The following is a 55,802-nucleotide window of genomic DNA, read 5'->3' as shown; positions in this document are numbered from 1 at the left end:
ATTTCGAACGCAGCCACCTGCGCGACGCCTTTGTCGTGGTGCGCACCATGCAATCCGCCCTGGGTCAGGCCCGGGGCGCGCGGACCTGAGGGCGCGGACATGCTGATGGACATTCTTGCGGCCGTATCCGCCGGGGCCGGGATCGCAGGGATCGTGCTGGCCGTGCGGTGGCTCAGCGGCGGGCGGATGCCGAAGTGGACGATCCCCGCCGCGATCGGTGCGGGGATCATCGCCTTTTCGATCTGGTCGGAATATTCGTGGTTCCCGCGTGTTTCTGCTGCCCTGCCGGCCGAGGCGCCGATCGTGCTGGCGCCCGCCGATCCTTCCCCGCTGCGCCCCTGGACCTATGTGTTCCCCCTGACCACGCGCTTCGTGGCGCTTGACCGTACGGCGATGGTCACAAGCGCCGAAAACCCTGCGATCCGCCGCGCCGATGCCGTGGTCGTGCAACGCTGGAACAGCACCAAGCGGGTGCCGATGGGGTTCGACTGTGCCGCGGGGCGGCAGGTTGCTTTGACCGAAGGTGCCGTGCTTGCACCCGACGGCACGCTGACCGGTGCCGTGTGGATGACGGTCGCGGGAGACGACAAGATGCAGATGGCGGCGTGCCTGGGGGGAGCGTGATGGCCGAGGCGGCAAGACGGCACCGTGTGCTGGTGATCGAGGACGAGGACAACATTGCCATCGCGCTCGACTACCTGATGACGCGCGAGGGGTATGAGCATGACCGGGTGGCGAACGGCGGCGAAGCCATGGCGCGCATCCGCGACACACATCCCGACCTGGTGCTTCTGGACGTGATGCTGCCCGAGGTTTCCGGCTACGAAATATGCCAGGGCGTGCGGCTGGACCCGGACCTTTCGGATGTGAAGATCCTCATGATGACGGCGCGCGGCTCGGCCATCGAGCGCAAGAAGGGCATGGCGCTTGGTGCTGACGGGTTCATCACCAAGCCTTTCGAGTTGAAGGAATTGCGGCAGGAAGTGCGGCGCCTGCTGGGGCAGGACGCCTGATCCGCCGCAGGCGCGGCGCCGAGGAGGGCGTCGCAAGGGGGACTGGCATCATGGCCATCGGCCTCGAACGGTTGTCGTTGCGCATCCGCGTGTTTCTTTTCTTCGCCGCGCTTGGGCTCGGGGCGGGCACGGCGGTTGCCGGCGGGCTGTGGCTGGCCTTCCGCAGGCTCGGCACGCCCGAGGCATTGAACGCCTTCGTGCAGGGCGGGGTGATCGCGGTCTTCGTGACGCTGGGCCTGGTGGCCTGGGTCTGGTTCCTGTTCGACACGAACGTCGCAAAGCCGATCGAGACGCTCGCAGGATCGCTGCGCGCGCGGGCGCATGCCGATGTGGCGGCGGACCTCGACGCGGCGCCGGCGCGCTATCTGGGTGATCTGGCCCCTGCGGCCTCGGCCGCCGCGCTGACCCTGACCGAGACGCGCAATGCGCTCGCCGAGGCGGTCGCGCGCGAGACGACCAGGCTGGCGGCCGAAAAGTCGCGACTGGAAACGCTTCTGTCGGACGTGCCGGTCGGGGTTCTGCTGTGTTCCGCGGACCATCAGCTTGTGTTCTACAACGGCACGGCCGTCGACCTGATGGGGGCGGGTGGCGCCGCGCCCGGTCTTGACCGGCGCCTGTTCGATTTCCTGCACGAAGGTCCCGTGCGCCACGCCCATGACCGACTGATCGAGGGCGGCGAACCCGATGCGGCATCCGACCTGCTGTGCACGACGGTTGCCGGGGCGCGGGTGCTGGCCGCGCGGATGCGGCTGCTTGCCGCCGGGGGTGACGCCCGCCCGGGATATGTGCTGACACTGCGCGACGTGACGGCCGATCTGGGCGCCCATGCGCGGCGCGAGGCGCTGATCGCCGAACTGTTCGACCGCGTGCGCCGCCCTGCCGCCAACCTCCGGACGGTGCTGGAGGTGCTGCCCCCGGGCGAGGCCACGCCAGCCCGCCTTGATGCTGCGCTGCGCCAGGAGGCGGCGGCACTGACGCAGGCGATCACCGAACTGGGTGCGCGGCATGACGAGGGCCGGTCGGAGGGCTGGCCACTTGCGCTGACCCGCGCATCGGACCTTGCGGACGGGCTGGCCGCGCGGGCGACCGCCCGGGGTGTCACACTGACCACGCGCGCCGATCCGCTGATCCTGCGATGCAACGGGTTCGAGGTGATCGCCCTGTTCGACCGGGCGCTGCGCGGGCTGGCTGCGCGCGGCGATGTCGAGGCGGTCGCCTTCGAGGTCGTCGAGGACGATGCCGATGCGGACCTGCGGCTGACCTGGGCGGGCGCGCCGCTGGCGGTATCCGATCTGGACCGCTGGCTGGCCGATCCGCTCGACCCCTCGGTGCCAGAGGTCACGGGGCGCACCGTGCTGTCCACCCATGCCACCGAATGCTGGCCCGAACCGGCCGGGCAGGGGCGGCAGGCGCTGTGCCTGCCGATCCGCACCGCGCGCCGTGCCGTGCGCCGCCCCGCGCCCATTGCCCGCGCGGTGGTCTATGATTTCGACCTGCTGTCGAAGGCCCGCAACGCCGCCGTTGTCGACAGCCGGCTGTCCGATCTGACCTATGTGGTGTTCGATACCGAAACGACCGGGCTGCTGCCCGATCAGGGCGACGAGATCGTGCAGATCGCCGCCGTGCGCATCGTCAACGGGCGGCGCCTGGATGGCGAGGTCTTCGATACCCTGGTGAACCCCCGCCGCCCGATCCCGCGCGCCTCGACCGATGTTCACGGGATCACCGAGGCCATGGTGGCCGAGGCCCCGGGGATCGAGGAGGTGGGCCGGGCGTTTCACCGCTTTGCCGAGGGTGCGGTGCTGATTGCCCACAATGCCCCGTTCGACATGCAGTTCCTGAAGCGGCACGAGCGCGCAATGGGCGTCACCTTCGATCACCCGATCCTCGACACCGTGCTGCTGTCGGCGGTGGTGTTCGGCCAGGCCGAGACCCACAGCCTTGACGCCCTTACCCACCGTCTGGGCATCACGATCCCCGAAGAGGCGCGGCACACCGCCATCGGCGACACCGTGGCAACGGCCGATGCCTTCCTGAAGCTTCTGCCGATGCTGGCGGGGCGCCGGCTCGACACGTTCGGCGAGGTGCTGGCCGAAGTGCGCCGTCATGGGCGGCTGCTGAAGGATCTCAACTGATCCCCGGCGGCCCGTGCGGCCGGTCAGTCGCCCCGATCCGATGAGGGGATCAGCCCGCTCAGCGCCCGGCCGACCAGGTTCGACACCTTCGGCCTCGGCAGCGCGGCAAAGGGCATCGGGCGGCACACCTCCATCGCGGCCACGCCGACGCGCGCGGTCAGAGCCCCGTTCACCAGCCCTTCTCCGAACCGCCGCGACAGCTTGGACAGCACGCCGCCGCCCGCGACCGATCCGATCAGGTCGTCCGTCAGCGCCAGGGCGCCGGTTGCCGCCAGATGCGTGAACACGCGCCGCATCAGGCGCCAGCTGCCCAGCGTGCCCGCCCGCCCGCCATAGATCGCGGCCAGCCGCCGCACCATCCGCAGGTTGGCCCACAGCGCGACCGCCACATCGGCAAGCGCCAGCGGCACAAGCGCGGTGGCCAGGGCCACCTGGCGCGCCGCCCCCTCGATCTCGGCCCGGGCGGCAAGGTCAAGCGCCGCCATCAGTTCCGCCTCGGTCAGGGCGATCACCGCGTCGGCATCCAGCACCTCGTCCCGGCGGCTGCGCAGGCGGTCCAGAGCCCATCGCATGTCCTCGCGCCCCGCATAGAGCGCCTCGACCGCCGCCGCGGCACGTCGCGCCTCGGCCAGCGGCGCGGTTCGCGCGGCAACGATCCGCCTGTGAAGGTCGTCGATCCGCGCAAGGCGTGCATAGGCCATCGCCTCGCGCAGCGCGAAGACCAGCACAACCAGAACCGCCGCGCCGGTCAGCAGCATCGCCACCGAGCCCAGCAGGCTGTTGCGCGCCAGAAGCGCTGTCACGAAATCCCACAGCGCGACCGAGATCACGAAACTGCCAAAGGCGCCCAGCACCCAGATCGCCAGCCGCCCGAACCGGGATGGCCGCGCCGCTGCCACGGCGGCCGCCCCGCGCATGGCACCCGGCAGCGGCATGGGTCCCTCGACAGGCGGTGCGTCGGCGGGCGAAGGGCCGGGAGCGTCAAGCTCGATCAGCACGGGGCGCGGCGGCGATGGCGGGGCGGACATGGCAGGCTCCGGCGCGGCAGCGCCTCGGGGAGAGGTGCGCATTCCCCGCCCCGCGGTCAAGCCTTGGGCTGTCAGTCGGGCAGCTCGACGCCATCGCGCTGTCCGTGGCTGGTCGCGCGGTCATAGCTGACCTGACGTGCCCGGTGTTCGCGCAGCAGTTCGCGGCCGAGGCGGCGCAGGCGGTTGCGGTCGGGCGCGGGGTCCATCGCCTGCACGTCGTCGCGGAACTCGTTGGCGATGCGCCGCAGGATATCCTCATGCCCCCGCTCATGGCGTTCGAGTGCGGCATACATCCGGTCCCATTTCGCCTGAAGGTCGCGCGGCGCGTCGGCGCGGTTGGTCCAGTTCGGCATGGTCACCACCGGCCTGCAGGCCACCCGGACACGGCTGACCGTCGGCCGACCCTGCGGCGTCACGGTCAGCCTGCCGCTGAACTGCCCCCATTCGCCATGACGCGACAGCGCGCGACGCAACGCGGCGGCGGTGGTTCCGGCGACGTCGTATCGGGCGGGTGTCGGCGCGGCGATGTCGATGATCACATCCATCGACGCAGGCTAGCACCACCGGTGCGCGCCGCGCAATCGGCTCAGGCCAGCCGGTCGGACAGCAGGAAATCCGCCGCGCGGTCCAGCCGGATATGCGGCGGCCCCTCGCCCGGCTTCAGCGACAGCGCGGCCGGGGCAAAGGTCATCAGCCGCCAGTCGCCATCCAGCCAACGCTCGGCCCCCTCGCGGGCGGGCGACAGCAGGCGGCCCGGATCCTCGGGAAGGTGGCCGGGGAACAGCGCGGCCTGCCGACCGGTTCCCTCCAGGGTGCCGCGCACGCAGGGCAGGGCCACGCCGCCATGATCACGCATCTCCTCGGTGGTCGCACGCAGGCTGGCCAGCGAAAGCGCCATGGTCCGGGCGCCTGCAAAGGCCGCGCGGTCGCGCGCCTCGCGCAGCATGGCCTCGATGATCGCCGTCATGCGGGGGTGTTCGGTGTGGTGCAGATGGTCGGCCTTGGTCGCCGCGAACAGGATGCGCTCGACCCGCTTTGCCCCCAGCAGGCGCAGCAGCATGCCGGTGGTGCCGGGCCGGAAGGCCGACAGGATTTCCGCCATGGTGCGCCGCTGGTCCTCAAGCGCCCGTGGCCCCGCATGGATTGCTCCCAGAACGTCCATCAGCACCACCTGCCGGTCGATCCGCGCAAAGTGGTCGCGGAAGAAGGGGGCCACCACGCGGTCACGGTAGGCCACGAACCGGCGCGACATCTCGCGCCACAGGGAACCGCGCGGAGTAGACGAGGGCGGCGGCAGCGGCGCGAAGGTCAGCACCGGCGACCCCGCCAGATCCCCCGGCAGCAGGAACCGGCCCGGCGTGCAGTCAGACCAGCCGGCATCCCGCGCCGCCGACAGATGGTCCGTCCAGGCCGCCGCCAGCTGCCGCGCCGTTTCCTCGTCGAAGGGCAGGCTGCCGTCGGCCGCGCGGGCCTGTGCCAGGAATGCGGCCGCCTCGGCCCGGCCCTCGATCCTGGCAAGGGTGCGGTCGCACCAGGCCGCATAGTCGAGATCGAGCAGCGCCACGTCCAGCAGCCATTCGCCGGGATAGTCGATGATGTCGAGGTGCAGCGTCCGTGGCCCACGAAGCCCCCCGAACAAACCCTGCGGCCGCAGCCGCAGCGACAGGCGCAGTTCCGAGATCTGCCGCGTCGATGCGGGCCAGCGTGGCGCCGGACCGGTCAGCGCGGCCAGATGCGCCTCATACTCGAAGCGCGGCAGCGTGACATGCGGCTGCGGTTGCAGAAAGGCTGTCTCGATCTGGTCCGCAGCCGAGAACTGAACCATCCGGGCGCGGTCCATCAGGTTGGCGACCAGCGAGGTGATGAACACGGTCTTGCCCGCACGGGCGAGGCCCGTCACGCCAAGGCGGATGCGCGGCTCCTCGAACAGGGACTCCGAAAGCCCCTGCACGACGTCGCCCGCGCCGCGTACGATCCCGCCCACCAGTCCCGCCACGCGGCCACTCCTGCCTTGTCGATCCCCAGACAATAGGAACCCCCGTCTTCCGGCGAAAGGGGCGGTTGCGCGGGACGACACGGCAGGCTAGGGCGCGGATCATGCCGCGCTATGCCTTTCGCATCGAATATGACGGAACGCCCTTCCACGGCTGGCAGCGCCAGTCGGAAGGCCACGCCTCGGTGCAGGGCGCGGTCGAGGCGGCGCTTGCCCGGCTCGATCCGGCCGCGCCGGTGGTGCAGGGTGCCGGGCGGACCGACGCCGGGGTGCATGCGACCGGGCAGGTGGCCCATGCCGACCTGTCGCGCGACTGGGACGTCTTTCGCCTGCTGCAGGCGGTGAATGCCCATCTGCGGCCCCTGCCCGTGGCGGTGACCGCCTGCGCGCAGGTCGGGGCAGATTTCCACGCCCGGTTCTCGGCCCGGGAACGGCAGTACCTGTACCGCATCGTCAACCGCCGCGCCCCGCCGGTGCTGGACCGCGGCACGGCCTGGCACGTCGCGCCGCCGCTCGACGCCGGGGCGATGCGGGCCGGCGCGGCGCATCTGATCGGCAGGCACGACTTCACCACCTTCCGCGCCGCGCTGTGCCAGGCGCAAAGCCCGGTCAAGACGCTGGACGCGGCCGGGGTCGAGGCGCTGCCGCTGCCGGGCGGGCAGGAGATCCGCCTGACCTTCCGCGCGCGATCCTTCCTGCACAGCCAGGTGCGCTCGATGGTGGGCACGCTTGAACGGGTGGGGGCAGGGGCATGGGCGCCGCGCCGGATGGCCGATGCGATCGCCGCCCGCGACCGCGCGGCCTGCGGGCCGGTGGCGCCGCCGCAGGGCCTGTGCCTGACCCATGTGGCCTATGAAACCGATCCCTTTGCGACCTGACCGCCCGGCCTTTACGGCGCAGGGCCGCGCGCCTATAACGCCGCCGATGCGAACCGGGTGCGATAAACGAATTAGCCGCCCGGCGCCCTGACACGGGCGCCGGGGTTCCTGCCGTTCCCGTCCCGCTTTCCCGAAGGACCGCCCCCATGTGCGCCGATACCACGACCGCGCCCGATTACCGCGATACCGTCTTCCTGCCCGAAACCGAGTTTCCGATGCGCGCGGGCCTGCCGCAGCGCGAACCCGGCTGGCTGGACCGCTGGGCGCGGATCGGGGTCTATGACCGCCTGCGCGAGCGGGCGGCCGGTCGCGCGCCCTTTGTCCTGCACGACGGCCCCCCCTATGCCAACGGGCATCTGCACATCGGGCACGCGCTGAACAAGGTGCTGAAGGACATGGTGGTCCGGTCGCAGCAGATGATGGGCCGCGACAGCCGCTATGTGCCGGGCTGGGACTGCCACGGCCTGCCGATCGAATGGAAGATCGAGGAGCAGTATCGCGCCAAGGGCCTGAACAAGGACGACGTGGACACGGTCGCGTTCCGCCAGGAATGCCGCAAGTTCGCCGAAGGCTGGATCGACGTGCAGCGGGCGGAATTCAAGCGCCTGGGCGTGACCGGCGCCTGGGATCGCCCCTATCTGACAATGGACTACCACGCCGAGGCGGTGATCGCGGCCGAGTTCATGCAGTTCCTGATGAACGGGTCGCTCTATCAGGGGTCGAAGCCGGTGATGTGGTCGCCGGTGGAAAAGACCGCGCTGGCCGAGGCGGAGGTGGAGTATCACGAGCATACCAGCCATCAGGTCTGGGTGCCGTTCCGGGTGGCCAGCACGAGCTACCTTGGGATTGGGGGCACAAACCCTGAATCCCATGAGCAATTGCTGCGGCATCAGGCGTTGCGATCCGCCCGCGTCCTGATCTGGACCACCACCCCCTGGACCATCCCGCAGAACCGGGCGGTCGCGTTCAACCCGTCCATTTCCTATGGTCTCTATGAGGTCACGGGGCGCCCTGCGGAAAGCAACGCCACCATCGGCTCGACCTATCTGATGGCCGACAATCTGGCCGCGCAGGTGATGGCCGCGGCCAAGCTGGACGGCACGATGTATCGTCGGCTGCGGGATGTGACTGCCGATGAGTTGGGGGCCCTGACCCTTGCCCACCCCTTCCGCGGGATCGAGGGCGGCAACGGCGAATGGGACTATGACGTGCCCATGCTGCCCGGCGAGCATGTCACCGACGACGCGGGCACCGGGTTCGTGCATACCGCGCCCAGCCATGGCGATGACGACTACATCCTCGGCCAGAAGTTCGGCCTGCCGATGACCTACAACGTCGAGCCCGACGGCAGCTATCGGGCCGACGTGCCGATCTTCGGCGGGCAGCACATCATCACGCCCGAGGGCAAGGAAGGCCCCGCCAACGTCAGCGTCATCAGGGCGCTGCACGGGGCGGGGGCGCTTTTCGCCAAGGCCAAGCTGCGCCATTCCTACCCGCATTCCTGGCGGTCGAAGGCGCCGGTGATCTATCGCAACACGCCACAGTGGTTTGTCGCCATCGACCGCAAGCTGGATGACGGCATGGGTGCGCATGGCGACACGATCCGCAGCCGGGCCCTGGCCTCGATCAACGAGCTTGTCACATGGACCCCGCAGACGGGCCGCAACCGCCTGCATTCGATGATCGAGGCGCGGCCCGACTGGGTGCTGTCGCGCCAGCGGGCCTGGGGCGTGCCGCTGACCTGCTTTGTCAGGAAGGGCGCACGGCCGACCGATCCCGAGTTCCTGCTGCGCGACGAACGGGTGAATGCCCGGATCGTCGCGGCCTTCGAGGCCGAGGGCGCCGATGTCTGGTATGTGCAGGGATTCAAGGAACGCGTCCTTGATGGCCTTGTGGATAGCGCAGCCTATGAACAGGTCTTCGACATCCTAGACGTGTGGTTCGACTCCGGCTCGACCCATGCCTTCGTGCTGCGCGACCGGGCGGACGGCGCGGCGGACGGCATCGCCGACCTTTACCTTGAAGGCACCGACCAGCATCGCGGATGGTTCCATTCCAGCCTGTTGCAGGCCTGCGGCACCAAGGGGCGCGCGCCATACCGGGGCGTCCTGACCCACGGGTTCACGCTGGACGAGAAGGGCATGAAGATGTCCAAGTCGCTCGGCAACACCGTGGCGCCGCAGGCGGTGATCGACGAATACGGCGCCGACATCCTGCGCCTCTGGGTGGCACAGTCCGACTACACGCAGGATCTGCGGATCGGCAAGGAAATCCTGAAGGGCGTGGCCGACAGCTATCGCCGGTTGCGCAACACGCTGCGCTTCATGCTGGGCAACCTGAAGGATTTCGACGAGACCGAGCGTGTGGCGCCCGCCGAGATGCCGGAACTGGAACGCTGGGTCCTGCACCGGCTGGCCGAACTGGATGCCGAGGTGCGCAGCGGCTACGCGGCCTATGACTTCCAGGGCGTGTTCCAGCGGCTCTTTGCCTTTGCGACCACGGATCTGTCGTCGATCTACTTCGACATCCGCAAGGATGCCCTGTACTGCGATGCGCCGTCGTCGTTGCGCCGCCGGGCCTGCCGGACGATCCTGGACCTGCTGTTCCACCGCCTGACCGGCTGGCTCGCCCCGATCCTGGTGTTCACCGCCGAGGAGGTCTGGCTGTCGCGGTTCCCGTCGGATGACGACAGCATCCATCTGCGCGACTTCCCCGAGACGCCGGTGGACTGGCGCGACGATGCGCTTGCCGAACGCTGGCAGCGTATCCGCCAGGCCCGCCGCGTCGTCACGGCGGCGCTTGAGGTGCAGCGCACCGCCAAGGTCATCGGCGCCAGCCTTGAGGCCGCCCCCGTTGTGCATGTGCAGGATCAGGGCCTGCTTGCGGCGCTGAGGGCTGTGGATTTCGCCGAAATCTGCATCACCAGCGGGATGACGCTGACCGATGCCGCCGCCGCCGAAGATGCCTTCCACCTGGCCGAGGTGCCGGGTATTGCCGTGGTCTTTGCCCCGGCCGAGGGCCAGAAATGCGAGCGCTGCTGGCAGATCCTGCCCGACGTCGGTCACCACCGGCACCCCGCCACCTGTGCCCGCTGCGACGCGGCACTGGGCTAGACCGGTTGGTCCGGCCCCCGTTCCGGCCCTGCGGTGCCGGGAGGGGGGCCTGTGCGCCTAGCGCGGGCGCGGTGGCAGGATCTGCTGCGCGATGCCGGCAAGGGCCAGGTAGAGCGTTGTCAGGATCAGACCCCAGTGGGCCCATGACCCCTCGTCGAAATCGACCCAGGCCGCCCATCCGGCAAAGGCCACCCAGGCAAAGGCCACCGGCAGAGTGATCTCGCGCCAGCGGTCGGTGCGCACGGGATGCACGAACTTCAGGTTCAGGAACATCGCCACCGTCAGCGCGACCACGATGAACAGCGTCGTCCACTCGCCCGGTCGCAGTGCGAACAGCACCAGCACCACCATGTTCCAGCAGGCGGGAAAGCCGGCAAAGGAATTATCCTTTGTCTTCATACGGGTATCCGCGAAATAGATCACCGATCCATAGACGATGACTATGATCGCGATCCAGCCCGTCCACCCCGTCAGAAGCCCCGACTTGAACAGCGCGTAGGCCGGAATGAACACATAGGTCAGGTAGTCCACGATCAGGTCCATCAGCACGCCGTCATAGGTGGGCCAGTTTTCCTTGACGTCGTAGCGGCGAGCCAGCGGGCCGTCCACGCCATCGACCACAAGCGCCAGAACCAGCCACAGGAACATCAGGCTCCACCGTTCCTCGACAGCGGCCAGCATGGCCAGCATCGACAGGACCGCGCCTGTGGCGGTCAGGAGGTGAACGGACAAAGCCTTCATCTTCAACGACATGATGGGCCTTTCATGCGCGAGGGTGGGCGCGGGCGTAAACCTCCATCAGCCGCGCGGTGTCAACGGCCGTGTAGCCTTGCGTGGTGGACAGCGACGCATGGCCGAGCAGTTCCTGTATCGCGCGCAGGTCCCCGCCCGCAACCAGAAGATGGGTCGCGAAGGAATGGCGCAGGGCGTGTGGCGTGGCGGTCGCGGGCAGGCCCAGCCGCGCCCGGGTGCGCGCCATCGCGGCCTGCACGATCGCGGGGTTCAGGGCCCCGCCGCGCGCGCCCCGGAACAGCGGCCCGTCGCGCGTGATCTCGAACGGGCAGAGCCGCACATAGTCCTCGACCGCGGTCCGGGCCACCGGCAGAACCGGCACCAGCCGTTCCTTGCCGCCCTTGCCCGAAATGCGCAGCACCGTCGGCAGCGGCTGCGCCGCGCCGGTCAGCCCGAGCGCCTCGGAGATCCGCAGGCCGCAGCCGTAGAGCAGCGTCACCACCGCCCGGTCGCGCGCCGCGATCCAGGGTTCGCGCGCATCGTCGCCCACCGTGTCCAGCACCGCGCGCGCCGCGTCCTCCGACAGCGGGCGGGGCAGTTTGCGGCGATAGCGGGGGGCCCGGGCCGACAGGGTCGCCGTGGCGTCGACGCCCTCGCGGTCGGCCAGCCAGCCGGTAAAGCCCTTCACCGCCGACAGCACCCGCGCCATCGACCGGGCCGACAGGCCGCGCGCACGCTCATGGGCTGCAAAGGCCCGCAGGTCGGTCTGCGGCACCGCGGCAAGGGCCGACAACCCCTCGGTACCGCCCCGGTGTTCTGCCAGAAACGCAAGCCACCGCGTCACATCGCGCGCATAGGCCGCGACGGTGTTCGCTGCGGCGCCATCCATCGCGCGCAGGTGATCCAGCCAGACAGACAGGGCGTTCCGTGCAGCGGGCGAGATCGCCAGGGTCACGACAGCCAGCGCCGCATCGTGCGTTCGAACACGCCAGCAAAGAAGGCCAGCAGGTCGGTGCCCTGGGCCGGGCGGAACTGATGCGGGTCCTCGGCGCCCATGGCCAGCATCCCGGGCAGCCGCCCCGCACCGAAATCCAGCCGCATCAGCGCCTCTGACCGTATCCACGTCGCCTTGTCGCCGTAGATCGCATCCGAGCCGGGTATGACCTGCCGCAGCGTGACAGGGCGCAGCGACACGTTGCGCCCGCCCGCCATGTAGCTGGCCACAAAGCCCGGTTCCGCCACGATCAGCACATCGCCCAGCCGCCGCAGCACCGGGTCTGCCGCGCCCTGCGCCGTTTCCAGTACCAGCCGGATGCAGTCGACCCGCAGGGTCTGCGCCACCTCGCCGCCCAGACCCTTCAGGAAATCCTCGAAGCTCAGCGGGTCCAGCATCTGCAGCAGCGCCCGATGCACCTGGTTGGTCCCCGCAAGATTGTCATAGGCGGCGGCAATGACGTTGCGATGCGTGTCTTCCAGACGGTCGAGCCGCGCCTCCAGCCGTTCCATGGCGATGCCGCGCAGATCGACGATGTTCGATCCCATGGCCCGCTCATTCGCGCCGATCAGCGCGCTCATCACCTCGCGGTCGTCCAGAATGGTCTCGGGCGCCGCGATCAGGCGGTCCCGCAGGTCCTGTGAAATCATGCTGTTGCTGCCCGTTCTTCTGATTTGCCGGGCAGGTTACACCATGTCTAAAGGATTTTCTGCCCCGTTTTTGCCCAGTCGGCCAGGAATTGTTCGAGACCGCGGTCGGTCAGCGGGTGGCTGGCCAGGGCCTTGATGACGGCGGGGGGGGCGGTGATGACGTCGGCACCGATCAGCGCGCATTGCGTCACGTGGTTGGGCGTGCGGATCGAGGCCGCCAGGATCTGCGTCGAGAAGTCGTAATTGTCGTAGACCTCGCGGATGTCGCGGATCAGGTCCAGCCCGTCGAGGTTGATGTCGTCCAGCCGCCCGATGAAGGGGCTGATGAAGGTGGCCCCGGCCTTGGCGGCGATCAGGGCCTGGTTGACGCTGAAGCACAGCGTGACGTTCACCATGAAGCCTTCGCCGGTCAGGGTCTTGCAGGTCTTCAGCCCGTCCCAGGTCAGCGGCACCTTGACCGTGATGTTGGGCGCGATCGCGGCCAGCTTCCGGCCCTCGGCGATCATCTCGTCAGCCTTGGTCGCGACCACCTCGGCCGATACCGGGCCCGAGACGATGCCGCAGATTTCGCGGGTGACCTCGAGGATGTCGCGCCCGGACTTCAGGATCAGCGAGGGATTGGTCGTCACCCCATCGACCATGCCGAGGTCGTTCAGTTCCGAAATCGCCGCGACATCCGCGGTATCGACGAAGAATTTCATGGCTTGTCCTTCGGGGTTGTGAGGCCGACGCGGCGGGTTTACCCCAAAGGCCGGGCATGCGGAAGGCAGACATGGCGGATCGGGTGTTCGATGCGGGCGAGACGGTCGGCGTGCTGACCACCGAACCGCTGGGCCGCGTTCTGGACTATCGTGCGCCCGAGGGCGGTTGCGGCACCGGCGACCTTGTCGAGGTGCCGCTGGGCCCGCGCCGGGTGCTGGGCGTGGTCTGGAGGGCGGGCGAGGGGCAGTTCGATCCGACGAGGCTGCGCGCGGTCAACCGCGTGCTCGACGTGCCGCCGATGCGTGCCGAGATGCGGGAGTTCCTGTCCCGCGCGGGGGCCTACACCCTGACGCCGCTGCCGGCGATGCTGCGCCTTGCCACCCGCGCCCCGGGCCTGGCCGACCCGCCCGCCGTGCGGCGCGTCTATCGGCTGGCGGGGCCGGTTCCGAACAGCCTGACACCTGCCCGCCACCGGGTGATCGAGGCGCTGCGATCCTGGCAGGGGGGGGTGGTGACGCTGGCCGAACTGACGGCCGCCGCGGCCTGCGGTGCCAGCGTTGTCAAGGGGTTGGTGGCCATGGGCGTGGTCGCCGAGGAAGAGGCGCCAAAGGACATGCCCTATCCCCCGCTGGACCCGCACCGTCCGGCACGGCTGACGGGCGACCAGGTGGCGGCGGGCGACATGCTGGTGGCCGAGGTGGCGCGGGGCGGGTACTCCTGCACGCTGCTGAAGGGCGTGACGGGCTCGGGCAAGACCGAGGTCTATCTGGAGGCGGTGGCGGAATGCCTCAGGGCAGGGCGTCAGGCGCTTGTCCTCCTGCCCGAGATCGCGCTGACCGGCGAGTTCCTGACCCGGGTCGAGGCGCGGTTCGGGGCCCGGCCCGCCGAATGGCATTCGGGCGTCACAGCAACCGAGCGGCGGCGGCTGTGGCGCATGGCGGCAGAGGGCGAGGCGTCGCTGGTGACGGGTGCGCGGTCGGCGCTTTTCCTGCCATTCCAGAGGCTTGGGCTGATCGTGGTGGATGAGGAGCACGACACGTCCTACAAGCAGGAGGAGGGCGTGCTGTACAATGCCCGCGACATGGCGGTGCTGCGGGGGGCGATGGCGGGGTGCCCGGTGGTGCTGGCCTCGGCCACCCCCAGCCTTGAAACCTGGGCAAATGTCGAGGCGGGCAAGTATGGCCGGATCGACCTGTCGGCGCGGTTCGGCGCTGCGGTGATGCCGGGGATGCAAGCCATTGACATGCGGGCGGAAAGGCTGCCCGCCGATCGCTGGATCAGCGACACGCTGGCGGCCCGGGTCGCGGCGGTGGTGGCGCGGGGGGAACAGGCGATGCTGTTCCTGAACCGGCGGGGATACGCGCCGGTCACGTTGTGCCGGGCCTGCGGGGCGCAGGTGGGGTGCGACGCCTGCGACGCGCGGATGGTCGAACACCGGTTTCTCAAGCGATTGGTGTGCCACCAGTGCGGCGCCACAAAACCTGTGCCTCATGCCTGCCCTTCCTGCGGCGCCGAGGGGCGGATGGCGGCGGTCGGGCCGGGAGTGGAGCGGTTGGCGGAGGAGGTGGCGGCGCGGTTTCCGGGGGCGCGGGTGGCGGTGCTGTCGAGCGATCTGTTCGGCACGGTGCGGGACCTGAAGGCGCAGATCGAGACCATCGCGGCGGGCGGTGCCGACATCGTGATCGGCACGCAGATCGTTGCAAAAGGCCATAACTTTCCGCTACTTACCCTTGTCGGTGTGATTGATGCCGACCTGGGTTTGCAGGGGTCCGACCTGCGGGCGGCCGAGCGGACGTTCCAGTTGATGCGGCAGGTGGCGGGTCGCGCGGGGCGGGCCGAGAGGCCGGGCGAGGCGCTGCTGCAGACCCACCAGCCCGAGCATCCGGTGATCCGGGCGATCCTGGGTGGCGATGAAGAGGCGTTCTGGCGGGCCGAGGCGGCCGAGCGGCGGGCGGTGGGGGCGCCGCCCTACGGGCGCATGGCAGGGATCATCCTGTCTGGTCCGGATGTTGCGCAGGTCTTTGATATTGCGTCGGAACTTGCGCGGCGGGACGAGCCGCTGCGGGCGGTGGGCGCGCAGGTCTTCGGGCCTGCGCCTGCGCCGGTGGCGCGAATCCGGGGGCGGCACCGGGTGCGGTTGCTGGTCAAGGCCGACAAGGCGGCCCCGTTGCAGGGGGCACTGGCGGACTGGGCGGCGCAGGTGCGGTTGCCGGGCTCGGTGCGCCTGGCGATCGACATCGACCCGCAAAGCTTCATGTAGGCCGAATCGGCCGCGGGGAGCCGGGTTAACCCGGAGACTCAACGGGATGCGGGCGTATGGCCCCCGTCCCGCCCGCGTCGGTTCCGCGTATGGCATCCGTCCCGACAGGCCGCGCGCGATGGTGCGGCTTAACGCAACGCGCGGTCCCTGCCGCGACAGCCGCGCGGCCGGGTCGCGCGGCGTGCTGGCGGGGCCGGGGCGACGGCAGTGCCGATCCTGCGCGGGGGAGGAGGTCCGCTGATGGCGGATCAGCGGGCCGCCGCCTTGCGCGCCAGCCGTTTCAGGCGGCGCTTTTCGGCGATCCGGGCCTTTTCGGCATCCGCGATGGGCAGAAGCTCGGCCGAGGGGACGGGGCGCAGATCGCCCGGCGGCTTGACGAAGAACCAGGACCGGTAGCGGTTGTAGGCCGCGTCGGAGACCAGGTCGGTGACCATCAGGTCGGCCCCCACCTGAGAGGCGAGGTCGTTGACCGCCCAGACCACCAGCGGCCAGGACTGGGCGTCGTAGTCGTCGCCCGCCATGACGCCGCCGGGCTTCAGCCGGGAATACCAGTCGCACAGGGTGCGGCCGCCCTCTTCGCCGGTATGGGCGTAGCCGTCGCAGTAGACGAAATCGAAATGCGCCTCGGGGAACAGGGGCAGCGCCTGATCGAAGGTCATGCGCAGCAGCGTGTAATCGGCCATCAGCCCGACGGTGGTCAGGGCGTTGCGGTATTCGGCGACGCCGTGGCCGTCGGCATAGGCATCGACGCCGAAGAAGCGGCGGAACCGGCCCGATGCCACCATGCGCGCCGAGAACGAGCCTGCGGCAACCCCGAGTTCGATCCCGAGACAGCCCGAGCCGGGCAACGGATCGGCGACGTTCCAGCGTTGCGTGCCCGGCAGGACGCGCGCCTGAACGGCGGGCATCCGGGAAAGGGCGTGGCGGTGCAACGCGGGGGGATGCATGGCGGCTCCTGTCGGCGGCCAAGCCTAGCCTTGCCGTTCCGGCGATGCAAACAGGACGGCGGCGCCCCCACAGCCCGCCGCCCTGCCGCCGCCCGCCTGCCCACGGGGGGGGCGGGCGATGCGATCAGACGAAATCGAAGTTCGGGACGTAGTCGAACTTGAAGTCGTTGCCGGTGTCGAAGCCGCCGAAGTAGCCTGCCAGCAGCAGCGTGCCCGCGACACCCTGGGCGCCGATGACGGTGCCCTGCGCCGTCTGGCTGATGATCAGGTCGGCTTCCGACAGGCCGAGCGCCGCGTGGAAATGGACCTGGTCGCCCTCGACACGGCTGAAGTCGAGCACGCGGTCGCCCGCGCCGAAGACGAACACGTCGCCGCCGATGCCGCCCGTCATCTGGTCCTTGCCCTCGCCGCCGTCCAGCACGTCGCCGCCGTCGCCGCCGAACAGCCGGTCATTCCCGGCGCCCCCCCAGAGCAGATCGTTGCCCCGGTCGCCATAGAGCCAGTCGGCCCCGGCCCCGCCGTCGATGATGTCATTGCCCCGGCCGCCGTCGACGGTATCGTTGCCGCGAAGCGCGGTGATCGCATCGTTGCCGTTCAGCCCGTTCATCGTGTCGGCAGCGGCGGTGCCGGTCAGCACGTCGTTGCCGTTGGTGCCGGTCAGTTGCGGGGCGGGCGGGGTGACGGTGCCGCCCGGCGGGACATAGCCGCCGAGGTTCGACAGGATGGGGGAGGTGCCCGCGATCAGCGCGCCGTCGATCACCACGATCTTTTCCAGCTGCAGGCCGGCATAGGCGCCGCCGACGCCGGGCTGCGGGCTTTCCGAGATGTAGAAGAAGTCGCCGCCGTTCTTGGACTGGTCGGGGTCGACGTCCAGCGGATTGGCGACCGAGGCGCCGAAGTTCGTCACCTGGCCGGTCGCGGTGGTGACGGTCAGCCCGGTCACCGATCCGGCACCGGCGACAAGCTGGCCGGTCACCGGGTCGAAGGCCCCGGGGATGAAGGTGATCTTGACCGTGTCGGTGGCGGCGAACCAGACGCGTCCGATCTCGATCGTCGTCAGGGTGCCGTTGCCGTCGAATTGCAGGGCTTCGCCGATCTGGTTGCCCTTGAGGGTCAGGGTGGTCATCGCAAACTCCTGTCGGGACGCGGGGTGAGCAGGGGCCGGAGCATCCCGTTCGGTCCGGCAGGATGTAAACGGCCGCCCCGCGCTTTCATTCCGCCGACAGCGCGAGATCCGCGCAGGGGCGGCAGGTTGCCGCCCGGCGCCCCGGCGCGCACCGCGCCGGAACCGGCTGGCCCTGCCGCGAGGACGGCGCTAAGCAGCGGACATGACGCTGCGAACCCTTTCCCTGGCCGAGGCGAACCGGCTGCCGTTCCACCGCAGGCCGGTGTTCCTGCTGTGCCTGGTGGCGGCGGCGATGCCGCTGGCCTTCAACACCTGGTCGGCGCTGCTGAACAACTTCGTCATCGAGGTGGGCGGGTTCACCGGGGTCGAGATCGGCTGGCTGCACACGGTGCGGGAAATTCCCGGGTTCCTGGCGGTGGGGGTGATCGCCATCCTTCTGGTGATGCGGGAACAGGTGCTGGGCCTTGTGTCGCTGGCGCTGCTGGGGGTGGCGACGGCGCTGACGGCCTGGTTCCCCGGTTTCGGCGGGATGCTGTTCATCACGCTGATGTCGTCGATCGGGTTCCACTATTTCGAGACGGTGAACCAGTCGCTGCAACTGCAGTGGATCGACAAGGCCCGGGCGCCCCAGGTGATCGGCTGGCTGGTCGCGGTCGGATCGGCGGCGTCGCTGCTGGCCTATGGCGCCATCGTGATGACGTGGCGGGCGCTCGGGCTGGACTACAACATCGTCTACATGGTGTCGGGCGGGCTGTGCGCGCTGATCGCGGTCTATGCGATGCTGGCCTTCCCGCAGTTCGAGGCGCCGCACCCGCAGGCGCGCCGCATGATCCTGCGGCGGCGCTACTGGCTCTACTATGCGTTGCAGTTCATGGCCGGGGCGCGGCGGCAGATCTTCGTGGTGTTCGCGGCCTTCATGATGGTCGAGCGGTTCGGCTTCGGGGTCGAGGCGATCACCGCGCTGTTCCTCGTCAATTTCGTGGCCGGGATGCTGTTTGCCCCGGTCGCCGGCCGGATGATCGCGCGGTTCGGCGAGGCGCGGGTGATGCGGGTGGAATATGCCGGGCTGATGGTGCTGTTCCTGGCCTATGGCGGGCTCTATGCCTTCGGCTGGGGGGCGCTGCTGGCCGGGGTGCTGTATGTGATCGACCACATGCTGTTCTCGATGTCCTTCACGCTGAAGACCTATTTCCAGAAGATCGCCGATCCGGGGGATATCGCGCCGACGGCCGCCGTGGCCTTTACCATCAACCACATCGCGGCCGTATTCCTGCCCGCCGCACTGGGGTATCTGTGGATCGTGGCGCCGGGGGGCGTGTTCCTGCTGGCGGCGGGGATGGCCAGCGTGTCGCTGACGCTGGCGCTGCTGGTGCCGCGCGATCCGGTGCCGGGACGCGAGACGCGGCTGCGGTTCTGGCGCGGCGTCATGCCGCTGGCGGCGGAGTAGACCGGTGCATGACGTGGCGGTGCTCGGGGCGGGGCCGGCAGGTGCGGCGGCCGCGGTGACGGCGGCGCGGGCGGGGTTGCGCGTGGCGCTGATCGACCGGGCGCGGTTCCCGCGGGACAAGCTGTGCGGCGGCGGCCTGACCGGGCGGGCGCAGGCGGTCATGGCGCGGGTGTTCGGTCAGGCGCCCGACCCCGAGACGACGCTCGCGGCGCGGCATGTGCGGATCGTGGCGGGGGATGCGGTGCTGGGCGACTGGCCGGATGCGCCGCCCATCCTGATGGTGATGCGGCGCGATTTCGATGCCGGGCTGGTGGCGGCGGCGCTGCGGGCGGGGGCGGAGGATTTCACCGGGGCACGGGTGCTGCGCGTCGATGCCGCCGCCCCGGCGGTCGAGATGGAGGACGGGCGGCGGATTGCGGCGCGGGTGATCGTGGGGGCCGATGGCGCGGCGGGGGTGGCGGCGCGGGCGCTGCACGGCCGCCCCTTCGACCCTGCCACCGTGGGCTTTGCCCTGGAGGTCGAGGCGCCCGCCGTGCCCGGCGCCGCTGTCGAGATCGACCTGGGCGCGGCCGCATGGGGCTATGGCTGGGCTTTCCCCAAGCGGGGCAGCCTGACCGTGGGCCTGGGGGGCGTGCAGGCGCGGAACGACGACCTGAAGGCGCGGCTGGCCCGCTATGCGGCACGCCACGGTGCTGCGGGGCTACGCTGCAAGGGCGCGTTCATTCCTTCGGGCCGGGTGGTCGCGGGGCGCGGCGCGGTGATGCTGGCCGGGGACGCGGCGGGTTGCGTCGATCCGATCACCGGCGAGGGGATCGCCTGGGCGATGGAGACGGGGCATCTGGCGGGGCTGGCGGCGGTGCAGGCCCTGGCGTCGGGCGACCCGGCGTCGGCCGCCGCCCGGCACTGGCGTGCGATGGGCCATGCGCGGGGCGAACTGATGCGGGCGCGGCTGCTGTCGCAGGTGCTGCACCGTCCGCCGTTCCAGGCGCGCTGCCACCGCCTGCTGGCGGCGCAGCCCCGGTTGCAGGCGCGGTTCCTGTCGTTGCTGGCCGGGCAGATGGATTATGCCGACCTGGGTTTCCGCAGCGTCTGGCGGCTGGTGCGCGGGCTGGCGGCGCCGCGGGCGGGTTGACGGCGCGGGGCGCCGGGCCTATCGCCCGGACAGCCGCCAAGGAGCCTGCCGCATGTCCACCTTTTCCGCCCTGACCACCCTGCCCGGGCAGGAGGCCGCCGAGGCGCTGGCCGCCGCGATGGAACGCATGACGCCGGAGCCCGCGGGCGTGGGCGTTTTCGAGATCGAGGACGGGTCGGGCCGGTGGGAGGTGGGCGCCTATTTCACCGAGGCGCCGAACGAGGTGGTTCTGATGCTGCTGGCCGCAGCCTTTGGCGCGGCGGATTTCGCGGTGTCGGACCTGCCCGAGATCGACTGGGTGGCCAAGGTGCGGCGCGAACTGCATCCGGTCGAGGCGGGCCGGTTCTTTGTCTATGGCCCGCATGACGCGCATCGCGTGCCTGCCGACCGCGTGGCGTTGCAGATCGAGGCGACGGTGGCCTTCGGCACCGGGCACCACGGCACGACGCAAGGCTGCCTGCGCGCCTTCGACCGGCTGGCCGCGGCCGGTTTCGCGCCCGGGCGGGTGGCCGACATCGGCTGCGGCACGGCGGTTCTGGCGATGGCGGCGGCAATGGTGGTGCCGGACGCCCTGGTGATCGCGTCGGATATCGACGCCGTGGCGGTCGATGTTGCGCTGGCCAATGTGGCGATCAACGGGCTGGCCGGCCGGGTGGAATGCCTGGAGGCCGCAGGTTTCGGCCACCCCCGCCTTGCCGAGGCGGCACCCTATGACCTGATCTTCGCCAACATCCTGAAGGGCCCCCTGATCGAGCTTGCGCCCGAGGTGACGGCGCATCTGGCGCCGGGGGGCGTGGCGATTCTCTCGGGCCTGCTTTGCGTGCAGGCCGAGTCGGTGACGGCGGCCTATGTGGCGGCCGGATGCCGCCTTTCGGCGCGCGAGGATCTGGGCGAATGGTCCACGCTGGTGCTGCGCCGCGACTGACGGGGCGGCGTGACACGCAAGGGTTGCGGCGGGGCCGGAATTCCGTCGGGCTTTCGCCTTAATTGGCGAAAATGCCATAATGTTGCCCGATTGCGGGCGCAGAACCGCACCGGGTCGGGGGGCTCTGTGTTGGGATGCAAGCCATGACGGACCCGAATCTTCAGGACTTCTATGCCCGGATCGCCCGGGTGCAGGCCGCCCATGCGCGCGGCCACGGCTTTGAGGCCGAGGGGCTGCTGGGCCGGTCGCACTATACCCGCCCGCGCCGCCGCCGCATTCCGATCGTGAAGCCGCTGACCGTGGCGGTGCTGTGCCTGATCGGGCTCAAGGCGACGATCCACTACCATGTCGGCGACGGTGTCTATCGCGCCCGCGTTGCCGCCCTGTCGGCCGGCGACTCGGTCGATCAGGTGGGCGCCTTTGTCATGGCGCCCGATCCGGCGATGCTGTGGGTCTCGTCCAGGTTGCAGGCCTGGGCGCCGCGCTGACGGCCGGCAGGCCAGACACCGGCACAGGAAAAGGAAAAGGCCGCGCCCCGGTGGGTGCGGCCTTTCCTTCGTTCGGACCGGGGGCAGGGAGGGAGAAACCCCCGGGAACGACCTGCGCCAGCGGCGCGCGTCAGATGTGGTCGATGTCGGCCCGGCAGAGCCCGATATCGTCAAGCTCGCGGTCCGTCAGTTTCGCCAGCGCATTGCGCGTGACGCGGGCTTCGTTCCAGGTGGCCAGCGTGGCAAGCGCCATGCTGATGACAGATACGAAGCGGTAGGTCGTGATCGCGCCGAACGGCGCCGGGCGGGTGGTCTCGGTGGCGGCCATGGCGGTTTCCTTTCACAAATGGCTCAATCGTTCAGCATTGCTGTTCGATGACTGCCAAATAGGATTGCTGCGTGCGCAAAGCAATCCACCGCCGCAGCATGGCCGGGATGCAGCCATTGCATGACTGATCGTCATCAATTCGCCATGTTTTCAGTGCTGTCCCGGCAGGTGTCGCAATTCGCACCGCAAGCGTCGCGCACCGGCTGCACACGCTGCATTGCAGCATGACTGGCCGCCGGTGGCAACCCTTTCGCAGGGCTGTGGCGTGCAGGCACTGGCCGATGTTCGCTTTTCGTGCTAGGGCTGCGGCAAAAGGGCAGGGGGCAGGATTGCGCGTGATCGGCATCGACCCGGGGTTGCGCAACCTCGGCTGGGGCGTGATCGACGTCACCGGGACGCGGATTGCGCATGTCGCGAACGGCGTCTGCCATTCCGACGGGGCCGAGGGTGAGCTTGCCTGGCGGCTGTGCAGCCTGCACGCGCAACTGACGGATGTCTTCGCCCGCCATGCGCCGGATGCGGCGGCGGTGGAACATACCTTCGTCAACAAGGACGCGGTGGCGACGCTGAAGCTGGGGCAGGCACGGGGCATCGCGCTTCTGGTTCCGGCGCAGGCGGGGATCGCGGTGGGCGAATACGCGCCGAACGCGGTGAAGAAGACGGTTGTCGGCGTCGGCCATGCGGCGAAGGTTCAGGTCGATCACATGGTGCGGCTGCATCTGCCGGGCGTGGTGATCGCGGGGCCGGATGCGGCCGATGCGCTGGCCGTCGCGATCTGCCATGCGCATCACCTGCAATCGGCGGGGCGCCTGGCCGCCGCGGTGAAGCGGGCGGCGGGATGATCGGGCGCATTTCCGGACGGATCGAGTTTCGCGGCGCGGATCACGTGGTGATCGACGCGCGGGGCGTGGGCTATGTGGTGCATGTGTCCGACCGGACGCTGGCGGCCCTGCCCGGCGTGGGCGAGGCCGCCGCGCTGTGGACCGAACTTCTGGTGCGCGAGGATGCGCTGACGCTGGTCGGCTTTCCCACGCTGATCGAGAAGGAATGGCATCGCCTGCTGATGACGGTGCAGGGCGTGGGGTCGAAGGCGGCGATGGCGATCCTCGGTGCGCTCGGGCCGGAGGGCGTGGGGCGGGCGATCGCGCTTGGCGATGCCCGCGCGATCCAGGCGGCACCCGGTGTGGGGCCCAAGATCGCCAGCCGCGTGGTGCTGGAACTCAAGGCCAAGGCGCCGGGGATCATGGCGATGGGCGCCGATCCGGCGGTCAGCCGGGGGACCGTGGCCGCCGAGGTCGCGGCCGAGGTGATCGAACCCGCCGCCGCGCCGCGCCGCGCCGCCAGGCCCCCTGCCGCATCGCCATCGGCCGCCAGCCACGCGGCGGATGCGCTGTCGGCGCTGTCGAACCTGGGTTACGGGATGTCCGAGGCGGCGGCGGCCGTCGCGCAGGCCGGGGCCGACGCGCCCGAGGCCGATACGCCCGCGCTGATCCGGCGGGCGCTGAAGCTGCTGGCGCCGCGCGGCTGATCCACGCCGGGGCCGGCCCGGCGCGGATGCGCGTGAGGTCAGGCCGTCAGACCGGCGGGTTCGGCCAGGCCATGGGCGCGGCAGGCGGCGGTCAGGGTGTTCGCCAGAAGGCAGGCGATGGTCATCGGGCCGACACCGCCGGGCACCGGGGTGATCGCGCCCGCCACCTGTGCGGCGCTGTCGAAATGCACGTCGCCCACCAGCCGGGTGCGCCCGTCACGCTCGATCCGGTTGATGCCCACGTCGATCACGGTGGCGCCGGGTTTCACCCAGTCGCCCAGGATCATCTCGGGCCGTCCCACGGCGGCAACCAGGATGTCGGCGCGGCGGCAGGTCTCTGGCAGGTCGGCGGTGCGGGAATGGGCGACCGTCACGGTGCAGCTGTCGGCCAGCAGCAGTTGCGCCATCGGCTTGCCCACGATGTTCGACCGGCCCACCACCACCGCGTTCATCCCCGCCAGCGACCCGTGCAGGTCGCGCAGCAGCATCAGGCAGCCCAGGGGCGTGCAGGGCACCATCGCCTTCTGTCCAGTGGCAAGGCGGCCGACGTTCAGGATGTGGAAGCCGTCCACGTCCTTTTCCGGCGCGATGGCGTTGATCGCCAGATCGGGGTTCATGTGGCGCGGCAGCGGCAGCTGCACGAGGATTCCATGCACCGCCGGATCGGCGTTCAGCCGCGCGATCAATGCCAGCAGGTCGGCCTCGCGGGTCTCGGCCGGAAGGCGATGCTCGAACGAGGCCATCCCCGCCTCGACCGTCTGGGCGTGCTTGTTGCGGACATAGACCTGTGACGCGGGGTCCTCGCCCACCAGAACCACGGCAAGGCCGGGGGTGACGCCCTGTTCCGCCAGACGGGCGACATGGATCGCCACCTGGCCACGGATGCGGGCGGCAAAGGCCTTGCCGTCGATGATGGTCGCCGCCATCAGAACAGGCCCTCGACGTCGCCGTCGGCGTTCAGCCGGATCACCTCGGCGCTCGGAACCTTGGGCAGGCCCGGCATCGTCATGATCTCGCCGCAGATCGCCACCACGAACCCGGCCCCCGCCGACAGCCGCACCTCGCGCACCGGTATGGTGTGGCCCGTGGGGGCGCCGCGAACCGCCGGGTCGGTGGTGAAGCTGTACTGGGTCTTGGCCATGCAGACCGGCAGGTGGCCATAGCCGGCCGCCTCCCATGCCTTGAGCTGGTCGCGCACCGACTTGTCGGCGGTCACGCCGGCCGCGCGGTAGATCTTGCCGGCGATGGCCTCGATCTTGGCCATCAGGCCCATGTCATCGAGATAGATCGGCGCGAACTGCGACGGACCCTCGGCCAGCGACACGACCTTGCGCGCGAGGTCCTCGATGCCTTCCGACCCCTTGGCCCAGTGCTTGCACAGGATCGCCTCGGCGCCCAGACCGGCGACATAATCCTTGACCGCCTGAACCTCGGCATCGGTGTCGCTGTAGAAGTGGTTGATCGCCACGACCACCGGCACGCCGAAGCCCTTCACGTTTTCGATGTGGCGGCCGAGGTTGGGGCAGCCTGCCTGCACGGCGGCCACGTTCTCGGCCCCCAGATCGGCCTTGGCCACGCCGCCGTTCATCTTCATCGCGCGCACGGTGGCGACGATCACGGCCGCCGCGGGCTTCAGCCCCGCCTTGCGGCACTTGATGTCAAAGAACTTCTCGGCACCAAGGTCGGCGCCGAACCCGGCTTCGGTCACCACATAGTCGCCCAGCTTCAGCGCCGTGGTCGTGGCGATGACCGAGTTGCAGCCGTGCGCGATGTTGGCGAAGGGGCCGCCGTGCACGAAGGCGGGGTTGTTCTCCAGCGTCTGCACCAGGTTCGGCTGCATCGCGTCCTTCAGGAGGACGGTCATCGCCCCGTCGGCCTTCAGGTCGCGCGCATAGACCGGCTTTTTCTCGCGCGTGTAGGCCACGATGATGTCGCCCAGGCGCTTTTCGAGGTCTTTCAGGTCCTTGGACAGGCAGAGGATCGCCATCACCTCGGAGGCCACGGTGATGTCAAAGCCGGTCTGGCGGGGGAAGCCGTTCGACACGCCGCCCAAGCTGACCACGATGTCACGCAGGGCGCGGTCATTCATGTCCATCACCCGGCGCCACACGATGCGGCGTTCGTCGATGTCGAGCGCGTTGCCCCAGTAGATGTGGTTGTCGATCATCGCCGACAGCAGGTTGTGCGCCGCGGTGATGGCGTGGAAGTCGCCGGTGAAGTGAAGGTTCATCTCTTCCATCGGCACGACCTGCGCCATGCCGCCGCCCGCCGCGCCGCCCTTCATGCCGAAGTTCGGGCCAAGGCTGGCCTCGCGGATGCAGATGATCGCCTTCTTGCCGATGCGGTTCAGCCCGTCGCCCAGGCCCACGGTGGTGGTGGTCTTGCCCTCGCCCGCGGGGGTCGGGTTGATCGCGGTCACCAGGATCAGCTTGCCGTCCGGCCGGTCCTTGAGGTCGGCGATGAACGCCTGCCCGACCTTGGCCTTGTCATGGCCATAGGGCAGCAGGTGCTCTGCCGGGATGCCCAGCTTTGCGCCGATCTCCAGGATCGGTTTCTTCCTGGCGGCGCGGGCGATCTCGATATCGGTCAGCATGGGGTCCCCCGGAATGGTCGGTTTGCGACGTGATACCCGGGAACTGCCGTCAGGCGAGGGGGGATTGCGACATGGCGCGCGCGAATTTCGCCCTGTCGCGGCTTGGGCCGACCCGCAGGGGCCGGGGGGCCCGGCGCGTTTCCGAAGGCTGCGGGGCGTCAGCTCCGCGCCGCCGCCAGATGGGCCCAGGCCGGCTGGTCCGGGATGTGCAGCGTCACGGTTTCGCCAAGGGTCAGCGTGCCCTCGCGCTCGACCCAGGCGGTGACGCCCCGGCGCCCGGTGGCGGCCGCCTTGAACCCCGCGCCATGGCCGGGGTGCCGCGTCTCGATCGGGCGGGCGGGCAGCTGGCAGGGGCGGTTTTCCATGTCCACCACGATGGTTGCGCCGTTGGCGCCCTGCAGGCGGCTGGATGGCGGCAGGTGCGTCAGGTCGGGAATGCCCGATATGACCAGCGTTGCCCCGGTCAGCGCGGGGTCGAGCGCGGGCAGCCCCATGGCCGCAGCAATTTCTGCGATCTCCTCGGCGGACAGCACGGACAGTTGCCGGGTGTTCCGGATTTCGGTGTCGCGCGGATATTGCGACAGCACGCGGGAACACGACGGCCGCGTCAGCCCGCCATGCGCCTCGCCCTGCGGCCCGGCGAAGGTCAGCACGAGGCTGTCGCGCGGTGAGGACGGCAGGGCCGCATCGCGATCGGGCACGATACCCAGCCAGGCGACGGTTCCGGTGAAGGCGGTGCGTTTCAATGCGGACATGTCAGACCCTGAGCGTGAGGAAGGTGCGGCGGAACGGGAACAGTGCCGATCCGTCGGTGCGCAGCGGATAGGCATCGGCGAGGGCGATGTCATAGGCGGCGATGAAGGCCGCGGCCTCGTCGGGTGCAAGGCGGTCGAGGAAGGGCCGCATTGCGGTCGAACCGGTGAAGGCGCGCACCGGATGGCCCTCGGCGGCGGTCGGCAGGTGCTGGACATAGTCGGTTTCCCAGGCGGCAACCTGCCCCAGTGGCGCCAGCATCGTCCAGTAATCCGCGGCAGGCGCGACCGGCGGCACCCGGTTGCCCTGGCCGAACCGGTCGGGAAACATCCGCGCCGCGATCCGGCGCAGCAGGTCATGCGACGGCCGGTCGTCCTGGCGCGGCATCTGCACCGCCAGCCAGCCGCCCGGTGCCAGCGTGCCCGCCAGACGGGGAAGCAGCGCAGCGTGATCCGGCAGCCATTGCAGCGTGGCGTTCGAAAAGATCAGCGCGGGCGGGCTTGCGGGTTCCCAGCCGGCGATGTCGGCTTCGATCAGGTCGTCATAGGCGCGGGTGTCGCGCGCCGTCGCCAGCATGGCCGGCGAGGCATCCACGCCCGCCAGCCGTCGCCCGGCGGCACGCGCGCGCAGCGCGGGGCCCGCCGCCCCGGACCCGCAGCCGAGATCGACGATGTCGCCGCCCGGCAGGGCACCGACCTGCGCGAGCAGATCCATCGCAGGCCGCAAACGATGCCCCCGGAACCTGTCGTAGGCCCCGGGGTTCCAGTCGGTCCCGCCGATTGCCATGTCAGGACGAGGGTTCGGGTTCCATGCCGCCGGGAGAGGATTTCGGCTTGGTCTTGGGAATCGCGATCACGCTTGTCAGGCCGGACGAGGGCGGCGCGGGCGGCGGATCGTCGCCGTCCAGCTTCTCGCCCGCGATGACCTTGCGGATCTCGTCGCCCGTCAGGGTTTCGTATTCCAGCAAGCCCTTGGCCAGGCGCTCGAAATCCTCGGACTTCTCCATCAGGATGCGCCGCGCGGTCTCATAGCCCTCGTCGATCAGGGCCTTCACCTCGGCCTCGATCGCCTTCTTGGTCTCGGCCGAGACCGAGAAGCCTGCGGTGTTGCCCTGATACCCCTCATGCGCCTCGGCATAGTCGATGTTGCCGATCACGTCCGACATGCCCCACCGCATCACCATGGCGCGCGCCAGCGACGACGCCTGCATGATGTCGCCCGCCGGGCCGCTGGACACGCCTTCCTCGCCGTACTTGATGATCTCGGCCGCCTTGCCCGCCATGGTCATGGCGATCTTCTGCTTGCCCTCATCCTTGTGCATGTTCAGCCGGTCCATCTCGGGCAGGCTGACGACCATGCCGAGCGCGCCGCCGCGCGGGATGATGGTGGCCTTGTAGACCGGGTCGCACTTGGGCAGGTTCATCCCGACGATGGCGTGGCCTGCCTCGTGATAGGCGGTCTTTTCCTTCTGGTCGGCGGTCAGCACCATGCTGCGGCGCTCGGCCCCCATCATGACCTTGTCCTTGGCCATCTCGAAATCGTCCATCGTCACGAACCGGCGGCCGACGCGGGCGGCCATCAGCGCGGCCTCGTTCACGAGGTTGGCCAGATCGGCGCCCGAGAACCCGGGGGTGCCGCGCGCGATCAGGCGCAGGTCGACATCGGGGCCCACCGGCACCTTGCGGGCGTGCACGGTCAGGATCTTCTCGCGGCCCTTGATGTCGGGGTTCGGCACGTGGATCTGGCGGTCGAAACGGCCGGGGCGCAGCAGGGCGGGGTCCAGCACGTCCTTGCGGTTGGTGGCGGCCACGATGATCACGCCCTCGTTCGCCTCGAACCCGTCCATTTCGACCAGCAGCTGGTTCAGCGTCTGCTCACGCTCGTCATTGCCGCCGCCGATGCCCACGCCCCGGGCGCGGCCCACGGCGTCGATCTCGTCGATGAAGACGATGCAGGGGGCGTTCTTCTTGGCCTGCTCGAACATGTCGCGCACGCGGCTGGCGCCCACGCCCACGAACATCTCGACGAAATCGGACCCCGAGATGGTGAAGAACGGCACCCCCGCCTCGCCCGCGATGGCGCGCGCGAGCAGCGTCTTGCCGGTGCCCGGCGGGCCGACCAGCAGCGCGCCTTTCGGGATCTTGCCGCCGAGACGGCTGAACTTCTGCGGGTTGCGCAGGAACTCGACGATCTCCTCAAGCTCTTCCTTGGCCTCGTCGATGCCCGCCACGTCGTCGAACGTCACCCGGCCATGCTTTTCCGTCAGCAGCTTGGCGCGCGACTTGCCAAAGCCCATCGCGCCGCCGCGCCCGCCGCCCTGCATCCGGTTCATGAAGAAGATCCAGATGCCGATCAGCACGAGGAACGGAAGCCACAGCGAGATCAGGCTGAAGATCCCCGACTGTTCCTGCGGTTCCACCCGGACATCGACGCCCTTGCCGATCAGGTTCGAGGCCACTTCCTCGCCCTGTGGCCGGATGGTGACGTATTGCTGCCCGTCCTTGCCGCGCACGATCACCTTTTCGCCGTCGATGGTGACCGAGGACACGTTGCCGTCGTTCACCCGCTGCACGAAGTCCGAATAGGAGATGGACCGCGCGTTCATCGTGCTCTGACCGCCAGAGAACAGGTTGAACAGTGCAAGGATCAGGACGAAGAGGACGACCCAGAAGGCGATGTTTCGTGCGTTACCCACGAAGTACTCCCATGTCCGCCGTCGCCCAGGGGGGGCGCGGCCTTTGATGACAAGATAGCCATTCGGGGCCGGGGTTCAATGCGCCATGATCGACGCAGCGAAGGTGGGGCGGATTTCGGCCCGCCAACCGCCCGGCATTCCGGCCAGCGGGGCCGCGACCAGGCGGTCGTCCAGCCAGACGGCGGGGGTGACCTCCAGCACATGACGGGGCAGGCCCGTCGCACGCCAGCCGGGGCAGGCCGTCAGGCCCGGCGCCCCGAGCGCGCGGATCGCCAGCCCCGCAGCCGCCGGTCCGGTCAGGTGCCAGCGGCCATCCCACCGGGCATCGGGGTCGGCGACGGCCTGCGCCACCGCGCGGGGTTCCCGCGCCAGCCAGAGACAGTCCTGCCGCGACCGCAGGCGGCATCCCTGCAGCGTCGCGTCGCGCCGGTCGCGGGCGGCGAGCAGCAGGTTGACCTGACGGTCCTGCCGCGGCGGCCGCCGGTCGCCCGACAGCCAGGCGACCCCGGCGACCAGCAGCTGACGCTGCAGGTCATGGGGCAGGGCGTCGAAACCGGCGCGGTCGATCCGCAGGGCGCCCGCCAGTTCCCGCACATGCGCCGCGCAGGCCTGCCGCAGCATCTCGCGCAGGGCGGCCCGCGCCACCGCCAGCTGTGCCGCTGACCTGCCGATGCGCGCGGCATCGATCCCCAGCGGCGCAAGCGCCGCCATCGTCTGCCGGGCGCGCACCCGCTCGAATCGCGCGTCCGCGTTGGTCGGGTCCTCGACCCAGCCGATTCCGTGCCGCCGCAGGTAGGCGCGCAGGTCGGCGCGGCGGATGTTCAGCAACGGGCGCCCCCACCAGAGACCATCCTCCTGCCAGAGCGACCGCATGCCCGAAAGCCCGTCCAGCCCCGCCGCCCGCGACAGCGCCATGAGGAAGGATTCCGCTTGGTCGTCGGCGGTATGGCCAAGCGCGATCTGCGTCACCCCCGCCTCGCGTGCCCATGCGGCGATCAGGGCGCGGCGGGCACGGCGGGCCACGTCCATCAGGTTGCCCGCAACGGGCCCGTGATCCCAGACCATCGTGCGGTGCGGCACGCCCAGCGATGCGCAAAGCGCGGCCACCGTGTCGGCCTCGGCCGCCGAACCCGCGCGCAGGCGGTGGTCGACCGTCACGGCCGAGACGGGCACCTGCCAATGCCGGCAGGTCCGCACCATCAGATGCAGCAACGCCACCGAGTCGCCGCCGCCCGACACCGCAACCCCGACGTGTCGCCCGGGGGCCGGCGGCAGGGCATGGGCCACGTCAAGCAGCAGCCCGGCATCGTCGCCCTGTTCCGGGGGCCAGTCGGCGGGCGGCGTCCCTACCGGCACCCCAGCGACACCATGGCCGCCTGCGCCTCGATCGCGGGCTGGCCGCCGGGAAAGCGCACGCCGACCTCCTGCAGGGTCACGCAGGCTTCCGGCCCCTGGCCCAGTTGCCCGAGTGACTGCCCCAGCTTCAGCAGGGATTCCGGGGCGCGGGCGCCATCCGGCGCCCCGCTGAACGCCTCCAGATAGGCGCGGGCGGCATTCGCCGTCTCGCCCAGCTGGCTCAGCGCCTCGCCCCGCAGGAAATGCGCCTCCTGCGTCAGCGGACCACCCAGGTAGGTCTCGGCAAAGGTCTTGAAGAGCGTTTCGGCGGTGCGAAAGTCACCTTGACCGAGCACCTCCCGGGCCCGGTCAAAGTCGGCCTGCTCGCTGACGGCAAGCTGCGGCCCGCCCGTGGGCGCGGGGGTGGCAGGGGCGGTGACAGCAGGCGCCTCGCCTCCCAGCGGCGGCGTAGGCGGGATCGAGGCCAGATCGCCGCCGCCCAGTTCGCGCAGGCGGAACTCGATGTCGCCCAGCCGGTTCGTTCCGTCCGCGACCACCCGGTTGATGCGCAGCTCCAGCGCCTCGGACTTGGCAGTCAGCGCCGTCAGCGCCATCTCGATCGTGTCGAGCCGCATCAGCGCGGGGCCGGATGCGCCCGATCCCTGCGCCGCGCCGGTGGTGTTCAGCTCGGCGCGCAGCCCGTCTATTTCGCCCCGCAGGATCAGCAGTTCCTGACGGATGTCGGCCAGCGTCTGCGCGCGGTCCTGCGCAAGCGCGGGACCGGCCAGGACGATCGCAAGAAGCGCCGCCCGCCACATCGCCCTAGACCCCCGCGCCGGCAGTCAGCACGGTGACCGCGCGGCGGTTGCGCGAATAGCAGGACTCGGTCGAGCAGACCTCGACCGGACGTTCCTTGCCATAGCTGACGGTGCGCAGCCGCGCCGCAGAAACACCCTGCGAAATCAGGTAGTTCTGCACCGCATTCGCGCGCCGGTCGCCCAGTGCGATGTTGTATTCGCGGGTGCCCTGCTCGTCGGCATGGCCCTCGATGATGATCGCAAAGCGCGCGCCCTGGTTGTTCAGCCACTGCGCCTGTGCGCTCAGCGTCTGCGTCGCCTCGGCCGAAAGGGTCGACTGGTCGACGGCAAAGAACACGCGGTCACCCAGGGTCTGCGCGAAATAGGCGGGCGAGGTGGGGTCGTTCGGCCCGCCCAGCGAGGCGGAATCGATCCCCCCCGCGCCAGGCCCGCCCGGCCCGCCTGCACCGCCCGCGCCAAAGCGGTCAGGGTTGTTGCATGCCGCCAGCGCAAGTCCGGCGAGGATCAGAAGGGCCTTCGGAAGCATGGCCATGAACAGGTTTCCTTTGTTCTTTGCTCGATTGCCGCCACGATATCAGGTTTGCGCGGGGCAGGGAATCACACGGTGTTTCAGGGCAGAAGCGGCGACCAGGCCGGGTCCGAGGCCGGGCCCTCGGTGGCAACCCGCCGCAGGTTCCGCCCCGATATGTCCACCGAATAAAGGGCCGGCTGGCCGCCCTCGCCTGCGGTCTCGCGGGTGAACATGATGACGCGGCCGTTCGGTGCCCAGGTCGGACCCTCGTCCAGGAAGCTCGCGGTCAGCAGGCGTTCCTCCGATCCGTCGGTGCGCATCACCCCGATGTGGAACCGGCCCTGATGCTGCTTGGTGAAGGCGATCAGGTCGCCGCGCGGGCTCCACACCGGCGTGCCATAGCGACCCTGGCCGTTCGAGATGCGCACCGCCTCGCCGCCGCTGGCCGGCATGATGTAAAGCTGCTGCGTGCCTGACCGGTCGCTCTCGAACACGATGCGCGACCCGTCGGGGCTGAAGGACGGGGCGGTCTCGATCGCCGGGGTGTTGGTCAGCCGCGTCCGCGTGCCCGACTGGGTGTCGAGCAGGTAGATGTCGGTATTGCCACCCTCCGCCAGGCTGAACACCACGCGCCGCCCGTCCCCGGCAAAGCGCGGCGCGAAGGTCATCGTGCCGGGCTGTTCGTCCAGTGCGCGGGCCGACAGGCTGGCCACGTCCATCAGGTAGATGCGCGGAAAGCCCGTCTGATACGAGGTATAGAGGATGCGGTCACCGCTGGGCGAGAACCGGGGCGCGATCACGATCGAATTGCTGTCGGTCAGATAGCTGACATTGGCGCCGTCGTAGTCCATCACGGCCAGGCGCTTGCGCCGGTCGTTCTTGGGGCCGCTCTCGGCGACAAAGACCACGCGGCTGTCGAAATACCCGCCCTCGCCGGTGATGCGCGAATACACCGCATCGGCCACCTTGTGCGCCATCCGCCGCCAGCTGGCCCGGGTGCCCGCGAACTGCAGCCCGTCGCCCAGTTGCTGGCCCGCGAACACGTCGTAGAGCCTGAACTTCACCACGACGCGGTCGCCGCTGGCGCTGACCGACCCGGTGACCAGGGCCTGCGCGTTGATCGCCTTCCAGTCGGGATAGGCCACCGGGGCGTCAAAGCTGCCGACACGCGCGATATGGGCGCTTGCCGGGATCTCGCGGAACAGCCCGGTGCCTGACAGGTCGGCCGCGATCACGCGGGCCATGTCGCGCGCCAGGTCGGCCGCGCCGCCGTTCTCGGCCACGAAGTCGGGCACCGCGAAGGGCAGCGGCTCGATCACCCCCTCGGTGATCTCGATCCGCAGCGGCTGGGCGGCGGCCGGCGGGGCGCCAAGGGCGGCGATGCCGATGGCAAGGCCGGCGCAAAGGCGGGTCAGCAGGTGGGTCAGGCGATGCATGGTAACCTCATGCTGGGAACGACAGGATGCGGCGAAGGCGCGCGCGGGGAAAGCGTGACGGGGGTCGGTATCGGGAACGTGAAGGTTCATCTCAGGCGCATCCCGTCGGGGTTGAAGACCATCTCGACCTCGCGCCACTGGTCGAACTTGTCCGCGGGCAGCGGATAGCCGGTCTGCCCGCAGCGCAGCACCGCGCGCCGCGCCGCGTCAAAGGCCGCGCGCACACCCGCGTCGGAACCGCCCGAGGACGACACCAGCGTCACCGAGGTCGGCCGGGCATCGGGCGACATCGCCACCAGCACCGTGACGGTCGTGTTCATCGCATCCGTCGAACTGGTGCCAAGGTTCCAGCAGGCGCTGACCGCGCGGCGCAGGCTGTCCTTCTCGCCCTGCGTCATCGGCGGGCCTGCCGGGGTGGCGGCCGTGCCGGTGCCCGCGGCGGCACCGGCCACGGCCTCGGCCACCGCGTCGGCGATCGGGTCGCGCGCCGGGGCGGCAGGGGAGGCGGGCGCCGCAGGCGTCTGCGCGGCGGCGGTCTGGGTCGGGGCCGGGCGTGCCGGGGCGGCGGGCCGCGCCCGCGGCCGGATCGAGGCCGAGGGTGCCAGCGGATCGGGGCGGTTCGCCTCGGTCGCAAGCTCGGTTCCCGCTTCTTCCGGCGCGGCGGGGGGGCGTTCCTCGGCGACCACCGGGGCCGGGGCGGGATCGGGCGTCACCTCCGGCGCGGCCTCGGGCGCCGTCACCGCCTCGGGCGGGGGCGCCTCGGTGGGCAGCGGGGCGACACGCTCGGCCGGCTTGGGGCGCGGGCGCGGGCTCGACGTCGGCGCGAGGACCGGCGGCACGTCGGCCACCACCGCAGGCGCGGGCGGCGGTTCGGGCTCTGGCAGCGGCTCTGGCGCGGGCGGTTCGGGTTCTGGCGGCGGCGCCTCGGGCGTGGGGGCCGGGGCAGGCGGCGCAGGCGCCTCGGGTGCGGGGGTGGGGGCCTCGGGTGCCGGGGCAGCGGGGGCTTCGGTCCGCGGCGGCTCGGGCGCCGGGGCCGGCGGTTCGGGGGCTGGCGCGGGGGCCGGTGCGGGCGGTTCGGTCGGCGCATCGCGCGCCATCAGCGCAGCGAATTCCTCGCCCGAAAGCAGCGAAACCTCGGTCACCACGGGCTCGGGCGCGTGGCGCGGCTGGAAAATCCCGCCCACCAGCACCCATAGGATCAGGCCCGCATGCCCGACGCCCGAAATGACATGGCCCGTCGCCATCCCGCCCTCAGCCGCCCGACCGTTGTCCGCCGAAGGTCGGGCCGTCGCTGTCGGTCACCAGTCCGATGTTGCGGAACCCCCCGGCGTTCAGCGCCCCCATCACCTCGGCCACCCGGGCATAGGGGATCGCGCCATCGGCCCGCAGGAACACCTTGTCGCTCGTGCGCTCGGCGGCGATGGCGCGCAGGCGCGGGATCAGTTCGTCGTCGGTCACGTCGGTCGTCTGGATCAGCAGCCGCCCGTCCGATGTCATCGTGACGGTCAGCGGTTCCTCCTGCTCGGTCGGCAGCGCCTGCGCGGCGGTGCGCGGCAGTTCCACCGGTACCCCCACGGTCAGCAGCGGTGCCGCCACCATGAAGATGATCAGCAGCACCAGCATCACGTCCACGAAGGGCGTGACGTTGATCTCGGACATCGCGGCAGACTTGCCGCGCCGCCTGCGGCCCCGGCGCTTGCCGCCGCCAGCCGACGAAACGACCCCGGCGCCCATCTCAGGCCGCCGTGTCCAGCTGCCGCGACAGGATCGTCGCGAATTCGTCGGCGAAGGATTCGTAGCCGCCGATGATCCGCTCGCTGTCGGCGTTCAGCTTGTTGTAGAACACCACCGCCGGGATGGCCGCGACCAGCCCGATCCCCGTGGCCAGCAGCGCCTCGGCGATGCCGGGGGCCACCACCGCCAGGTTGGTGTTCTGGCTGATGGCGATCTGCTCAAAGGCGTGCTTGATGCCCCAGACCGTGCCGAACAGGCCGATGAAGGGCGCGGTCGATCCGGTCGTGGCCAGGAACGACAGCCCCTGGTTCAGCCGCTCGCTCTCGCGGGCGATCGCCACGTCCATCGCCCGGTCGATGCGTGCCTGCGCCCCTGCGATCAGCGCGCCGTCCTGGCGGTGGCTGCGTCGCCATTCCAGCATTCCCGACGCAAATATCTTCTGCGCCGGACCCTTCGGTTCTGGCCCGATCTTGTCGAACAGCTCGTCCAGCGGCTCGCCCGACCAGAAGGCGGTGTCGAACACCTCGGCCTCGCGCCGCGCCGCGCGAAAGATCAGGTGCCGCTGCACGATGATCGACCATGACCAGAACGACATCACCAGCAGCAGCACCATCACGACCTTGACGGTCAGCGTGGCGCGCATGAACAGCGCAAGCAGCGAAAAGTCGATGTCTTGCGCGGTGGCAAGCGTGGCCTGATCCATGGTGCGGTCGTCCTGCTCGGGGTGCGGGCGGTTCTTGGACGCCCTTTCGCCTTGCTTCTACCGGAATCGGCGCCCGATGCCAACACATGTGCGTGCGCGGCGCGTGCGCCGGTCAGGCGGAAAGCCGCGCGGCAATGTCACGTGGCAGCCGTGCGGGCGTGCCCGCCGCCGTCAGGCACACCAGCGTCACCCCGGCCGCGAACAGCCGGTCCTCGCCCCGCATCACCTCCTGCGCCAGATGGATGCGCGCCGCCGTCAGCCCGGTCAGCCGCGTCTCGACCGTCAGCAGGTCGTCGAACACCGCGGGCCGCAGATAGTCGGCCTCGACCCGCCGCACCGCGAACACGATCCCCGCCTCGGCCCGCAGCCGCGCCTGGTCGATCCCGAGGCTCCGCACCCATTCGGTGCGCGCCCGTTCGATGAACCGCAGGTAATTCGCGTAATAGACGATCCCCGCAAGATCGGTGTCCTCATAGTAGACGCGGACGGGGTGGCGGTGCGGGGTCATGCCCTGCCCCGGCAACGGATGCGGAATGCGATGGACCGCGGGCCGACCGCCCCTCGGACCGACGCGCCACCGGGCCGGACGGCCGCGCGCGCCCCTCCCGGCGCGGCGACCCGGCAGGGCCCCGCCAGCATCGCATCTGCCAAAGCCCGCATCCGGTGCCCCTTCTTTCCTGCCGCCGTCGCCCAACCTTAGCCAGCAGCGACCGCCCTGCAAGCGGGCAGCGGCCGTCCCGGCCGCTTCCCCTGTCCGCCGATCGCCGCGCCCTTGCTGCCACAAATGTTATAATATAACGATTGCGCGGAAATTCCGCCGGAGGTTGCCATGCAGCACGCGACAGATACCGACATCGCCATCGTGGGTGGCAGCTTCGCGGGCCTTTCCGCCGCGCTGACGCTGGGGCGCGGCCGTCTGCGCGGTCTGGTCATCGACCATGGCCGTCCGCGCAACCGCTTCGCCGACCGGAGCTTCGGCATCCCCGGGCAGGACGGTCGCACCCCCGCCGAAATCCGCGATGCGATCCGGGCCGATGCGATGGCCTATCCCGGCATCGCGCAGCACCAGGGCGAGGTGACGGCTGTCACCGGCGGCCCCGATGCCTTCGTGCTGACGCTGGCCGACGGCGGGCAGGTCACCGCCCGGCGGATCATCCTCGCCACCGGCATGGTCGACATCCTGCCCGATCTCCCGGGCCTGGCCGGGGTCTGGGGGCGCGGCGCGCAGCAGTGCCCCTATTGCCACGGCGTCGAACTGGCGGGCCTTCCCACCGGCGTGCTGTGGTCGGGCATGCACAGCCTGCACCACGCACGGCTGCTGACCGGCTGGACCGCCGACCTGACGCTGTTCACCGATGGCGCCGACCCGGGGGACGAGGTTCGCGCCACGCTGGCGGGCATCGGCGTCGCGGTGCAGGACACGCCGCTGCGGCAGGTTCTGGCGCAGGATGGCCACATGGCGGGCCTCGTGCTGGCCGATGGTCGGCAGATCGCGCTTGGCGCGCTGTATCTCGCGCCCGAAACCCGCCCCGCATCGCCCCTGCCCGCCGCGCTCGGCTGCGCGATGGCCGAAGGGCCGCGCGGCCGCTATGTCAAGGTGGATGACCGCATGGCAACCTCGGTGCCCGGCGTGTTCGCCGCGGGCGATCTGGTCCGTGCGGCCTACAACGGCACCGGGGCACTGGCCGATGGCGTGCGGGCCGCTGCGGCGACCCATCATTCGCTGGTGTTCGGGCCCTGACCGCCGCTACCCCGCCGGCCGGGCGCCGTCCGCGATCAGGGCCGCCAGCCCCGCCATGTCGCCGGGGTGCAGCTCATGGCCCCGGCCCGGCCATTCCACCAGCCGCGCGCCCGCGATCCCGGCCGCCAGCGCCCGCCCGTTCGGCAGCGGCAGGATCGGATCCTCCGTGCCATGGACCACGGTGACCGGGCAGGCGATCCGGCGGAACCGGCCCGTCCAGTCCTGCCGCGTGCCGACGCCGCCATGCGTGAAGGCTGCGGCGGGGTCGGCGGCATGGTCCAGCACCGCCGCCACCCGCGTCCGCGCCGCCGCCGCGTCGAAGGGCGTGGCGGACCCGGCGCAAAGCCGCTCGATCCCCAGCAGGAAGGCCGCAACCGCCGCGCCATCAGTCCAGTCAAGCGCCGCGAACCCCGCGAAGTGGTCCAGGAACCGCGCGTCGATCCCCGGCAGCGCCGCGCCGTCCCAGCCCAGCGGCTCGCTGGCGATCAGGGTCAGGCCCGCGACGCGCCCGGGGTGCGCGACCGCCAGCATCTGTGCCAGGAACCCGCCCAGCGACATCCCCGCCAGATGCGCCCGCTCCATCCCGCAGGCGTCCATCACCGCCAGAACGTCACCCGCCATGTCCTCGGCATCGTAGGGCGGCAGCCGGGTGGACGACTGGCCGGTGTCGCGATGGTCGAACCGCACCACCCGGAACCCCCGCCCGGCCAGATCGGCGCACAGCGCGGCAGGCCATCCCAGCATCGACGCCGTCGCCCCCATGACCAGCACGATCCCCGGGCCGTCGCCGGGCCCCATGGTCTCGGTCGCCAGCCGGACATCGCCGTTCCGCACCTCTGCCCGCATCATGCCCCGCGCCTCCGGCGGGCACCCTGCCACGCCTGACCCCGGCATGCCACCCGGTGTATCGGGTCACGGCTGGAAGCGGCGCATGTCCCGCACGAAGCTGTCCCGCAACTGGGCGGCCGTCTCGAAGTCATAGTTGTTCCGGCTGTTCAGGCGCGGCCGCAGGATGCTCACATCGAAAAGGCACAGCTGGCGCCCCTTGCAGTCCTCCAGTGCCGAGGTCTCGAAGGTCACCTTCACCGTGCCCTCGATCCCCGGAACCGCCAGGTTGCCCGAGACATCGCCCTTTCCGTCAAAGCTCAGCACGGTGCTCGACGTCTCGATGATCGAGGAAACCACGACGATGTAGGGCGCATCGGGCGATCCGGCGGCGTGCAGCCGCGCCGCCTCGGAAAGCCGCCAGTCGGTCTCGGCGATGCCGGGGTTGCCGTTCACATAGTCCGACACGCCCGAGATCACCCGCCGCACCCGCTGGCGCGTCGGGTCCGAATATTCGATCACGCTGCGGCTGCTGGCGGTCGCCTCGATGGATGCCTTCTGCTCGGCCGTGGCCGCGAAAGAGGCGCGGCGCACATAGCCGCGGGCGTTCGACGCCTTGCTGACGGTGCCGGGCCGCGCGTCGATGTCGAGGTTCGATGCCGGAAACTCGATGCGGTCAGACGGCTGTATGCTCTGCCCCGGCGTCCAGACGAACACCTGGCCAAAGGCGTGCCGCCCGTCGTTGTAGATGCCCGCACCCGTCATCGCATAGGACAGCGAGATGTCCGCAGTCCGGTCGCAGGCGGCCAGCATGGCGATGGCAAGGGCGGCGGTGGCGGCGATGCGCGGCATGGGTCTTCCTCCTCGGCTCTGTCCGGCCAAGGGTCGGCGCCCGCCTGCCGCAGGGTCAAGCGCGGGCCGGGCAGGGGGGTGGAATTGACGGGCAATTCACGCACGTCCCGCATCCAGCCGCGCCGCGATCCGCAGCGCATGGCTCGGGTCCCGCGCCACCTCGGGAAGCACCGGGTCATAGGCCGCGCGGATCACCGCGCCCAGATCCGGGCGCAGGATCACCCCGCCCCCCGCCTCGGCCAGCGGCGAGCGTTCGGCGAAGGCGCGGTCCGACCACAGCAGCACCGTCTGCACCGCCTGGTGCAGCGCCAGCACCTCGGCGGGCAGCGAGGCCAGATGCGCATCCATCCGCAGGAACACGAAGCACGCCCGGATCGCGCCCCGCGCATCGAAGCGGAACACCCGGTACTGGTTCGCGCCCGCCGCCTCCAGCCGGTCGACCAGCGGCGCGAACCCCTCGACCAGCCGGTCGAGGTTCGGCACGCCCCGCAGTTCGTCCCAGTCCCGCACGAAGAACACCATGACATTGGCGCCCAGTTCCGGATCGGTCTCGGCCAGTGCCTGCCCGGTCAGCCGCGCCACCGCCTCGAACGCGCCCTTGATCACCGGCAGCGTCCCGGCCTCGACGCCGAACACCACCGGCACCATCGGCCGCCCCCAGCGGGCGCACAGGAACGACCCGTCGCCCCGCGTGAACAGCGCCGCGATCTCCTCCGCCGTCATCTCCGTCCCCTTTCCGGCCCGCACGGCGCAGGGCATAAGGGGCGGCAGGGTGCGGGGCAAGGCGGGGGCGGCATGCTGAAGGGGATCGACGCGCGGGTGACGCCCGAACTGATGGACGTGCTGATCCGCGCGGGCCATGGCGACGAGATCGCGCTCGTCGACCTGAACTATCCCGCCCGGTCGCTGGCGCCGCGCTGGCCCGGCGTGGTCGAACTGGCGGGCCTCGACGCTCCCGCGGCCCTGGCGGTGATCCTGCCGCTCCTGCCGCTCGACGGCTTCCCCGGCACCCTCGCGCTTGTCCACATGCAGCGCGACGGCGCGGGCGAGCTGCCCGACCCCGTCCACCGCGCCGCGCTCGACGCCGCCGCGCCGCACCTGCCGACGGGCGCGCGCACCGGCAGCCTGCCCCGGCCCGCCTTCTACGACCGCGCCGCCCGCGCCTTCGCCGTGATCCGCTGCGCCGAGACGCGGCCCTACGGCTGCTTCATCCTTCGCACCGGCGTGGTGTTCTGACCGGCCGCGCCCAGCATCACCACCCCCAGCTCCCGGATCAGCTTGCGCGTCATCGCCCGCTCGAAATCGGCATAGTCCGCGGCCTCCTCGACAAAGGCGTCGGGCCCCCGGATCACCCAGGTCTCCAGATGCCGCGTCAGCGGGCGCGGGCGGCTGCCGAAATCGCCGTGGTCCATCAGGTCGTTGCCGCCCACCGCCAGCGCGTTCACCGTCACCCCGGCCAGCCCCGGCCCGTCGCGCACCAGGCGCGGGTCGATGCCCGCGTTGGTCTCGCCGTCCGCCGCGAGGTCCAGCGTGCGCGCCGCGCAGCGCGGGCCCCGTGCCAGCAGGTCCGCCGCCGCCTGCATCGCCGCCCCGATCGCGGTGCGCCCGTCAAAGCTCGGCCGGCGCGGCGCCGCGGCCACCCGGGCGGCCAGGTCCGACAGGTCCGCCATGCCGCCGATCACCGTCCAGTCCGCGATCACCGCCTGGTCATGCGGCCCCGACCAGTGCATCGCCGCCAGCGCCACCGGCCCGCCCGGCCCCAGCACCAGCCGCGCCACCTCGGGCGCCACCAGCGCCCGCGCCATCCCCTCCGACTGCAGCCGGTATTCCGCCGCATCGACCGAGGCCGACACGTCCAGCGCCAGCACCAGCGCCAGCCGGCAGGCCGCCGCCGGGCCGGGCAGCACCAGCCCCAGCAGCAGCGCCGCCGCCCTCACTTGCTGTCCTGCTTCACAAGGCCCGAGAATCCGGCGACGGCCAGAAGGGTAAGGCCCCAGCCCAGGCCGATCTGCAGCCACAGGTAGCGGCGCGCCCAGCGGCCGTAGTCGGTCCGGTCGTCGGGCAGCCAGTAGGACTGCATCTCGAGGCTGACCACCGGCAGCAGCGTGTCGGCGGAATAGATGGCGGCGTTGAAGAGGGGGTAGCTCGCCGCCTCGGGCTGGCGCAGGAAGCAGGCGTATTGCGTCTCGCCCGCGGCGCGCAGGCCTGCGCGGGGGGTGGGCAGGCTGGGGCCGTCGAGGGTGACGCCCGGCTCCGCCCCGCACAGCACCCATTCCGGCGCCCGCTGCAACTGCGGCAGGTTGGGCTTCAGCGCCCCGGCGGCATCGGCCCCGGCAAAGACCACCCAGCCCGCCACCCACAGCCCGAACAGCCAGGCGAAGGCCAGCATCGGCGCGCGGCCATAGCGGATGGTGGCGCCCAGCAGCACCTCGTCCACCAGCCAGCGCCCCATCCCGCGCAATACGCCGAAGTTCCTATCCTCGCGCCGGATGCGCGCGCGTTTCGCCGCGCGCTGGCGCCTTTCTTTCTCGATCAGCACCGCCCGCGCCGCGCCGCCGTGCCCGGCCTCGCGCAGGACGCGGGCACATTCCTCATGGGGCTGCGGCCAGAACTCCTCGCCGAACCGCGAGGCGTCCTGAAGCGCCAGCCAGCGGATGCGCGACGGCCCGTCGACCGGCGCGCGCCCGGTGAAGGCGCCATAGCGGCAGCGATCCAGGCTCAGGTTGCCCGCCCCCGGCCAGCAGGCCGGGTCGTCGTTGATCGCGCCGAACTCCGCCCCCACCAGCGACAGCAGCCCCCCCACCTGCGCCGCCCCGCGCAGAAAGAATGTCCCCGCAACCTTGGCCCCATCCGCCGACAGCGCATGGCCCCCGCCCTGCGCGGTGAACTGCGCACCCTCGCAGTCCAGGTCGCCACCCAGCCCCGCGCCCAACAGCCGCACCGCGCCGGTGGCCGTGACCCCGCGCAGGACCACGTCGCCCTCGGCCTGCAGGCCATCCGCCGACAGCGCATGGCCCCCGCCCTGCGCCGTGAACTGCGCACCCTCGCAATCCAGGTTGCCACCCAGCCACGCGCCCAGCAGCCGCACCGCGCCGGTGGCCGTGACCCCGCGCAGGAACACGCTGCCTTCGGCCTGCAGGCGATCCGCCGACAGCGCATGGCCCCCGCCCTGCGCGGTGAACTGCGCACCCTCGCAATCCAAGTTGCCACCCAGCCGCGCGCCCGGCAGCCGCACCTCACCGGTGGCCGTGACCCCGCGCAGGAACACGCCACCCCCGGCCTGCAGGCGATCCGCCCCCAGGCCGCCCTGCAACCGCGATCCGTTCAGGAACAGGGATTCGGCCTTTGCCCCGCGCAGCAGCACCATTTCGGGAAATCGACAGGCGATCAGCGCCAGATCCCCGGGCAACCTGCATCCTTCAAGGTCCAGCCCCCGCGTCTCGGCCCCCGCCGGCCCGTCGCCCCTGATCCATGCGCCCCGCACCCGCAGCCCGGTTTCGGGCAGCGGCACGCCTTCCACCTTGCCCAGCGCCAGTTCCCGCAGCAGGCTGGCGCGCAGCGTGACGTCGGGGGTGTCGGAATCCGGCACGGCGCCGGAAATCTCGCAAATCCGCCGGTCGCGGGCCTGCAGCCAGTCCACCAGCCGGGTTTCGGCGGCGGTCAGGTCGGGGAAATCAGCGAGCGTCGGCATGGCCCCAAACCCTCCAATCGTGAACAGGGGGTTAACGGGGCCCCCTCAACCCCTTGATATTCCTTGACCGGAAAAGCGTCCCACGGTGGGACGCCCCTAGTCGAACAGGTCCGTCTGCCCCGGCCCCCTGGGCGGCTCCAGCCCCAGATGCCGCCAGGCCCGCGCCCCCAGCATCCGCCCGCGCGGCGTGCGCAGGATCAGCCCCTGCTGCAGCAGGTAGGGTTCGGTCACCTCCTCGATCCCGTCGCGGGCCTCGGACAGCGCGGCGCTGATCGTCTCCACCCCCACCGGCCCGCCGCCGTAATGCTCGGCCAGCAGCGCCAGATACCGCCGGTCGCCGCCGTCCAGCCCCAGATGGTCCACCCCCAGCCGGGTCAGCGCCCGGTCCGCCAGCGCCCGCGTCAGCCGCCCGTCGCCCTCGACCACCGCGAAATCCACCACCCGCCGCAGCAACCGCCCCGCGATGCGCGGCGTGCCCCGCGCGCGGCGGGCGATCTCCAGCGTTCCCTCGGGCTCGGCCGCCACCCCCAGAAGCCGCGCGCCCCGCGCCACGATCAGGTCAAGCTCGGCCTCGGTATAGAACTCCAGCCGCGTGGGGATGCCGAACCGGTCGCGCAGCGGCGTGGTCAGCAGGCCCAGCCGCGTGGTGGCACCGACCAGCGTGAAGGGCTGCAGGTCGATCCGCACCGTCCGCGCCGCCGGCCCCTCGCCGATCACCAGATCCAGCGCGAAATCCTCCAGCGCCGGATACAGCACCTCCTCCACCACCGGCGACAGGCGGTGAATCTCGTCGATGAACAGCACGTCGCGGGGTTCGAGGTTGGTCAGGATGGCCGCGAGGTCGCCCGGCTTGGCCAGCACCGGCCCCGAGGTCATGCGGAAGCCCACGCCCAGTTCGCGCGCCATGATCTGCGCCAGCGTCGTCTTGCCAAGGCCCGGGGGGCCGTGGAACAGCGTGTGATCCATCGCCTCGCCCCGCCGCCGCGCGCTTTCGATGAACACGGCCAGGTTGGCCCGCGCATCCGCCTGACCCACGAACTCGGCCAGCGTCTGGGGACGCAGCGCCCGGTCGAGGTCGGGCGCATCCTCGGGCAGGGGTGCGGGGCGCAGCAGGGGGTCGGTCATCGGCGGGCTTTTTCCGGGGCGTGGCGAACATTCCCCGAACGCGGGCGCCATGACAAGGCCTGTTCACGCGCCTCCACCCGCCGGGCACCGTGTCCGTCCGTCAAGCACGGGCAATGTCACGGTCCCGCGGCCCTCCAGCACGCGACGAACGCCAGGGCCGACCGCGAGGCGCGTGATCGAACCGCGCATCACCCGCAGGCGCGGATGGTCCGGATCCTGCCGGTCCAACCGCGCGGTCGCGGTCTTGCGGACCAGCTGGCCGCGTTCGATCTGCTTGCAGCCGTCTCCCAAGCCTTCTGCGGGCGATGCGAGGCGCTTGATGAAGCGCGCGCAGGACACGATGGACACCAACCACGGGACCGGCAGCAGCAGGATCGAGAAACAGGCGCAGGCCCACACGACCGGCAGACGCCGGTCGACGTCAGGGATGCGCCCGCCGGTCTCGCCCTATCGCCGCCGCCCTGCCGTCGGAACCGATGACCGCACGGTCGCAGGCCCCGGCGCCGGATGTGCGGGGCCCGCCCTGTCCCCCATCGCCATCAACGCCGCCACCCGGTTGGCGGTCGCCGGATGGGTGGCGAACAGCCGGTCGTGGGTATGGGCATGCAGCGGGTTGATGATGAACATGTGCGCGGTCGCGGGGTTGCGCTCGGCGGCGTGGTTGTCGATGCGGCTGGCCATCGCCTCGATCCGCTGCAGGGCCGAGGCAAGCCACACCGGCTGGCCGCAGATCTCGGCCCCGACGCGGTCGGCCTCGTATTCCCGCGCCCGGCTGATCGCCATCTGCACCAGCATCGCGGCCAGCGGCGCCAGGATCATCAGCGCGATGGTCCCGATGAGACCGCCAGGGCGGTCGCGGTTGCCGCCGAAGAACAGCGCGAAGTTCGCCAGCATCGAGATCGCCCCCGCGAAGGTCGCCGTGATCGTCATGATCAGCGTGTCGCGGTTGCGGATATGGGCCAGTTCATGCGCCATCACCCCCGCCACCTCGTCGGGCGAAAGGGCGCGCAGCAGGCCGGTCGTCGCCGCGACCGCCGCGTTCTGCGGGTTGCGGCCGGTGGCAAAGGCGTTCGGCTGCGCGGTATCGATGATGTAGACCCTGGGGCGCGGCATGCCCGCGCCATCGGCCAGACGATGCACCATGTGCACCAGATCGGGGGCCGAGCCCTCGTCGACCTCGCGCGCGCCATGCATCCGCAGCACAGCCTTGTCGGAATTCCAGTAGGCGAACAGGTTCATCGCCGCCGCCACGGCCAGCGCGATGATCATGCCGCCCTCGCCCGCGATCATCGCGCCGACGGCCATGAACAGCGCCGTCATCGCGGCCATCAGAAGTGCGGTCTTGGTCGTTGCCATGGTGCCCTCCGGTTTCCGGCGCCCTTTCAGATGGGTGCGGGCCGACGGCGGGGCAAGCGGGTCAGGCGGGATCGACGGGCACCATCGTGCCCTGGAACAGCGCCACCCGCACCTCGCGGCCGCCGGTCACCGCGACGACCGTCGCGGTCACCACCACCAGCCGCCGGCCCGCCTTTTCCACCCGGCCCCGTGCCACCAGCCGCTCGCCCAGGGCCGGGGACAGCAGGTTGATCTTGGCCTCGGCCGTCATCACCTCCTGACCCTCGGCGATCATCGTCAGCGCGGCATAGCCCGCCGCCGTGTCGGCAAGCGCAAAGGTCAGCCCGGCATGGCCCGCGCCGTGCTGCTGCCGCGCGCCCGGCAGGATCGGTGCGGCCAGATCGACCTCGCCCGGGGCCAGGCGCAGGATCTCGGCGCCGAAGGTCGCCATCAGTGTCTGGCGCGCGAAACTGTCGCGGATACGGGCATCGCGGTCGGTCATCGGGGAATCCTGCGGGCAGGGGCGGGCCGCGGCGCGCGGGCCCGCGCGGGCGGAAACAGCGGAAACTCAAGCGCCTGCGCCCCCGTCAGCACGGCACGCGCACCGGCGCCCATCAGCCCGGCGATGGCGGCATGGTCCGCCGGCATGCCGCCGGTATAGGCGCCATAGGCCGGCAGGATCAGGCGCCGCCCGTCTGTCACGAAGGCAGGCCGCGCCTGGCCCGCGATCCGCCCGCGCGGGTGAAAATGCGCCGATACCTCGGGCGTGTCGCAGGCCGGGTCGGCGATGTGGCGAAAGGTCAGCCCGCCGCTGCGCAGCGCCGCCAGATGCCGGCCGCCCAGCGTGACCGGGCCGGGGTCGTGGTTGCCGGCAATCCAGATCCAGTCGCGCCCCGCCATCATCCGCATGAGCCACAGGGCATGCGCCTCGTGGAGTTCGCCCTCGGCGGCGTTGTCGTCGAAACTGTCGCCAAGGCAGACCACCTGCGCCGGATCGGTCAGCGCGATGTCGGCGTCGATGCGCGCCAGCGTCTCTTCCGTCTCGTAGGGCGGCAGCAGCGTGCCGCCCCGCCGCGCCAGCCGCCCCGACTTGCCCAGGTGCAGGTCGCCCAGACACAGCAGCCGCAGCTCGGCCCACCAGACCGCGCCCGAGGGCAGCGCCGCAAGCCGCGCGGGGCCGAGTGTGATGGGATGGCCGGTCATGCGCCGGTCATGCCGCGTTCCGGCGCCCCGGGCAAGCCTGCCGCCGCATGGTGCCGCCGGTTCCGGTGGCGCCGCCCTGCGCCATCGCGGCCCGCGCTACAGGGCAAGCTCGCGGTAGGCGCGGGTCAGGTCGCCGCCCCATGCGCCCGCCGCGCGCTCCAGAAGGTCGTCGGCCACCCCGGGGCCCCCTGCCAGATGATCGGCCAGCACGTCGAGATATCCGGTCTCGTCCCGCCCGTCCGCAATCCGGCGCCGTGCCGCCAGCCCGGCCCGGGCGATGTCCACCGCGGCACGCGCCAGATCCAGCAGGCGCAGGCCCCCCGCCTCGCCCGCCAGTCCGGCCACCGAGGCCGCCACGCGCAGCCCCTGCCGCGTCTCGGCATCAAGGCCCTTCACCAGGTCCCAGGCGGCCGACAGCGCGCCTGCATCATACATGATCCCGGTCCAGAAGGCGGGCAGGGCGACCAGATGGTCGCGGGTGCCGGCATCGGCGCCGCGCATCTCGATGTATTTCTTCACCCGCGCCTCGGGGAAAACCGTGGTCATGTGATCGGCCCAGTCCGACAGCGTCGGCCGCTCGCCCGGCAGCGCGGGCAGCTCGCCCTTCAGGAAATCGCGGAACGACTGGCCCAGCGCGTTGATGTAGCGCCCGTCGCGGTAGACGAAGTACATCGGCACATCCAGCACCCAGTCGACATAGCGCTGAAAGCCCATGCCGTCCTCGAACACGAAGGGCAGCATCCCGGTCCGGCTGTCGTCCAGCCCCCGCCAGATCCGGCTGCGCCACGACCGGTGGCCGTTCGGCGCCCCCTCGAAGAACGGCGAAGAGGCGAACAGCGCCGTCGCCACCGGCTGCAGCGCCAGCGCCACGCGCAGCTTCAGCACCATGTCGGCCTCGGACGCATAGTCCAGGTTCACCTGCACCGTGCAGGTCCGGTACATCATCTGCGTGCCATGGGTGCCCACGCGCCCCATGTAGTCGGTCATCAGGCGGTAGCGGCCCTTGGGCATCACCGGCATGTCGGCATGCCGCCACACCGGCGCCGCCCCCATGCCGAAGAACCCGATCCCCAGCGGGTCGGCCACCGCATGCACCTCGGCCAGGTGGCTGTCCAGCTCCGCCGCCGTCTGGTGCACGCTGTCCAGCGGCGCCCCCGAAAGCTCGAACTGCCCGCCCGGCTCCAGGCTGACGTTGGCTCCGTTCCGGGTCAGCCCGATCAGATGCTCGCCTTCCATGACCGGCGCCCAGCCGAACCTGTCGCGCAGCCCCTCCAGCAGCACCCGGATCGACCGCGGACCGTCATAGGGCAGGGGGGCGCCGGTATCGGTCAGCCAGCCGAATTTCTCGTGCTCGGTTCCCAGGCGCCACGCGGCAGCGGGCTTGCAGCCCGATTCCATGTACTCCGCAAGCTGCGCGAAATGCTCGATCGGCCCGCCGCCGGACTGGGGGATGGACATGGGGCGGGTCTCCGTTCGCCGTTTCGGCGCCAAGAGGTGACGGCGCGGCCGGGTCAAGTCAAGGGTGCCCGGGGTCGGGGGTCAGGTGGGCGCCAGCCCGGTTCCCGCCCGCCGCCACACGGTCTGCATCTGCGGTCCCGCGGCCAGCGCCGTGCCCGCCGCCGCGCGCCCCCCCGCCGCCCCGCCGTTCAGCGCCGCGACCAGTGCGCCGGTGTCCATTCCGGGCAGCGCCGCGAAGGCATCAAACAGCCGCTCGGCCCCCGCCGCATCCACCGGGATCAGCAGCACCTCGCCATCGGTCTGCCGCAGCCGCCACAGCCGCCGCCCGCGCATCGTCATCAGCCGGATCTCCACAAGGTCGGGCAGCGCCGCATAGCCGCCGAAGGCCGGGCCCATATAGGCGATCTGCCCCTCGTTCACCTCGACGACGCCGGGGGCCGCCACGTCCTGCGCGAACCGCAGGCGGCGCAGCGCGTAGAGCCCCCAGCCCGCCCCAAGCGCCGCAACGGCAAGGCCCAGCGGCACCAGGATCAGCCCGCCCTCGGCCGCGATCCGCAGGCCAAGCGCCGCCACCGCCGCCGCCGCCGCCGCTTCGCGCCAGGGGCGCAGGGCCGCCAGTGCCTCGGGCCGGAACAGGCTCATGCGACACGCTCCACCTGCCGGAACAGCACCAGCGCCATCGCTGCCGCCTCTCCGAAGCCGATCCCGCGATAGGCCCGCGCGGCTGCGGCGCTTGCCGCGAACAGGCAGGCCCGCCGCACCCCCGCCGCCCGCGCCTCGGCCAGGTGCAGCGCCACCGCCCGGCGGGCAAGGCCGCGCCCGCGCAGCGCCGGCGGCACCCAGACGCCCCCCACCTGCACGATGTCGGGCAGGGCCGCGTTGAAGCCGGTGAAGGCCACGGGCTGTCCGTCCTGCCACAGCACCCGGTGGCTGTCCGCGCCGAGATAAAGCGCGATGTCGCGCCGCGCCCGCGCGGCCGCCCGCTCCGCCGTCTCGCCGAACAGCTCGACGTGGTAGTCGGCCCGCCAGGCCATCAGGATCGCCGGATCGGCGGCCGCGGCCGGTGTCAGCCTGCCCGCACCGTCCGGCACCCGCAGCGTCGCCAGGTCCAGGGCCATCCCCGGCTCATCCGCGTCATGCCGGGTCGCGGCGGCCCGCAGGCCCAGCCGCCGCAGCACGCGGCGCAGCGGCGCCGCGGGCCACACCGCCCCCGAAACCCCCGCCCCGCGCAGCGCCCGGCGCAGGTCGGCCCAGTCACGCGGCAGGGCGTCGGCCATCTGCGGCAGGATCATCCCCTCGCCGGTCAGCCCGACGGCCGCCCGCACCGTGCCGCCGGGCGCCGCCGCACACCAGAACCGCGTGGCATGCGGATGGTCCGACGGCCCCAGCCCATGCCGCGACAGGTTCGCGCGCGGGAACATCGACCCCTCCGGGTGTCGCGCCAGGCAGGACTCCAGCGCCGCCTCCTCGCCCTGTCGCGCGCGCCTCATCCCCAGTCCCCGAGCGCCGCCTGCCACAGCGCCAGCGCCGCCACCGCCGCGGTGTCGGCACGCAGGATGCGCGGGCCAAGACTGACCGCGCGGGTCTGCGGCATCGCGCGCAGCCGCCGCGCCTCGGCCTCGTGAAAGCCGCCCTCGGGGCCGATCAGGATCGCCCAGGGGGCACCGCGCGCGCCCGCCATCGCACCCGGCAGCGCCGCGCCCTGTCCGGCCAGCCCCTCGTCGCACCACATCAGCCACCGGTCGGCGGGCCAGCCGTCCAGAACCCGGTCCAGCGGCTGCAACTCGGACACCGGCGGCACGAAGGTGCCGCCGCATTGCTCGGCCGCCTCCACCGCATGCGCCTGCAACCGGTCCTGCCGCAGCCGTTCGGCATTGGTGAACCGCGTCTGCACCGGCAGGATGCGCGCGGCGCCCAGTTCCGCCGCCTTCTCGACGATGAAATCGGTGCGCCCCTTCTTCAGCGGCGCAAACAGCAGCCACAGGTCGGGCGGCAGACGCAGCGGCGCGGTCTGCCCGGTGCAGGTCAGCCGGCCGCCGCGCTTGCCCGCCTCGGCCACCTCCGCCCGCCACTCGCCATCCCGCCCGTTGAACAGGGCCACGCCCGCCCCCGGGGCCAGCCGCATGACCCCGAACAGGTAATGCGCCTGCGCCTGCGTCAGGGGCACGTCTTGCCCCGCGCCCAGCGGGTGCTCTACATGAAGGCGGACCTTTTCCTGTGCCATGAAGGGCAACCTATGACCGAAGCGCCGGGGACGGAAGGGCCTGCCGCGGCCGCCGCGGGCCGGGTGGCCGACGCGCCGCGCGGCAACTGGGTGGATCGCCACGCGCCCGCCGCGACGCGCCCCTTCCTGCGGCTGTCGCGCGCCGACCGGCCGATCGGCACCTGGCTGCTCTACATCCCCTGCCTCTGGGGGCTGGCCCTTGCCGCCGCCGCCGGGGGCGGGTTCCGCGCCCATGACCTGTGGATCGCGGCCGGATGCGGCATCGGCGCCTTCCTGATGCGGGGCGCGGGCTGCACCTGGAACGACATCACCGACCGCGATTTCGACGCCCGGGTTGCCCGCACGAAAAGCCGTCCCCTGCCATCCGGCCAGGTCACGGTGCGGCAGGCCCTGGTCTGGATGGTCGCCCAGGCACTGCTTGCGGCGCTGATCCTGTTCACCTTCCACCCTGTCGCCATCATGCTGGGCGTGGCCTCGCTGGCGCTTGTCGCGGTCTATCCCTTTGCCAAGCGCTTCACCTGGTGGCCGCAGGTCTTTCTGGGGCTTGCCTTCAACTGGGGCATCTGGGTGGCCTGGGCCGCCCATGCCGGCGGCGTGGGCGTCGCGGCCGGCCTGCTGTGGCTGTCGGGCATCGCCTGGACGCTGTTCTACGACACGATCTATGCCCATCAGGACAAGGAGGATGACGCGCTGATCGGCGTCAAGTCCACGGCACGGCTGTTCGGCGACGCAGGCTCGCGCCTCTGGCTGCGCGGCTTCCTGATCGCCTCGGTCCTGCTGATGGCGGCGGCGGTGATCGCGGCGCTTGTTCCCGCCGGGGCATCGCTGGCGGCGCTGGCCGTCGCGCTCTGCGGGGTCTGGGGGTTCGGCTGGCACATGGCCTGGCAACTGGCCCGGCTCGATACCACCAGCCCGGATGTCTGCCTGCGCCTGTTCCGGTCGAACCGCGACGCGGGCCTGATCGTTGCGCTGTTTCTTGCCGGTGCCGCAGCCGTCTGATTGATCCCGGCGCCTTCGGGCAATACAGGAAGGGTATGACCCTGCTCGACCATCTGGCCCGACGTCCCGCGATCCCGGCCGCCGCTGCCGTGACGGTGGCCGCCGGTCTGGCCGCGCTCGTCTCGGTCTGGGCGGTCCATGCGGTCGAGGCGCGCACCGCGCGCGCAGTGAAATCGCAGCTTCTGACGGCCGGGATCACCTGGGCCGACGTGCAGGCCGATGGTCTGCGCGTCGTGCTGTCGGGCCTTGCCCCGAACGAGGCGCAGCGCCTGCGCGCCCTGAACCTCGCGGGTGGCGTGATCGACGCCAACCGGGTGCGCGACGAACTCGACGTCGTGGCGCTGCGCGCGCCCGAGGCGCCGCGCTTCCTGCTCGAGATGCTGCGCAACGACGACGACCTGTCGCTGATCGGCCTCCTGCCCGCGGCGGGCAGCGACGAACCGCGCGACCTCGCGGCCGAGGCGACCGCCATCGCCGGCGGCTCGCCCGTGGCCGACATGCTGGAGGTCGCGAACTGGCCCGCGCCCGAGGGCTGGACGGATGCCGTGGATTTCGCGATGGCGGCGCTGGCGATGCTGCCGCGCTCCAAGATCTCGGTGGCCGCCGACCGGGTCACCGTCACCGCGATCGCCGGAAGCGAGGCCGAAAAGCGCAAGTGGGAGGCTGATCTGGCCCGGCGCGTCCCCGGCGGCGTCGTGGCCGAGATCGTGATATCCGCGCCCCGCCCGGTGCTCACCCCCTTCACGCTGCGCTTCGTCAAGGACGCCGCAGGCGCCCGCTTCGATGCCTGTTCCGCAGATACCGACCGCGCGCGCGACCGCATCCTTTCGGCGGGCGCGCAGGCGGGCGTGACCGGCAAGCAGGCCTGCACCGTGGGCCTCGGCGTGCCCACCCCCCGCTGGGGCGAGGCGGCGGTTGCCGCGATCAACGCGGTCGGGGCGCTCGGGCAGGGCACGGTCACCTTCTCGGATGCCGACATCACCCTGACGGCGGCGCAGGGCACCTCGCAGGCCGCCTTCGACCGTGTCGTGGGCGAACTCCAGACCGCGCTGCCCCCCGTGTTCTCGCTGACCGCCACACCCCCGGTGCCCGAAAAGGCCACGCAGGAAGGCCCGGCCGAATTCACCGCCACCCTGGCCGCGGGACGGGTCGAACTGCGCGGCCGGCTGACCGACGATCTGGTGCGCGGCGCCGTCGACAGCTTCGCCCGCGCCCGCTTCGGCCATGATGCCGTCTACACCGCCGCCCGGCTTGATGCCGACCTGCCCGAGGGCTGGCCGGTCCGCGTGCTGGCCGGCCTCGAATCCCTCGCCCAGCTGGACGAGGGCGCGCTGTCCGTCCGGGCCGATCTGGTCGCCGTCCGGGGCGTCACCGGCCGGCAGGACGCCCGCGCCCGCATCGCCCAGCTGCTGTCCGACCGCCTCGGCCCCGGCCAGACCTTCACCGTCGACGTCCGCTATGACGAGGCGCTCGATCCCGACGCGGCCCTGCCCGAACCGCAGGTCTGCATCGACCGCCTGAACGCCGTGCTGGCCGCACAGAAGATCACCTTCCCCCCCGGCTCGTCCGAGATCGCGGGCCCCGCCACCGCCACCGTCGATGCGCTGGCAGCGGTTCTGCGCGGCTGCCCGCCGCTGGCGATGGAGATCGCGGGCCACACCGACAGCCAGGGCAGCGAGGGCGGCAACGCCGCGCTCAGCGAGGCGCGCGCCCGCGCCGTCCTCGCCGCGCTGCAGGGCCGCCGCCTGCCGCTCGACGGCGTCTTCGCCAGGGGCTATGGCGAGGCCCGCCCGATCGCCGACAACGCCACCGAGGCGGGACGCGAGGCGAACCGCCGCATCGAGTTCACGCTTCTCGCCCCCCCCGCCGAACCGGTCGCCGCCCCTGCCGAACCCGGCGCCGAACCCGCGGCATCCGACGGCCCCCTGGTGCTGGCGCAGGGCGCGGCCGATCCGGTCAACGGCCTCACCCGCTCGATCACCCTGTCCACCGCCGAAACCGCACCCGGGGCCGAACCCGCGCCCGCCTTCGAACCCTCCGATGAAACCTATCCGCGCCCGCCCCGCCGCCCGGGCGCCGACACCTCGCCATGAACCGCACCGAATTCATCATCGTCGCCACCGTCGTGCTGTTCGGGGCCTACCTGCTCGGCTGGTTCACCCATTGGCTGCTGCACCGCTTCACCCGCGTCGCCGGCGGCGACATGGGCGAGATCGACCGCCTCGCCCAGTCCCTGCACGAGGCCGAGGAGGAACGCGACCGCGCCCTCGTCTACATCGAGGAACGCGAGGCCGACCTCGGCAACCAGCTCAGCCAGACCGAGGCCGAGCTTCGCGCCGCCATGGACGGCCTGCGCGCCGTCCGGCACGAGGCCGAGGAAATGCGCGCCTATATCGAGCGCATGCACGCCAGCGCCGGCTAGGCGCCCCCGGCCCGTCACATCGCCGCCGACAGCAGGTACAGCACCACCCCCGCCGCCGCAGCCGCCCGCGCATTCATCCCGCAGGCCTGCGCCAGCATCAGCGCCGCCCAGGCCAGGTTGATCACCCGCGCCGCATCCGGCGCACTCAGCATCTCGAACAGCCACATCGCCATTTTCCTTTGACGTTGCGGCGGGCCCGCCTGTTAAGGTCGTGTCATGACGGGTTGAGTGTCGCCCGAACCGGCCTTCCGGCGCGATCTCACAGGGTTGTCCGCATGTTGCACAGGGTGGTCGGACATTGCCGAAAGTTGCACAGGACGTGCTGGACGACTTCGGGCGCCACGTGAAGCGCGCACGCGCGCTGCGCGGCTGGACCCTCGACCGGCTTGCCAGCGAAATGGTCGCGGATGGTGCGGTGCCGACCGGCAAGTCCTTCCTCTCGAACATCGAGAAGGGCCGCCGCCAGATCAGCGCCCGCACCGTGGGCAAGCTGATCCGGACGCTCGGCCTTTCCGAATCCCTGATCGACCCCTTCCTTTCGTCCGACATCGACCCCGGGGCCGAGGCTGCCGCCGATGCCGACGCCGACCGCCTGATCCGCCGGGCCGAGGCCGACCCCGACGCGCCCGCCACCGCCGAGGCGCTGCTGATCGGGCTGGCCGAACAGGCGGCCGGTCAGGGGTTCATCGACATCAGCACCGCCTATGACGCGCTCCGGGGCGCCCTTCGCGCGGCCGATGCGATGCGCGCGCAACTCGACCGCATCGGCAACATGGATGACCGTCTGGCCGCCGTGCTGCGCCGGGTGGCCGAGATGAACGACCGGGGCGAGACGCAGGCGGCAGGTGATGCGCTCGATCAGGCAATCCGCGCCCGCGAGGCCGAGATCGAGGCCCTGCAGGACGCCGCCCTGCGGCAGGACCGTATCCTGAACCGGCCGGACTCCGCCGCCGAACGCCTGGTCCGGCGCCTGCGCGCCACTCCCCAGCCCGGCGACCTGACCCGCGCCGTCAACCGCCTGCTGACCGAATGGCGCGAACGCGGCAAACGGCAGGGCGACCCCTTCGACCTGTTCGTGGCCCTTGCCCTCGCCCGGATGAACCATGACCGGGCGAAGGCGCCGGAACAGGCGATGGCGCTGACCAGCCTCGGCATCTGCCATCTGGCCATCGGCGAACGGCAGGCCACCGGCGACCACCTGACCCGCGCCCTGAACACCTTCCGCGCCTGCGAGAAAATCACCTCCCGCCCCCGCAACCCTGACACCTGGGCCGCGACGCAGACCAACCTCGGCATCGCGCTGCAATCGCTGGGCGAGCGGCAGGGCGATTCCGCCCTGCTGGACCAGGCCGTCGCGGCCCATCAGGCGGCGCTGACGGTCCGGACGGTGCAGACGGCGCCGATGGATTGGGCCGCGACGCAGACCAACCTCGGCGCCGCGCTGCAATCGCTGGGCCGTCGGCAGGGCGATCCCGCCGTGCTGGATCAGGCTGTCGCGGCCCATCGGGCGGCGCTGACGGTCTGGACGCTGCAGACGGCACCGATGGCCTGGGCCGCGACGCAGAACAACCTCGGCACCGTGCTGTTTGCACTGGGCGAGCGGCAGGGCGACCCCACGCTGCTGCACCAGGCCGTCGCGGCCTATCGGGCGGCGCTGACCGTCCTGACGCCGCAGGAGGCGCCGATGAACTGGGCCAAGTCGCAGTCCAACCTCGGCAGCGCGCTGCAATCGCTGGGCGCCCGGCAGGACGACCCCGACCTTCTGGAGCAGGCCGTCGCGGCCCATCGGGCGGCGCTGACGGTCTGGACGCCGCAGGCGGCGCCGATGAACTGGGCCAAGTCGCATGCCAACCTCGGCAGCGCGCTGCAATCGCTGGGCGCCCGGCAGGACGACCCCGACCTTCTGGAGCAGGCCGTTGCGGCCTATCGG

General features: G+C 71.2%; 57 protein-coding genes (2 of these 57 only partly in view). 19 read left to right on the top strand and 38 right to left on the bottom strand.

Annotation, left to right across the window (positions count from 1 at the left end; all coding sequences use genetic code 11):
• The 4 genes in view from KF887_18400 to KF887_18385 are tightly spaced (at most 50 nt apart) and all read left to right on the top strand, a layout consistent with a single transcriptional unit that may run on beyond the window.
• Positions 1-89 carry the 3' portion of a cyclic nucleotide-binding/CBS domain-containing protein gene (locus tag KF887_18400; GenBank protein ID QYK41312.1) on the top strand. 1,735 nt of this gene lie to the left of the window's left edge, so 89 of the gene's 1,824 nt are visible here — the last part of the coding sequence; its start codon lies beyond the left edge, outside the window; its stop codon occupies positions 87-89.
• 10 nt (positions 90-99) lie between these two features.
• A complete protein-coding gene (locus tag KF887_18395; protein QYK41311.1) occupies positions 100-624 on the top strand; it encodes a hypothetical protein in 525 nt (174 codons plus the stop codon).
• Positions 624-1,013 (top strand): response regulator, encoded by a 390-nt coding sequence (locus tag KF887_18390; protein QYK41310.1) that lies wholly within the window; start codon positions 624-626, stop codon positions 1,011-1,013. Before KF887_18395 ends, KF887_18390 begins: the two co-directional genes overlap by 1 nt.
• A gap of 50 nt (positions 1,014-1,063) precedes the next feature.
• Positions 1,064-3,148, top strand: coding sequence for a DNA polymerase III subunit epsilon (locus KF887_18385; protein QYK41309.1), 2,085 nt, complete (start codon positions 1,064-1,066; stop codon positions 3,146-3,148).
• Positions 3,149-3,171: 23 nt separating this feature from the next.
• Here KF887_18385 and KF887_18380 read toward each other — a convergent pair whose 3' ends face one another.
• The 3 genes from KF887_18380 to KF887_18370 all read right to left on the bottom strand — a co-directional run bounded on the left by KF887_18380 (position 3,172) and on the right by KF887_18370 (position 6,163).
• Positions 3,172-4,176 (bottom strand): TIGR01620 family protein, encoded by a 1,005-nt coding sequence (locus KF887_18380; protein QYK41308.1) that lies wholly within the window; start codon positions 4,174-4,176, stop codon positions 3,172-3,174.
• 71 nt (positions 4,177-4,247) lie between these two features.
• Complete coding sequence (locus KF887_18375) at positions 4,248-4,721, bottom strand: DUF922 domain-containing protein (protein QYK41307.1); 474 nt, start codon at positions 4,719-4,721, stop codon at positions 4,248-4,250.
• 41 nt (positions 4,722-4,762) lie between these two features.
• Positions 4,763-6,163 carry a YcjX family protein gene (locus KF887_18370; GenBank protein QYK43650.1) on the bottom strand — a complete coding sequence of 467 codons (1,401 nt, stop codon included), beginning with the start codon at positions 6,161-6,163 and terminating at the stop codon, positions 4,763-4,765.
• 110 nt (positions 6,164-6,273) lie between these two features.
• Between KF887_18370 and truA the strand changes: the two genes are divergently transcribed.
• Both truA and ileS read left to right on the top strand, forming a co-directional pair.
• Entirely contained in the window at positions 6,274-7,047 is a 774-nt protein-coding gene (gene truA / locus KF887_18365; protein ID QYK41306.1) for a tRNA pseudouridine(38-40) synthase TruA, read from the top strand.
• Positions 7,048-7,193: 146 nt separating this feature from the next.
• The gene (gene ileS, locus KF887_18360; protein ID QYK41305.1) at positions 7,194-10,160 is read left to right on the top strand and encodes an isoleucine--tRNA ligase; all 2,967 of its coding nucleotides are present in this window, start codon (positions 7,194-7,196) and stop codon (positions 10,158-10,160) included.
• A 57-nt stretch (positions 10,161-10,217) separates the two neighbouring features.
• Here ileS and KF887_18355 read toward each other — a convergent pair whose 3' ends face one another.
• From KF887_18355 to fsa, 4 genes are read right to left on the bottom strand one after another with little or no spacing between them, the layout of a single operon-like run.
• Complete coding sequence (locus tag KF887_18355; GenBank protein ID QYK41304.1) at positions 10,218-10,913, bottom strand: CDP-alcohol phosphatidyltransferase family protein; 696 nt, start codon at positions 10,911-10,913, stop codon at positions 10,218-10,220.
• A gap of 10 nt (positions 10,914-10,923) precedes the next feature.
• Complete coding sequence (locus KF887_18350; GenBank protein QYK41303.1) at positions 10,924-11,847, bottom strand: tyrosine recombinase XerC; 924 nt, start codon at positions 11,845-11,847, stop codon at positions 10,924-10,926.
• A complete protein-coding gene (locus tag KF887_18345) occupies positions 11,844-12,536 on the bottom strand; it encodes a DUF484 family protein (GenBank protein ID QYK41302.1) in 693 nt (230 codons plus the stop codon). Before KF887_18345 ends, KF887_18350 begins: the two co-directional genes overlap by 4 nt.
• 47 nt (positions 12,537-12,583) lie before the next feature.
• Complete coding sequence (gene fsa / locus KF887_18340) at positions 12,584-13,237, bottom strand: fructose-6-phosphate aldolase (protein ID QYK41301.1); 654 nt, start codon at positions 13,235-13,237, stop codon at positions 12,584-12,586.
• Positions 13,238-13,308: 71 nt separating this feature from the next.
• Between fsa and KF887_18335 the strand changes: the two genes are divergently transcribed.
• The gene (locus tag KF887_18335; GenBank protein QYK41300.1) at positions 13,309-15,498 is read left to right on the top strand and encodes a primosomal protein N'; all 2,190 of its coding nucleotides are present in this window, start codon (positions 13,309-13,311) and stop codon (positions 15,496-15,498) included.
• Between the two features lie 248 nt (positions 15,499-15,746).
• Here the strand turns inward: KF887_18335 and KF887_18330 are convergent, their stop codons facing one another.
• Together KF887_18330 and KF887_18325 are read right to left on the bottom strand one after the other, a co-directional pair.
• On the bottom strand, positions 15,747-16,445 hold the full coding sequence (locus tag KF887_18330) for a class I SAM-dependent methyltransferase (protein QYK41299.1): 699 nt from the start codon (positions 16,443-16,445) through the stop codon (positions 15,747-15,749).
• A 124-nt stretch (positions 16,446-16,569) separates the two neighbouring features.
• The gene (locus KF887_18325) at positions 16,570-17,571 is read right to left on the bottom strand and encodes a hypothetical protein (protein ID QYK41298.1); all 1,002 of its coding nucleotides are present in this window, start codon (positions 17,569-17,571) and stop codon (positions 16,570-16,572) included.
• Positions 17,572-17,773: 202 nt separating this feature from the next.
• On the opposite strand from KF887_18325, the gene KF887_18320 reads away from it, so the two are divergent.
• The 4 genes from KF887_18320 (at position 17,774) to KF887_18305 (ending at position 21,563) form a co-directional block, all read left to right on the top strand.
• Positions 17,774-19,018 (top strand): MFS transporter, encoded by a 1,245-nt coding sequence (locus KF887_18320; protein QYK41297.1) that lies wholly within the window; start codon positions 17,774-17,776, stop codon positions 19,016-19,018.
• Complete coding sequence (locus tag KF887_18315) at positions 18,951-20,150, top strand: geranylgeranyl reductase family protein (GenBank protein QYK43649.1); 1,200 nt, start codon at positions 18,951-18,953, stop codon at positions 20,148-20,150. Before KF887_18320 ends, KF887_18315 begins: the two co-directional genes overlap by 68 nt.
• A gap of 52 nt (positions 20,151-20,202) precedes the next feature.
• On the top strand, positions 20,203-21,075 hold the full coding sequence (locus KF887_18310) for a 50S ribosomal protein L11 methyltransferase (protein ID QYK41296.1): 873 nt from the start codon (positions 20,203-20,205) through the stop codon (positions 21,073-21,075).
• 143 nt (positions 21,076-21,218) lie between these two features.
• Complete coding sequence (locus KF887_18305) at positions 21,219-21,563, top strand: hypothetical protein (protein QYK41295.1); 345 nt, start codon at positions 21,219-21,221, stop codon at positions 21,561-21,563.
• A gap of 130 nt (positions 21,564-21,693) precedes the next feature.
• Here KF887_18305 and KF887_18300 read toward each other — a convergent pair whose 3' ends face one another.
• Entirely contained in the window at positions 21,694-21,891 is a 198-nt protein-coding gene (locus tag KF887_18300; GenBank protein QYK41294.1) for a DUF1127 domain-containing protein, read from the bottom strand.
• Between the two features lie 329 nt (positions 21,892-22,220).
• On the opposite strand from KF887_18300, the gene ruvC reads away from it, so the two are divergent.
• Together ruvC and ruvA are read left to right on the top strand one after the other, a co-directional pair.
• On the top strand, positions 22,221-22,733 hold the full coding sequence (gene ruvC / locus KF887_18295) for a crossover junction endodeoxyribonuclease RuvC (protein ID QYK41293.1): 513 nt from the start codon (positions 22,221-22,223) through the stop codon (positions 22,731-22,733).
• On the top strand, positions 22,730-23,419 hold the full coding sequence (gene ruvA / locus KF887_18290; protein QYK41292.1) for a Holliday junction branch migration protein RuvA: 690 nt from the start codon (positions 22,730-22,732) through the stop codon (positions 23,417-23,419). The genes ruvC and ruvA overlap by 4 nt, the downstream gene beginning before the upstream one ends.
• A gap of 38 nt (positions 23,420-23,457) precedes the next feature.
• Here the strand turns inward: ruvA and folD are convergent, their stop codons facing one another.
• From folD to ybgC, 13 genes are all read right to left on the bottom strand, one after another.
• Complete coding sequence (gene folD, locus KF887_18285) at positions 23,458-24,345, bottom strand: bifunctional methylenetetrahydrofolate dehydrogenase/methenyltetrahydrofolate cyclohydrolase FolD (protein ID QYK41291.1); 888 nt, start codon at positions 24,343-24,345, stop codon at positions 23,458-23,460.
• Positions 24,345-26,012: a formate--tetrahydrofolate ligase gene (locus KF887_18280; GenBank protein ID QYK41290.1), complete on the bottom strand. Its 1,668-nt coding sequence runs from the start codon at positions 26,010-26,012 to the stop codon at positions 24,345-24,347. Before KF887_18280 ends, folD begins: the two co-directional genes overlap by 1 nt.
• A 158-nt stretch (positions 26,013-26,170) precedes the next feature.
• The gene (locus KF887_18275) at positions 26,171-26,767 is read right to left on the bottom strand and encodes an MOSC domain-containing protein (GenBank protein QYK41289.1); all 597 of its coding nucleotides are present in this window, start codon (positions 26,765-26,767) and stop codon (positions 26,171-26,173) included.
• Between the two features lies 1 nt (position 26,768).
• A complete protein-coding gene (locus tag KF887_18270; GenBank protein ID QYK41288.1) occupies positions 26,769-27,551 on the bottom strand; it encodes a methyltransferase domain-containing protein in 783 nt (260 codons plus the stop codon).
• Between the two features lies 1 nt (position 27,552).
• Entirely contained in the window at positions 27,553-29,460 is a 1,908-nt protein-coding gene (gene ftsH, locus KF887_18265) for an ATP-dependent zinc metalloprotease FtsH (protein QYK41287.1), read from the bottom strand.
• Positions 29,461-29,535: 75 nt separating this feature from the next.
• Positions 29,536-30,816, bottom strand: a complete 1,281-nt coding sequence (tilS, locus tag KF887_18260) for a tRNA lysidine(34) synthetase TilS (GenBank protein QYK41286.1) — start codon at positions 30,814-30,816, stop codon at positions 29,536-29,538.
• Entirely contained in the window at positions 30,807-31,613 is an 807-nt protein-coding gene (gene ybgF, locus KF887_18255) for a tol-pal system protein YbgF (protein ID QYK41285.1), read from the bottom strand. The genes tilS and ybgF overlap by 10 nt, the downstream gene beginning before the upstream one ends.
• A 4-nt stretch (positions 31,614-31,617) precedes the next feature.
• On the bottom strand, positions 31,618-32,145 hold the full coding sequence (pal, locus tag KF887_18250) for a peptidoglycan-associated lipoprotein Pal (protein ID QYK41284.1): 528 nt from the start codon (positions 32,143-32,145) through the stop codon (positions 31,618-31,620).
• Between the two features lie 77 nt (positions 32,146-32,222).
• Positions 32,223-33,560, bottom strand: a complete 1,338-nt coding sequence (gene tolB, locus KF887_18245; protein ID QYK41283.1) for a Tol-Pal system protein TolB — start codon at positions 33,558-33,560, stop codon at positions 32,223-32,225.
• An 86-nt stretch (positions 33,561-33,646) separates the two neighbouring features.
• Positions 33,647-34,804, bottom strand: coding sequence for a cell envelope biogenesis protein TolA (locus KF887_18240; protein ID QYK41282.1), 1,158 nt, complete (start codon positions 34,802-34,804; stop codon positions 33,647-33,649).
• 7 nt (positions 34,805-34,811) lie between these two features.
• Positions 34,812-35,294, bottom strand: coding sequence for a protein TolR (tolR, locus tag KF887_18235; GenBank protein ID QYK41281.1), 483 nt, complete (start codon positions 35,292-35,294; stop codon positions 34,812-34,814).
• Position 35,295: 1 nt separating this feature from the next.
• Positions 35,296-35,997 (bottom strand): protein TolQ, encoded by a 702-nt coding sequence (gene tolQ / locus KF887_18230; protein ID QYK41280.1) that lies wholly within the window; start codon positions 35,995-35,997, stop codon positions 35,296-35,298.
• Between the two features lie 112 nt (positions 35,998-36,109).
• Positions 36,110-36,505 carry a tol-pal system-associated acyl-CoA thioesterase gene (gene ybgC, locus KF887_18225; protein QYK41279.1) on the bottom strand — a complete coding sequence of 132 codons (396 nt, stop codon included), beginning with the start codon at positions 36,503-36,505 and terminating at the stop codon, positions 36,110-36,112.
• Between the two features lie 321 nt (positions 36,506-36,826).
• Between ybgC and KF887_18220 the strand changes: the two genes are divergently transcribed.
• Positions 36,827-37,738: an NAD(P)/FAD-dependent oxidoreductase gene (locus tag KF887_18220; GenBank protein QYK41278.1), complete on the top strand. Its 912-nt coding sequence runs from the start codon at positions 36,827-36,829 to the stop codon at positions 37,736-37,738.
• Positions 37,739-37,744: 6 nt separating this feature from the next.
• On the opposite strand, the gene KF887_18215 is transcribed toward KF887_18220, so the two are convergent.
• The 3 genes from KF887_18215 to KF887_18205 form a co-directional block, all read right to left on the bottom strand.
• Entirely contained in the window at positions 37,745-38,587 is an 843-nt protein-coding gene (locus KF887_18215) for an alpha/beta hydrolase (protein QYK41277.1), read from the bottom strand.
• Positions 38,588-38,650: 63 nt separating this feature from the next.
• Complete coding sequence (locus KF887_18210) at positions 38,651-39,415, bottom strand: hypothetical protein (protein QYK41276.1); 765 nt, start codon at positions 39,413-39,415, stop codon at positions 38,651-38,653.
• A gap of 96 nt (positions 39,416-39,511) precedes the next feature.
• Positions 39,512-40,138, bottom strand: coding sequence for a hypothetical protein (locus tag KF887_18205; GenBank protein ID QYK41275.1), 627 nt, complete (start codon positions 40,136-40,138; stop codon positions 39,512-39,514).
• 72 nt (positions 40,139-40,210) lie between these two features.
• On the opposite strand from KF887_18205, the gene KF887_18200 reads away from it, so the two are divergent.
• A complete protein-coding gene (locus KF887_18200) occupies positions 40,211-40,651 on the top strand; it encodes a ribose ABC transporter (protein ID QYK41274.1) in 441 nt (146 codons plus the stop codon).
• Here the strand turns inward: KF887_18200 and KF887_18195 are convergent.
• The 11 genes from KF887_18195 to KF887_18145 all read right to left on the bottom strand — a co-directional run bounded on the left by KF887_18195 (position 40,612) and on the right by KF887_18145 (position 50,451).
• Entirely contained in the window at positions 40,612-41,352 is a 741-nt protein-coding gene (locus tag KF887_18195) for a DUF1194 domain-containing protein (GenBank protein QYK41273.1), read from the bottom strand. The genes KF887_18200 and KF887_18195 overlap by 40 nt on opposite strands.
• Positions 41,349-43,106, bottom strand: a complete 1,758-nt coding sequence (locus KF887_18190) for a hypothetical protein (protein QYK41272.1) — start codon at positions 43,104-43,106, stop codon at positions 41,349-41,351. The genes KF887_18195 and KF887_18190 overlap by 4 nt, the downstream gene beginning before the upstream one ends.
• 96 nt (positions 43,107-43,202) lie before the next feature.
• On the bottom strand, positions 43,203-44,231 hold the full coding sequence (gene ruvB, locus KF887_18185; GenBank protein ID QYK41271.1) for a Holliday junction branch migration DNA helicase RuvB: 1,029 nt from the start codon (positions 44,229-44,231) through the stop codon (positions 43,203-43,205).
• A 63-nt stretch (positions 44,232-44,294) separates the two neighbouring features.
• The gene (locus tag KF887_18180) at positions 44,295-44,579 is read right to left on the bottom strand and encodes a hypothetical protein (protein QYK41270.1); all 285 of its coding nucleotides are present in this window, start codon (positions 44,577-44,579) and stop codon (positions 44,295-44,297) included.
• A gap of 99 nt (positions 44,580-44,678) precedes the next feature.
• Positions 44,679-45,587 carry a zinc metalloprotease HtpX gene (gene htpX / locus KF887_18175; protein ID QYK41269.1) on the bottom strand — a complete coding sequence of 303 codons (909 nt, stop codon included), beginning with the start codon at positions 45,585-45,587 and terminating at the stop codon, positions 44,679-44,681.
• 61 nt (positions 45,588-45,648) lie between these two features.
• Positions 45,649-46,068, bottom strand: a complete 420-nt coding sequence (locus tag KF887_18170; GenBank protein QYK41268.1) for a PaaI family thioesterase — start codon at positions 46,066-46,068, stop codon at positions 45,649-45,651.
• A complete protein-coding gene (gene pdeM / locus KF887_18165; protein QYK41267.1) occupies positions 46,065-46,769 on the bottom strand; it encodes a ligase-associated DNA damage response endonuclease PdeM in 705 nt (234 codons plus the stop codon). The genes KF887_18170 and pdeM overlap by 4 nt, the downstream gene beginning before the upstream one ends.
• Before the next feature lie 96 nt (positions 46,770-46,865).
• The gene (locus KF887_18160; protein ID QYK41266.1) at positions 46,866-48,227 is read right to left on the bottom strand and encodes a glutamate--cysteine ligase; all 1,362 of its coding nucleotides are present in this window, start codon (positions 48,225-48,227) and stop codon (positions 46,866-46,868) included.
• An 81-nt stretch (positions 48,228-48,308) separates the two neighbouring features.
• Positions 48,309-48,869, bottom strand: a complete 561-nt coding sequence (locus tag KF887_18155) for a hypothetical protein (protein ID QYK41265.1) — start codon at positions 48,867-48,869, stop codon at positions 48,309-48,311.
• A complete protein-coding gene (locus tag KF887_18150; GenBank protein QYK43648.1) occupies positions 48,866-49,648 on the bottom strand; it encodes a GNAT family N-acetyltransferase in 783 nt (260 codons plus the stop codon). The genes KF887_18155 and KF887_18150 overlap by 4 nt, the downstream gene beginning before the upstream one ends.
• Positions 49,649-49,713: 65 nt before the next feature.
• Positions 49,714-50,451, bottom strand: a complete 738-nt coding sequence (locus tag KF887_18145) for a 16S rRNA (uracil(1498)-N(3))-methyltransferase (protein QYK41264.1) — start codon at positions 50,449-50,451, stop codon at positions 49,714-49,716.
• On the opposite strand from KF887_18145, the gene ubiA reads away from it, so the two are divergent.
• Genes ubiA through KF887_18130 form a run of 3 tightly spaced genes read left to right on the top strand, consistent with a single transcriptional unit; the run spans position 50,368 to position 53,872 of the window.
• Positions 50,368-51,450: a 4-hydroxybenzoate octaprenyltransferase gene (gene ubiA / locus KF887_18140; GenBank protein QYK41263.1), complete on the top strand. Its 1,083-nt coding sequence runs from the start codon at positions 50,368-50,370 to the stop codon at positions 51,448-51,450. The genes KF887_18145 and ubiA overlap by 84 nt on opposite strands.
• A 53-nt stretch (positions 51,451-51,503) precedes the next feature.
• Positions 51,504-53,543 carry an OmpA family protein gene (locus KF887_18135; GenBank protein QYK43647.1) on the top strand — a complete coding sequence of 680 codons (2,040 nt, stop codon included), beginning with the start codon at positions 51,504-51,506 and terminating at the stop codon, positions 53,541-53,543.
• On the top strand, positions 53,540-53,872 hold the full coding sequence (locus tag KF887_18130) for a hypothetical protein (GenBank protein ID QYK41262.1): 333 nt from the start codon (positions 53,540-53,542) through the stop codon (positions 53,870-53,872). Before KF887_18135 ends, KF887_18130 begins: the two co-directional genes overlap by 4 nt.
• Positions 53,873-53,886: 14 nt before the next feature.
• On the opposite strand, the gene KF887_18125 is transcribed toward KF887_18130, so the two are convergent.
• Positions 53,887-54,039 carry a hypothetical protein gene (locus KF887_18125; GenBank protein ID QYK41261.1) on the bottom strand — a complete coding sequence of 51 codons (153 nt, stop codon included), beginning with the start codon at positions 54,037-54,039 and terminating at the stop codon, positions 53,887-53,889.
• Positions 54,040-54,191: 152 nt separating this feature from the next.
• Between KF887_18125 and KF887_18120 the strand changes: the two genes are divergently transcribed.
• A protein-coding gene (locus KF887_18120) for a helix-turn-helix transcriptional regulator (protein QYK41260.1) crosses the window boundary here: on the top strand, positions 54,192-55,802 show its 5' portion. 390 nt of this gene lie beyond the right edge of the window; 1,611 of the gene's 2,001 nt are visible here — the first part of the coding sequence; it begins with the start codon at positions 54,192-54,194; the stop codon falls past the right edge of the window.

The organism is Paracoccaceae bacterium, assembly GCA_019454225.1.
Classification (GTDB): Bacteria; Pseudomonadota; Alphaproteobacteria; order Rhodobacterales; family Rhodobacteraceae.
This window is presented reverse-complemented; position numbering and strand designations above follow the sequence as displayed.

Coding starts and splice junctions, on each gene's coding strand:
- KF887_18395 (QYK41311.1), top strand. CDS start 100: ATGCTGATGGACATTCTTGCGGCCGTATCCGCCGGGGCCGGGATCGCA.
- KF887_18390 (QYK41310.1), top strand. CDS start 624: ATGGCCGAGGCGGCAAGACGGCACCGTGTGCTGGTGATCGAGGACGAG.
- KF887_18385 (QYK41309.1), top strand. CDS start 1,064: ATGGCCATCGGCCTCGAACGGTTGTCGTTGCGCATCCGCGTGTTTCTT.
- KF887_18380 (QYK41308.1), bottom strand. CDS start 4,176: ATGTCCGCCCCGCCATCGCCGCCGCGCCCCGTGCTGATCGAGCTTGAC.
- KF887_18375 (QYK41307.1), bottom strand. CDS start 4,721: ATGGATGTGATCATCGACATCGCCGCGCCGACACCCGCCCGATACGAC.
- truA (QYK41306.1), top strand. CDS start 6,274: ATGCCGCGCTATGCCTTTCGCATCGAATATGACGGAACGCCCTTCCAC.
- ileS (QYK41305.1), top strand. CDS start 7,194: ATGTGCGCCGATACCACGACCGCGCCCGATTACCGCGATACCGTCTTC.
- KF887_18355 (QYK41304.1), bottom strand. CDS start 10,913: ATGTCGTTGAAGATGAAGGCTTTGTCCGTTCACCTCCTGACCGCCACA.
- KF887_18345 (QYK41302.1), bottom strand. CDS start 12,536: ATGATTTCACAGGACCTGCGGGACCGCCTGATCGCGGCGCCCGAGACC.
- fsa (QYK41301.1), bottom strand. CDS start 13,237: ATGAAATTCTTCGTCGATACCGCGGATGTCGCGGCGATTTCGGAACTG.
- KF887_18335 (QYK41300.1), top strand. CDS start 13,309: ATGGCGGATCGGGTGTTCGATGCGGGCGAGACGGTCGGCGTGCTGACC.
- KF887_18330 (QYK41299.1), bottom strand. CDS start 16,445: ATGCATCCCCCCGCGTTGCACCGCCACGCCCTTTCCCGGATGCCCGCC.
- KF887_18325 (QYK41298.1), bottom strand. CDS start 17,571: ATGACCACCCTGACCCTCAAGGGCAACCAGATCGGCGAAGCCCTGCAA.
- KF887_18320 (QYK41297.1), top strand. CDS start 17,774: ATGACGCTGCGAACCCTTTCCCTGGCCGAGGCGAACCGGCTGCCGTTC.
- KF887_18310 (QYK41296.1), top strand. CDS start 20,203: ATGTCCACCTTTTCCGCCCTGACCACCCTGCCCGGGCAGGAGGCCGCC.
- KF887_18305 (QYK41295.1), top strand. CDS start 21,219: ATGACGGACCCGAATCTTCAGGACTTCTATGCCCGGATCGCCCGGGTG.
- KF887_18300 (QYK41294.1), bottom strand. CDS start 21,891: ATGGCCGCCACCGAGACCACCCGCCCGGCGCCGTTCGGCGCGATCACG.
- ruvA (QYK41292.1), top strand. CDS start 22,730: ATGATCGGGCGCATTTCCGGACGGATCGAGTTTCGCGGCGCGGATCAC.
- folD (QYK41291.1), bottom strand. CDS start 24,345: ATGGCGGCGACCATCATCGACGGCAAGGCCTTTGCCGCCCGCATCCGT.
- KF887_18280 (QYK41290.1), bottom strand. CDS start 26,012: ATGCTGACCGATATCGAGATCGCCCGCGCCGCCAGGAAGAAACCGATC.
- KF887_18275 (QYK41289.1), bottom strand. CDS start 26,767: ATGTCCGCATTGAAACGCACCGCCTTCACCGGAACCGTCGCCTGGCTG.
- KF887_18270 (QYK41288.1), bottom strand. CDS start 27,551: ATGGCAATCGGCGGGACCGACTGGAACCCCGGGGCCTACGACAGGTTC.
- ybgF (QYK41285.1), bottom strand. CDS start 31,613: ATGTGGCGGGCGGCGCTTCTTGCGATCGTCCTGGCCGGTCCCGCGCTT.
- pal (QYK41284.1), bottom strand. CDS start 32,145: ATGGCCATGCTTCCGAAGGCCCTTCTGATCCTCGCCGGACTTGCGCTG.
- tolB (QYK41283.1), bottom strand. CDS start 33,560: ATGCATCGCCTGACCCACCTGCTGACCCGCCTTTGCGCCGGCCTTGCC.
- KF887_18240 (QYK41282.1), bottom strand. CDS start 34,804: ATGGCGACGGGCCATGTCATTTCGGGCGTCGGGCATGCGGGCCTGATC.
- tolR (QYK41281.1), bottom strand. CDS start 35,294: ATGGGCGCCGGGGTCGTTTCGTCGGCTGGCGGCGGCAAGCGCCGGGGC.
- tolQ (QYK41280.1), bottom strand. CDS start 35,997: ATGGATCAGGCCACGCTTGCCACCGCGCAAGACATCGACTTTTCGCTG.
- ybgC (QYK41279.1), bottom strand. CDS start 36,505: ATGACCCCGCACCGCCACCCCGTCCGCGTCTACTATGAGGACACCGAT.
- KF887_18220 (QYK41278.1), top strand. CDS start 36,827: ATGCAGCACGCGACAGATACCGACATCGCCATCGTGGGTGGCAGCTTC.
- KF887_18215 (QYK41277.1), bottom strand. CDS start 38,587: ATGATGCGGGCAGAGGTGCGGAACGGCGATGTCCGGCTGGCGACCGAG.
- KF887_18210 (QYK41276.1), bottom strand. CDS start 39,415: ATGCCGCGCATCGCCGCCACCGCCGCCCTTGCCATCGCCATGCTGGCC.
- KF887_18205 (QYK41275.1), bottom strand. CDS start 40,138: ATGACGGCGGAGGAGATCGCGGCGCTGTTCACGCGGGGCGACGGGTCG.
- KF887_18200 (QYK41274.1), top strand. CDS start 40,211: ATGCTGAAGGGGATCGACGCGCGGGTGACGCCCGAACTGATGGACGTG.
- KF887_18190 (QYK41272.1), bottom strand. CDS start 43,106: ATGCCGACGCTCGCTGATTTCCCCGACCTGACCGCCGCCGAAACCCGG.
- ruvB (QYK41271.1), bottom strand. CDS start 44,231: ATGACCGACCCCCTGCTGCGCCCCGCACCCCTGCCCGAGGATGCGCCC.
- htpX (QYK41269.1), bottom strand. CDS start 45,587: ATGGCAACGACCAAGACCGCACTTCTGATGGCCGCGATGACGGCGCTG.
- KF887_18170 (QYK41268.1), bottom strand. CDS start 46,068: ATGACCGACCGCGATGCCCGTATCCGCGACAGTTTCGCGCGCCAGACA.
- pdeM (QYK41267.1), bottom strand. CDS start 46,769: ATGACCGGCCATCCCATCACACTCGGCCCCGCGCGGCTTGCGGCGCTG.
- KF887_18160 (QYK41266.1), bottom strand. CDS start 48,227: ATGTCCATCCCCCAGTCCGGCGGCGGGCCGATCGAGCATTTCGCGCAG.
- KF887_18155 (QYK41265.1), bottom strand. CDS start 48,869: ATGAGCCTGTTCCGGCCCGAGGCACTGGCGGCCCTGCGCCCCTGGCGC.
- KF887_18150 (QYK43648.1), bottom strand. CDS start 49,648: ATGTTCCCGCGCGCGAACCTGTCGCGGCATGGGCTGGGGCCGTCGGAC.
- ubiA (QYK41263.1), top strand. CDS start 50,368: ATGCGCCTGCGCCTGCGTCAGGGGCACGTCTTGCCCCGCGCCCAGCGG.
- KF887_18145 (QYK41264.1), bottom strand. CDS start 50,451: ATGGCACAGGAAAAGGTCCGCCTTCATGTAGAGCACCCGCTGGGCGCG.
- KF887_18130 (QYK41262.1), top strand. CDS start 53,540: ATGAACCGCACCGAATTCATCATCGTCGCCACCGTCGTGCTGTTCGGG.
- KF887_18125 (QYK41261.1), bottom strand. CDS start 54,039: ATGTGGCTGTTCGAGATGCTGAGTGCGCCGGATGCGGCGCGGGTGATC.